This window comes from Pseudoalteromonas sp. MIP2626, from assembly GCF_013414205.1.
GTDB classification, from domain to species: Bacteria; Pseudomonadota; Gammaproteobacteria; order Enterobacterales; family Alteromonadaceae; genus Pseudoalteromonas; species Pseudoalteromonas nigrifaciens.
In genome coordinates this window covers 1-52401 of record NZ_JAATTW010000024.1, presented here as the reverse complement: position 1 = coordinate 52401, position 52401 = coordinate 1, and the positions used below count along the sequence as shown (strand labels likewise).

Annotated in this window: 45 protein-coding genes; 18 read left to right on the top strand and 27 right to left on the bottom strand. The window is 38.8% G+C overall.

What is annotated here, in order from left to right:
* Positions 1 to 184: 184 nt before the first annotated feature.
* Complete coding sequence (locus HC000_RS11385) at positions 185 to 1096, top strand: LysR family transcriptional regulator (RefSeq protein ID WP_011329657.1); 912 nt, start codon at positions 185 to 187, stop codon at positions 1094 to 1096.
* Between the two features lie 186 nt (positions 1097 to 1282).
* Here HC000_RS11385 and HC000_RS11380 read toward each other — a convergent pair whose 3' ends face one another.
* Both HC000_RS11380 and HC000_RS11375 read right to left on the bottom strand, forming a co-directional pair.
* Entirely contained in the window at positions 1283 to 2680 is a 1398-nt protein-coding gene (locus HC000_RS11380) for a heavy metal sensor histidine kinase (RefSeq protein ID WP_257025503.1), read from the bottom strand.
* The gene (locus HC000_RS11375) at positions 2667 to 3353 is read right to left on the bottom strand and encodes a heavy metal response regulator transcription factor (RefSeq protein ID WP_011329655.1); all 687 of its coding nucleotides are present in this window, start codon (positions 3351 to 3353) and stop codon (positions 2667 to 2669) included. Before HC000_RS11375 ends, HC000_RS11380 begins: the two co-directional genes overlap by 14 nt.
* 174 nt (positions 3354 to 3527) lie before the next feature.
* Here HC000_RS11375 and HC000_RS11370 point away from each other — a divergent pair, with 174 nt between their 5' ends.
* Genes HC000_RS11370 through HC000_RS11345 form a run of 6 tightly spaced genes read left to right on the top strand, consistent with a single transcriptional unit; the run spans position 3528 to position 8628 of the window.
* Positions 3528 to 5366: a copper resistance system multicopper oxidase gene (locus HC000_RS11370; RefSeq protein ID WP_011329654.1), complete on the top strand. Its 1839-nt coding sequence runs from the start codon at positions 3528 to 3530 to the stop codon at positions 5364 to 5366.
* A complete protein-coding gene (locus HC000_RS11365) occupies positions 5363 to 6238 on the top strand; it encodes a copper resistance protein B (RefSeq protein WP_179807676.1) in 876 nt (291 codons plus the stop codon). Before HC000_RS11370 ends, HC000_RS11365 begins: the two co-directional genes overlap by 4 nt.
* A gap of 22 nt (positions 6239 to 6260) precedes the next feature.
* The gene (locus HC000_RS11360; RefSeq protein WP_179807675.1) at positions 6261 to 6665 is read left to right on the top strand and encodes a copper resistance CopC family protein; all 405 of its coding nucleotides are present in this window, start codon (positions 6261 to 6263) and stop codon (positions 6663 to 6665) included.
* 11 nt (positions 6666 to 6676) lie between these two features.
* On the top strand, positions 6677 to 7579 hold the full coding sequence (locus HC000_RS11355; protein ID WP_179807674.1) for a CopD family protein: 903 nt from the start codon (positions 6677 to 6679) through the stop codon (positions 7577 to 7579).
* A gap of 22 nt (positions 7580 to 7601) precedes the next feature.
* Entirely contained in the window at positions 7602 to 8090 is a 489-nt protein-coding gene (locus tag HC000_RS11350; RefSeq protein WP_011329650.1) for a nuclear transport factor 2 family protein, read from the top strand.
* A 10-nt stretch (positions 8091 to 8100) separates the two neighbouring features.
* Positions 8101 to 8628, top strand: coding sequence for a DUF411 domain-containing protein (locus tag HC000_RS11345; protein WP_089368997.1), 528 nt, complete (start codon positions 8101 to 8103; stop codon positions 8626 to 8628).
* Between the two features lie 126 nt (positions 8629 to 8754).
* On the opposite strand, the gene HC000_RS11340 is transcribed toward HC000_RS11345, so the two are convergent.
* From HC000_RS11340 to HC000_RS11320, 5 genes are all read right to left on the bottom strand, one after another.
* Positions 8755 to 11088: a S9 family peptidase gene (locus tag HC000_RS11340; RefSeq protein WP_179807673.1), complete on the bottom strand. Its 2334-nt coding sequence runs from the start codon at positions 11086 to 11088 to the stop codon at positions 8755 to 8757.
* A 198-nt stretch (positions 11089 to 11286) separates the two neighbouring features.
* Positions 11287 to 12753, bottom strand: a complete 1467-nt coding sequence (rmuC, locus tag HC000_RS11335) for a DNA recombination protein RmuC (RefSeq protein ID WP_089368995.1) — start codon at positions 12751 to 12753, stop codon at positions 11287 to 11289.
* A gap of 839 nt (positions 12754 to 13592) precedes the next feature.
* Positions 13593 to 16739: a DEAD/DEAH box helicase gene (locus HC000_RS11330; protein ID WP_089369318.1), complete on the bottom strand. Its 3147-nt coding sequence runs from the start codon at positions 16737 to 16739 to the stop codon at positions 13593 to 13595.
* A 425-nt stretch (positions 16740 to 17164) separates the two neighbouring features.
* Entirely contained in the window at positions 17165 to 18127 is a 963-nt protein-coding gene (locus HC000_RS11325) for a transcriptional regulator (protein WP_179807672.1), read from the bottom strand.
* A 15-nt stretch (positions 18128 to 18142) separates the two neighbouring features.
* Entirely contained in the window at positions 18143 to 19381 is a 1239-nt protein-coding gene (locus HC000_RS11320) for an AAA family ATPase (protein ID WP_058374625.1), read from the bottom strand.
* 772 nt (positions 19382 to 20153) lie between these two features.
* On the opposite strand from HC000_RS11320, the gene HC000_RS11315 reads away from it, so the two are divergent.
* Complete coding sequence (locus HC000_RS11315; protein WP_011330184.1) at positions 20154 to 21368, top strand: hypothetical protein; 1215 nt, start codon at positions 20154 to 20156, stop codon at positions 21366 to 21368.
* A 57-nt stretch (positions 21369 to 21425) separates the two neighbouring features.
* On the opposite strand, the gene HC000_RS11310 is transcribed toward HC000_RS11315, so the two are convergent.
* Positions 21426 to 22301, bottom strand: a complete 876-nt coding sequence (locus HC000_RS11310; protein WP_179807671.1) for a DNA replication terminus site-binding protein — start codon at positions 22299 to 22301, stop codon at positions 21426 to 21428.
* Between the two features lie 1140 nt (positions 22302 to 23441).
* On the opposite strand from HC000_RS11310, the gene HC000_RS11305 reads away from it, so the two are divergent.
* Positions 23442 to 24791 (top strand): 3-deoxy-7-phosphoheptulonate synthase class II, encoded by a 1350-nt coding sequence (locus tag HC000_RS11305; protein WP_172459254.1) that lies wholly within the window; start codon positions 23442 to 23444, stop codon positions 24789 to 24791.
* Between the two features lie 82 nt (positions 24792 to 24873).
* Here HC000_RS11305 and HC000_RS11300 read toward each other — a convergent pair whose 3' ends face one another.
* On the bottom strand, positions 24874 to 25683 hold the full coding sequence (locus HC000_RS11300) for a pyruvate, water dikinase regulatory protein (RefSeq protein WP_011330181.1): 810 nt from the start codon (positions 25681 to 25683) through the stop codon (positions 24874 to 24876).
* Positions 25684 to 25997: 314 nt separating this feature from the next.
* Between HC000_RS11300 and ppsA the strand changes: the two genes are divergently transcribed.
* Positions 25998 to 28373 (top strand): phosphoenolpyruvate synthase, encoded by a 2376-nt coding sequence (ppsA, locus tag HC000_RS11295; protein ID WP_089369316.1) that lies wholly within the window; start codon positions 25998 to 26000, stop codon positions 28371 to 28373.
* Between the two features lie 66 nt (positions 28374 to 28439).
* Here ppsA and HC000_RS11290 read toward each other — a convergent pair whose 3' ends face one another.
* Positions 28440 to 28649 carry a PGPGW domain-containing protein gene (locus HC000_RS11290; RefSeq protein WP_089369315.1) on the bottom strand — a complete coding sequence of 70 codons (210 nt, stop codon included), beginning with the start codon at positions 28647 to 28649 and terminating at the stop codon, positions 28440 to 28442.
* Positions 28650 to 28796: 147 nt separating this feature from the next.
* On the opposite strand from HC000_RS11290, the gene HC000_RS11285 reads away from it, so the two are divergent.
* Positions 28797 to 31853 (top strand): FAD-binding and (Fe-S)-binding domain-containing protein, encoded by a 3057-nt coding sequence (locus HC000_RS11285; RefSeq protein ID WP_179807670.1) that lies wholly within the window; start codon positions 28797 to 28799, stop codon positions 31851 to 31853.
* A gap of 61 nt (positions 31854 to 31914) precedes the next feature.
* Here the strand turns inward: HC000_RS11285 and HC000_RS11280 are convergent, their stop codons facing one another.
* Positions 31915 to 33108: a cation:proton antiporter gene (locus HC000_RS11280; protein WP_179807669.1), complete on the bottom strand. Its 1194-nt coding sequence runs from the start codon at positions 33106 to 33108 to the stop codon at positions 31915 to 31917.
* Positions 33108 to 34319, bottom strand: a complete 1212-nt coding sequence (locus HC000_RS11275; protein ID WP_011330177.1) for a tyrosine-type recombinase/integrase — start codon at positions 34317 to 34319, stop codon at positions 33108 to 33110. Before HC000_RS11275 ends, HC000_RS11280 begins: the two co-directional genes overlap by 1 nt.
* Positions 34320 to 34457: 138 nt before the next feature.
* Here HC000_RS11275 and HC000_RS11270 point away from each other — a divergent pair, with 138 nt between their 5' ends.
* Positions 34458 to 35021, top strand: coding sequence for a YSC84-related protein (locus HC000_RS11270; RefSeq protein WP_089369312.1), 564 nt, complete (start codon positions 34458 to 34460; stop codon positions 35019 to 35021).
* A 215-nt stretch (positions 35022 to 35236) separates the two neighbouring features.
* Here HC000_RS11270 and HC000_RS11265 read toward each other — a convergent pair whose 3' ends face one another.
* The 5 genes from HC000_RS11265 to HC000_RS11245 all read right to left on the bottom strand — a co-directional run bounded on the left by HC000_RS11265 (position 35237) and on the right by HC000_RS11245 (position 40526).
* Positions 35237 to 35707 (bottom strand): hypothetical protein, encoded by a 471-nt coding sequence (locus HC000_RS11265; RefSeq protein WP_179807668.1) that lies wholly within the window; start codon positions 35705 to 35707, stop codon positions 35237 to 35239.
* 103 nt (positions 35708 to 35810) lie between these two features.
* Positions 35811 to 36845, bottom strand: a complete 1035-nt coding sequence (locus HC000_RS11260) for a patatin-like phospholipase family protein (protein ID WP_179807667.1) — start codon at positions 36843 to 36845, stop codon at positions 35811 to 35813.
* 183 nt (positions 36846 to 37028) lie between these two features.
* A complete protein-coding gene (locus HC000_RS11255) occupies positions 37029 to 38435 on the bottom strand; it encodes an alanine/glycine:cation symporter family protein (RefSeq protein WP_011330168.1) in 1407 nt (468 codons plus the stop codon).
* Positions 38436 to 38547: 112 nt separating this feature from the next.
* Positions 38548 to 39459 (bottom strand): arginine deiminase-related protein, encoded by a 912-nt coding sequence (locus HC000_RS11250; RefSeq protein ID WP_179807677.1) that lies wholly within the window; start codon positions 39457 to 39459, stop codon positions 38548 to 38550.
* Positions 39456 to 40526, bottom strand: coding sequence for an ornithine cyclodeaminase (locus tag HC000_RS11245; RefSeq protein WP_179807666.1), 1071 nt, complete (start codon positions 40524 to 40526; stop codon positions 39456 to 39458). Before HC000_RS11245 ends, HC000_RS11250 begins: the two co-directional genes overlap by 4 nt.
* A gap of 168 nt (positions 40527 to 40694) precedes the next feature.
* Here HC000_RS11245 and HC000_RS11240 point away from each other — a divergent pair, with 168 nt between their 5' ends.
* Positions 40695 to 41126 (top strand): Lrp/AsnC family transcriptional regulator, encoded by a 432-nt coding sequence (locus HC000_RS11240; protein WP_058375129.1) that lies wholly within the window; start codon positions 40695 to 40697, stop codon positions 41124 to 41126.
* A gap of 93 nt (positions 41127 to 41219) precedes the next feature.
* Here the strand turns inward: HC000_RS11240 and HC000_RS11235 are convergent, their stop codons facing one another.
* From HC000_RS11235 to HC000_RS11225, 3 genes are all read right to left on the bottom strand, one after another.
* Positions 41220 to 42242 carry a patatin family protein gene (locus tag HC000_RS11235; RefSeq protein ID WP_179807665.1) on the bottom strand — a complete coding sequence of 341 codons (1023 nt, stop codon included), beginning with the start codon at positions 42240 to 42242 and terminating at the stop codon, positions 41220 to 41222.
* A 270-nt stretch (positions 42243 to 42512) separates the two neighbouring features.
* Positions 42513 to 43502, bottom strand: coding sequence for an LLM class flavin-dependent oxidoreductase (locus tag HC000_RS11230; protein WP_089369338.1), 990 nt, complete (start codon positions 43500 to 43502; stop codon positions 42513 to 42515).
* Between the two features lie 128 nt (positions 43503 to 43630).
* Positions 43631 to 44374 (bottom strand): siderophore-interacting protein, encoded by a 744-nt coding sequence (locus HC000_RS11225; protein WP_089369303.1) that lies wholly within the window; start codon positions 44372 to 44374, stop codon positions 43631 to 43633.
* 120 nt (positions 44375 to 44494) lie between these two features.
* Here HC000_RS11225 and HC000_RS11220 point away from each other — a divergent pair, with 120 nt between their 5' ends.
* The 3 genes from HC000_RS11220 (at position 44495) to HC000_RS11210 (ending at position 46657) form a co-directional block, all read left to right on the top strand.
* Positions 44495 to 44914 (top strand): MarR family winged helix-turn-helix transcriptional regulator, encoded by a 420-nt coding sequence (locus tag HC000_RS11220; protein WP_086999137.1) that lies wholly within the window; start codon positions 44495 to 44497, stop codon positions 44912 to 44914.
* Positions 44915 to 44996: 82 nt separating this feature from the next.
* Positions 44997 to 45410 carry a translesion error-prone DNA polymerase V autoproteolytic subunit gene (umuD, locus tag HC000_RS11215; protein ID WP_086999133.1) on the top strand — a complete coding sequence of 138 codons (414 nt, stop codon included), beginning with the start codon at positions 44997 to 44999 and terminating at the stop codon, positions 45408 to 45410.
* A complete protein-coding gene (locus HC000_RS11210; protein WP_089369302.1) occupies positions 45398 to 46657 on the top strand; it encodes a Y-family DNA polymerase in 1260 nt (419 codons plus the stop codon). Before umuD ends, HC000_RS11210 begins: the two co-directional genes overlap by 13 nt.
* A gap of 18 nt (positions 46658 to 46675) precedes the next feature.
* Here HC000_RS11210 and HC000_RS11205 read toward each other — a convergent pair whose 3' ends face one another.
* From HC000_RS11205 to HC000_RS11185, 5 genes are all read right to left on the bottom strand, one after another.
* Positions 46676 to 47137, bottom strand: a complete 462-nt coding sequence (locus HC000_RS11205) for a hypothetical protein (RefSeq protein ID WP_089369301.1) — start codon at positions 47135 to 47137, stop codon at positions 46676 to 46678.
* Between the two features lie 191 nt (positions 47138 to 47328).
* Positions 47329 to 47847, bottom strand: coding sequence for a DUF4240 domain-containing protein (locus HC000_RS11200; protein WP_086999126.1), 519 nt, complete (start codon positions 47845 to 47847; stop codon positions 47329 to 47331).
* Positions 47847 to 48038 carry a YwbE family protein gene (locus HC000_RS11195; protein ID WP_011330156.1) on the bottom strand — a complete coding sequence of 64 codons (192 nt, stop codon included), beginning with the start codon at positions 48036 to 48038 and terminating at the stop codon, positions 47847 to 47849. Before HC000_RS11195 ends, HC000_RS11200 begins: the two co-directional genes overlap by 1 nt.
* A gap of 69 nt (positions 48039 to 48107) precedes the next feature.
* Positions 48108 to 48389, bottom strand: coding sequence for a hypothetical protein (locus tag HC000_RS11190; RefSeq protein WP_011330155.1), 282 nt, complete (start codon positions 48387 to 48389; stop codon positions 48108 to 48110).
* Positions 48390 to 48485: 96 nt separating this feature from the next.
* Positions 48486 to 48698, bottom strand: coding sequence for a hypothetical protein (locus tag HC000_RS11185; RefSeq protein WP_011330154.1), 213 nt, complete (start codon positions 48696 to 48698; stop codon positions 48486 to 48488).
* An 80-nt stretch (positions 48699 to 48778) separates the two neighbouring features.
* On the opposite strand from HC000_RS11185, the gene HC000_RS11180 reads away from it, so the two are divergent.
* A complete protein-coding gene (locus tag HC000_RS11180; protein ID WP_172459253.1) occupies positions 48779 to 49588 on the top strand; it encodes an ion transporter in 810 nt (269 codons plus the stop codon).
* Between the two features lie 151 nt (positions 49589 to 49739).
* Here HC000_RS11180 and asd read toward each other — a convergent pair whose 3' ends face one another.
* Positions 49740 to 50879 (bottom strand): aspartate-semialdehyde dehydrogenase, encoded by a 1140-nt coding sequence (gene asd, locus HC000_RS11175; RefSeq protein ID WP_089369300.1) that lies wholly within the window; start codon positions 50877 to 50879, stop codon positions 49740 to 49742.
* Between the two features lie 219 nt (positions 50880 to 51098).
* Here asd and HC000_RS11170 point away from each other — a divergent pair, with 219 nt between their 5' ends.
* Positions 51099 to 51323 (top strand): hypothetical protein, encoded by a 225-nt coding sequence (locus tag HC000_RS11170; RefSeq protein ID WP_257025499.1) that lies wholly within the window; start codon positions 51099 to 51101, stop codon positions 51321 to 51323.
* A 97-nt stretch (positions 51324 to 51420) separates the two neighbouring features.
* Here HC000_RS11170 and HC000_RS11165 read toward each other — a convergent pair.
* Positions 51421 to 52401, bottom strand: a 981-nt coding sequence (locus HC000_RS11165; RefSeq protein ID WP_179807664.1) for an IS66 family transposase, incomplete at its 5' end; no start/stop codon positions are given.

Genomic DNA, 52401 nt, shown 5'->3' with positions numbered 1-52401 from the left:
TTTGGCGAGAAAATGGCCGAATTATAACAGCTGGCCATCTAATCTGAGAAATTGCACTTATTATCCGAATTTAGGAAAATATTAATTTTATTTCAGCTTTTTATGAGCAACGTCCTTTTCAAAGCCTTGTTATTCCCAAGGGCAATTTTAAAGTTGAGTTAAAAACAACAAATGGAGCAGCTCGTTGGATCAACTACGTGCAATTAGGTATTTTAGTAAAGTAGTCGAAACTGGCAGCTTTACCAAAGCAGCCAGTACTTTTAACGTGCCGCCGTCGTCGTTATCAAGGCGCGTTGCAGATTTAGAAAAAAGCTTAGGCGCTACGCTGTTAAAGCGCTCAACCCGACTCGTTAAATTAACAGAAGTAGGGCAAATTTATTATAACGATATACAGCAAATTTTGAGTCAACTAGAGCAAAGTAATGAAACCGTACGCAGTTATCAAACAACGCCAATGGGGCGTTTACGTATTAGCTCTATGGTGGGGTTTGGTGAGCAAATATTATTACCTTTGTTAGATGAATTTAGCGCCTTATACCCTGAAATAGTGCTGGATGTTAGTTTAACTGATCAGCTATCGACACTCGGACGCGACGATGTTGATATTGCTATTCGCGGTGGTTACGCACCCAATGAGCGAGTACTAGCAATAAGGTTAATGGACAATGGTTTTATTCCGGTGGCATCACCTTGTTATTTAAAAAAACACGGAACACCTAACAATGCGATGGAACTAAAGCAGCATAATGGCCTTTATTTTAAAGCGCCAACGGGGCCAACGCCTTGGTTATGTAATATGGACGGCCAATGGCATGATGTATCTGGCCCTGCTGTGGCTATTTCTAATAGCGGATCGTGGCTAGCAAAAAAAGCGTGCAACGGTGAAGGTATTTTAATGTCGACTCGGTGGGCGTTAGCCCCTTATATTGACTCAGGTAAGTTGCAACAACTTCACTTTGAACATGAGTTAGCTATAACTCAAAATGCTAATATGGCTGTGTATTTGTTGTATCAAAAACAGCGCTACTTAGTACCTAAAGTAAAAGCGGCAGTAGACTTTTTAGTGCAAAAAATAAAGACAGAAAATGAACAATAAACACAAAGTAACAGATTCCCTAGGCTGATTAATTTACAACTGTGTGGCTTGTTAAACAAAACTAACCGCAGGTTACTTTCGTTTTTTGCTTATGCAAACTGTAAACCCCCATTACAGTTTGCACAAAAGCCACAAATTAACACTGCATTTTACGCTATAGGCACTGTGCTAATAAAAGGATTAAGCTTAACTTTTAACGTGTTTAAAAAACACCTTAAAGCGAGTGTTCGCGTTTGAGGTTACCACTATGTTGCCCCCATTTGCTGTAACTAGCGCTTTTACTATCGCAAGCCCTAAACCCGCGCCGTTGCCTTGTCGCTGCCTTGATTTATCGGCTCGATAAAATCGGTCAAATAAATAGGGTAAATGCTCTGCTGCTATTTTTTCGCCTGGGTTGGTAACCGCAATACACACTTGATCATTTCCAGTGCGCTCACTACTAATAGTTATCGATTCGCCTGCTGGGGTATACCTAATCGCATTTGATAATAAATTAGATAGCAACTGCCTAAAGTGTAATTGTTCACAATAAAACTCAACATTACTACCTTGTTTAATAAAGGTAATATTGGCATCTTCTGCTACCGCATCAAAATATTCTAGTAACGCGTCTATTTCTTCATCACTTTGTAATACTTGTTGTTGTGCTTTTATCAGTCCATTTTGAGTTTTTGCCAACCACAGCATATCACTAACCATTTTTGTTAGTCGCTCTAGTTCTTCAAGGTTTGAAAACAACAGTTCTTGGTATTGCACAAGGTCGCGCTGTTTTGTTAAGCCAACTTGTGTTTGAGTAATAATATTAGTAAGCGGGGTACGCAGTTCGTGGGCTATATCGGTAGAAAAATTTGATAAACGCATAAACTCATCTTGTAATCTATCCAGCATGGCATTAAATGAATGCACCATATTCACCAGCTCAATTGGCACTTTACTTTCATCTAACCTAACATCCATTTTATGGGTTTGAATGTCATATATTTTTTTGCTTAAGCCACGCAGTGGATTTAACCCCTGATGTACCGCAAACCAAGCAACGAGTAAAATGAGCACAGCTGAGCCAAACATAATCACCCATAGGCTTTGTTTAAATTGGCGCAAAAAATGTTTATAAAAACTCATATCAATGGCGGCGGTAATTTTATAATGCTGTTGCTGCACGTTAAAGTCGCTAACTAATGCGCGATAGGTATGATCATTGGCTTGCCAATGCACTATGTTATCGCGATTAAAACCAAGCGCCGATGGCGCACTCATAATCTGCTTAGTAAAATCGCGACCTGAACTTTGGTAAATTAAGGCTCCTTGCTGGCTATTTACTTGATAATAAACACCATGGTGCCCTGCCACAGCTTTAGATAATGCCTGCCCTAAAGGTTCACTTGAGCTATGCTGCTGGGCTAAAACAGCTGCAACTGACTGGCTAATAACCTTTAACTCGCCACTGTCTTGCTCAATAAAGTGATGCTCAATGGAGGAGTTAATTAATGACGCGACTAAGGTTAAACAGGCTATTACAGTAACAGCAATAAACAATACCACCCGCATGGTCAACGACATTGGTCGAGCGTTAATTTTGGGCATTTTCGACCTCTAATTTATAGCCCATACCGCGCACTGTATGAATAAGTTTAATACTATACTCATCGTCAACCTTGCCCCGCAGGCGTCTAATCGCAACATCTATTACATTGGTATCACTTTCAAAGTTCATATCCCATACTTGCGACGCTATAAGTGAGCGAGATAGCACTTCGCCTTCTCGGCGCAGTAGTAGCTCTAATAAGCTAAACTCTTTATTACTGAGCAAAATACGCTTGCCTGCTCGCTGTATTTTACGCTTTGGTATATCCATTTCTAAGTCTGCAATTGTGAGTATGTCGGCCACTTTTTGCACGCCACCACGGCGAATAAGCGTACGTACGCGGGCAAGTACTTCTGAAAAAGCAAACGGTTTTATTAAGTAATCATCTGCGCCAAGTTCAAGCCCTTTGACTCTGTCATCAACACTATCGCGAGCCGATAAAAATAATACTGGCGTGTCGTTTTTGGCTTCTCGTACCGACTCTAAAATTCGCCAGCCAGATACATCGGGCAACATTATATCTAATATAATCACATCAAATAATTCGGTCATTGCTAAATGGTGACCGTCAAGGCCATTGCGCGCCAAACAAACCTGAAAGCCGGCTTCGGTTAAGCCCTGTTTTAAGTAATCACCGGTTTTAATCTCGTCTTCAACGATTAGTATGCGCATATAATTCCTTTGTTACTTTTATTATAATTTTAGTTATCACTTAAACAGCACTATGCCATATGCGCTACAACAGCAACATGACATTAAGATTACAACTTTGTAATGTTCGCGTCATGTCGATGTCAGGTTTAAATATTATACTCAATGCATATTTTGCTATTCAGGTGTAATAAAATGGGTTTTAAAAAGTCATTGCAGCACATTTCAAAGCCACGTAGGCGTTTTGTTCAAGGATTAATTGCAGGCGGTGTGCTGGCAGCTTTTCCAACTGTTTTACATGCAGCATCATCTTTAGCGGCTTCAACATTAACAGGTACTGTGCCTGAGTTGAGCGGTAAAGTTATTGACCTGGTTATTGATGAGTCCCCGGTAAACTTTACCGGTGTAGTGCGTATGGCAACCACCATTAATGGCTCTATTCCCGCGCCAACATTACGCCTTAAAGAAGGTGACGATGTGACCATTCGCGTTACCAACAATTTAGCGGTACCTAGCTCTATTCACTGGCACGGAATTATTTTACCGTATCAAATGGATGGTGTACCGGGCATTAGCTTTAAAGGCATTATGCCTGGCGAAACGTTTGTTTATAAATTTAAGTTACAACAAAGCGGTACTTATTGGTATCACTCACACAGTGGCTTTCAAGAAATGACCGGTATGTATGGGGCGTTAATTATTGAGCCTCGTGAGCAAGATGTTATCAGCGCAGATAATGAACATATTATTCAACTCTCTGATTGGACTGATGATGATCCTATGGAGTTATTCCGTAAATTAAAAATTCAGGGGGATGTGTTTAACTTTAATCAGCCCACTGTACCTGAGTTTTTTGATGACATAGCAACAAGCGGCGTTGCTAATGCACTTCAACGACGTGAAATGTGGAACCAGATGCGAATGAGTCCAACCGATTTAGCTGATTTATCGGCTTCGGCAATGACCTATTTAATGAATGGTACTGCGCCAATGGCTAATTGGCGTGGGCTGTTTAAAGCGGGCGAAAAAGTACGTTTAAGATTTATTAATGGCTCAAGTAACACCTTTTTTGATGTACGTATCCCAGAGTTAAAATTAACTGTGGTACAAGCAGATGGACAAAATGTTGAACCCGTTACCGTAGATGAGTTTCGCTTTGGTCCAGGTGAAACCTACGATGTGGTTGTTGAGCCTAAAAATGACGCATACACAATTTTTGCACAAAGCATGGACCGCTCAGGTTATGCCAAAGGGACTTTGTCTGTCGCTGCTAATATTGATGCGCCAGTGCCTGCACTTGACCCAGTTGAGTGGTTAGCAATGCGGGATATGATGGGCAATATGGATCACTCTGCTATGCCTGGAATGGATCACAGCGCTATGGGCCACGCTAGCATGGACAAAACCAGTATGGATCAGGGGGCAATGGATCATAGCACAATGGACCACGGTGCAATGGCAATGGACCATAGTAAGCATAATATGGGTAAAAACCCACTGGCTGTTCCAAGTCAGAAAGTTCGCCACGCTAAAACAGAATATGGCGCCTCAGTTGATATGCGCGTTGATACGCCACGCACAAACTTAGACGATCCTGGTATTGGGCTGCGCAATAACGGCCGTCGAGTTTTAACACTTGCAGATTTACGCTCTCTTGATGGCATAGTTGACCACCAAGCACCCGAAGCCGAAATTGAGCTGCATTTAACCGGCAACATGGAACGCTACAGCTGGTCTTTTGATGGCTTAGAGTTTGGTAAAAGTACCCCTGTGCATATGAAGCATAATCAGCGGGTACGAGTTATTTTACAAAACGATACCATGATGACACACCCTATGCATTTACATGGTATGTGGAGCGACTTGGAGAACGATCAAGGTGATGTGTTAGTTCGCCGCCACACCATAATGGTACAGCCCGCCCAAAGAATTAGCTTTTTAACTACGCCACATGATGTTGGTCGTTGGGCTTGGCATTGTCATTTACTGTTTCATATGGATGCAGGTATGTTTAGAGAGGTGGTTGTATCATGAAAAATTTAACCTTATCAACGGTACTTACTAGTGCACTATTAATTAGCGCACCGTTATTGAGCCTGCATGTGTTTGCTCAAACTGAAATGGGCGACATGTCTGGCGATATGGCGGGCGATAAAATGCAGCCGCAAGGCGGCAATGCCCCTAAAAATGCTCGCGATCCACACGCTTATGCTAATGGCACAACCTTAACGCAAGGGCCATATGCTTTAGCTAATGGCGAGCGCTTAACCCTTGCGGATGAGCATAAGTTTTACGCTATTTTAGGTGATCGCCTTGAGTATAACGAACAAGCCGATGCTGCTGTTTTCGATTTACAAGCTTGGTACGGCACCACCTTTAATCGATTAGTGATAAAAACCGAGGGCGATGTTAGTGATGGCAAGCTTGAAGAAAATCAAACTGATATTTTATGGGGCCATGCAATTTCGGCTTATTGGGATACGCAAGTCGGTATTCGCTACGATTATTATAAAGAAGGCAAAAACCGTCAATGGTTAGCGTTTGGTATTCAAGGCTTAGCACCTTATTGGTTTGAGCTTGATATGACAGCGTATGTAGGTGAGAGCGGCAATACAGCATTTACAGCAGAAGCTGAATATGAGCTGCTTTTAACACAAAGGCTCATTATACAGCCTCGTGCTGAAATAACATTTTATGGTAAAGACGATGAACAAAATGAGCTAGGCAGTGGGCTATCTAGTACTGCTATTGGCGTTAGGGTTCGTTATGAATTTACTCGCCAATTTGCACCTTATGTAGGTGTAGAGTGGACTAATAAATTTGGTACCACAGCAGATTACGCCAAGCTAAACGAGCAAAGCAGCAACGATACTGAGTTTGTTGCCGGTATAAAATTTTGGTTTTAATATTTAAAAATAAGAGGTAATTATGAAATTTATAACTATTGCGGCAATTTTAGGCTTAGCTGTAAGCTTTTCGGCATCAGCTCATATTTCGCTAAAGCAATCAACACCACAAAATAGTGCGATGCTAATGCAAAGTCCAGAGCAACTTACGTTAACGTTTAGCGGCGAAGTACAACTTGCCAAAGTACTCTTAAGTGATGCTGCAAACAAGCAAGTAGATTTTAACTTTAAACCCAGTGCAAAAGCTAATAGCAACTTTAGCTGGCCTTTACCCAAGCTTGAACAAGGTAATTACACAGTTAAATGGATAGCGCTTGGTGGCGATGGCCATAAAATGTCAGGCAATTTTGACTTTATGCTGCACGCCAGCGACACACATTCTAAAATGAAAAACATGGCGGCTAGCCATAAACAACATAATCATTAGGTAGTCATATAATGCAATTAAGTGATTGGTCAGTGCTGTTACTATTATTAAAAATAGTAAGCTATTTAGCTATTGCAGCCCTTGCGGGCTGCTTGCTAATGCGCTTACTTAATAATGAGAGTACAACGCCAGATACACAATTAAGCTGTTTTAATCGGTATTTAAAGCGCTGGCAAATCACCCTTGTTATGGTGGGCTTTATTGGTGCAATATTACAAATACCAATTGAAGCGGGGGCCATGGCTGAATCTGGTTTTGCTGGCATGATAGACCCCTTCATGCTGGATATAATTTGGCAATCAGTAATTGGTGAGCAGGTAAGTATGAGAGTGCCTGCATTTATAATTGCCTTGTTTGCGGTGTGCACTTGGCGCCCCCATTCAAACTCAGCTAACGTGGCTAATTTTGTTATTACACTATTAGCACTTATTATCCTTACCTATAGCTTTACCTTAACCGGCCATAGCGCCGAAAAAGGCCTATTAATTAAAAGTATATTAACACTGCATTTAATTGCCATTGCTAGTTGGATTGGCTCACTATGGCCTCTTTATAAAAGTTGCCAACTGCTATCGTTAAATACGATAAAGCATTTAATGGAACGCTTTGGACAGCTAGCAATTATTATCATAGCGGTACTGCTCATATCTGGTATAACCTTATTATGGCAATACTTAAATTCATTTTCTGTATTATTTACTTCAAATTATGGCCAGCTAATAATGTTAAAACTGTTGTTAGTGAGTGCTATGTTACTACTGGGTGCTTGGCATAAACTACGTTTAGTTCCGCAAATTACACAGCAACATCATGTTGTTACTTTAAAGCGTTCTATTACTGTTGAAATGGTTATTGCCGTGTGTGTATTACTAACCACCAGTGTATTTACCACGCTCGTTGGGCCGCCCGTATAATTTATCTTATAAAGAGAAAAACATGTTAATAAAACACCCTAAATTTGGATTGATCTCAGCGCTGTTACTTACTGCAACAAGCTCTTTTACTGTAAACGCGCATGGTGATGAAGAGCACGCAAAAAAATCAGCTTTATTTGTTAATGTAAGCAGTGCTGCAGCAAAAGTTGTTAGCTCGTTTCATACTGCGCTTAAGCAAGGCGATAAAGTAACTGCTCGACAATTACTAGCCGATGATGTGATTATTTTTGAAGGTGGCGGCGTTGAGCGCTCAGCCGATGAATACGCTAACCACCACATGTTAGCTGACATGAAATACCTAAGTGCAATTAACAGCGACCTATTAGAGCACCAAGTGTTTATTAATGGTGATATGGCTTACTCGGTATCAAGAAGTAAAAGCCATGGCAACTATAAAGGTAAAGAAATAAGCGCCACAGGTATGGAGTCAATCACCTTAAAAAATACCGATTCAGGCTGGAAAATAACTCATATTCATTGGTCAAATTAAGGCGTTAATTATGCGTATAATTAAAATCACCTCAAGCGTGCTTTTAGCACTAGCACTGCCTCTTATGGGGGCGTGCTCTGAGCAATCACCGCAAGTACATAAAGCAACTAGCTCAGCCGATAGTCCCAAAAAACAGGAGTTAAAGCTTACTGTTTATAAAGATAAAAACTGTGGCTGTTGCAAAGGCTGGATTGAGCATATAAATCAAAGCGACATTAATACAAAAGCCATTGATGCAGACGATATGGGGTTAATAAAATCGCAATATCAAATAAAGCCTAACCAGCGCTCATGTCATACAGCTGTGTCGGCCAACGGTTTTGTGTTTGAAGGCCACGTACCGGCTAAATTTATTAAACAATTTTTATCAGAAAAACACCCAGCGCATATTATCGGTTTAACCGTACCCGCAATGCCACTAGGCACACCAGGTATGGAAATGGGTGATGCATTTCATAAATACAACATTGAATTTATTACCACAAACACCACCACAGGTGTGTACAAGCACATTAGTCAATACGACGAGCAGTTTTAACTGTTGTGGCATAGTTTGTGAAACTGTTTAGTACCTATAAAGAACTGTAAACCCCCATTACAGTTTGCACAAAAAAGCCACAATTAAAAATTGTGCCTTTTTTAGTTTTTAATAATTAATTAGACATTATTTTAGTAAGTTTTTCTCAAAAAATTCGGCCATCATAGTGTGGTAATGCAAAGCCGTTCCTTTGCCTTCTTTTAGGCTGTGTGAACGATTAGGATAAGCAAAAAACTCAAATTGTTTATTATGCTTAACAAGCTCGTCAATTAAACGCTCAGACCCCTGATAGTGTACGTTATCGTCGCCAGTACCGTGGATCAGTAATAATTTGCCGCTAAGGTTTTTAGCAAAACTAATTGGCGAGGTATTATCATAGCTTTGTGGGTCGGTGTTTGGGTTACCCGAATAACGCTCTTGATAAATAGTGTCATATAAACGTATATCGGGCACAGGTGCTGAAGCAATACCTACTTTAAATTTATCTCCGTGACGAAATAATAAATTAAGTGTAGAGCTGCCGCCGCCAGAGTGTCCCCATACGCCAACCCGCTCTGTGTCTATTACAGCCCAGCGTTTAGCCATCGCGTCGAGCGCGTCAACTTGGTCTTGCACTGTAATTGAGCCTATTTTTTTATAAATAGATTTGCGCCAATCTCGGCCTTTTGGTGCGCGTGTACCGCGGTTATCAACTGATGCAACAATAAAGCCTTTTTGAGTTAATAACGATTTGTATAAATAGCTATTACCTTCAAAGCGATCTTGTACGGTTGATCCCCAAGGTTCGCCATAAACATAAAATACGATTGGGTACTTTTTATTTAGATCCATATCCGCAGGAAACATAATATAACCATCAAGCTCGGTGCCATCACGCGCGGCTACTTTAAAAAACTCATGGTTTGGTAAACTTTGCTCTGCTAATTTTTGTTTCAGCTCGCTGTTTTCGACCAAGGTTTTTACATTACTGTGATCGCTCACCTTAATAATTTGCTTAACGGCCGGCTGATTAAATTTAGAATAGGTGTGCATGGCCCAAGAAGCATCCTTTGACACGTAGTAACTGTTGGAGCCGTTAAACTGCTCAGGTGTTACTCGTACTGGTTTACTGCTGCCATCTATTGCTGTGCGATACAAATAGCGCTGAGCTGCATCATCTGGTGATGCACTAAAATACAATACGTTTTTGTCTTCGTTGATTGCAAGCATATCAACAATGTCGTAATCGCCAGGGGTTAGGTCGATAATTTTTTTGCCATCGCGCGATATGCGATATAAATGACGCCAGCCGTCGCGTTCGCTGTGCCAAATAAAAAACTCACCACTTTTTGACCAATTAGCACTATAAAACCATTCTATAAACGCATCGTCTTTTTCTGCCAGTATTTTAGTTAGCTGCTGCTTTTGCCAATTAAATAACCATAAATTATTATGGTTTTGTGGGCGGTTTAAGTCTTGGATAAGTAACGACTCACCATCGCCTGCCCAGCTAATGCGTGGTATGTAACGATCGCGGTTATCGCCCTCAAGTTTAGCCCACCGGGTTTGCTTGTCACTCAGGCTCACTACGCCTACGCGTACAGCTGAGTTAGTTTCGCCCGCTTTAGGGTATGGAAATTCAGTAAGGCTAGGGTAGAGCGCTTTGGTGTTGTTGATCATGGTAAAGTATTTAACGCCGCTAGTATCGAGCTGCCAATACGCGATTGATTTATTATCTGGGCTCCAACTAAAGCCATCACGAATAGAAAACTCTTCTTCGTATACCCAATCGAAATTACCATTAACTGTGGTAGCGCTGCCATCGGTTGTTAATGCGCTAACGGTATTGCTGCCAACTGCTTGCATATAAATATTATTATCGCGCACATACGCTACTTTTGAGCTGTCGGGGGAGAACTTAGCAAACATAAGCTTTTTGGGCTCAGGGTTTTCGCCGCCCAACTGCGAGAGTTTATTCGTATTTAAGTTAAGTAACCAAAAATCCCCTCGGCTGCGCGAACGCCATACTTGCTCACTGTTGGTAAATACCATGAGCCACTGGCCATCTTTAGAAAATTGATAACTCTCAATTGCAAACGCTTCATCTGCGCCCTCTGGCAGTAACTTTTCAAAAGCAACCAGTACTTTTCGCCCTGTGCCATCGGCGTTGTAAAATACAATGTCGTTGCCTTTTACACCGTGCTCTTTCTCGTCGTCAGCTTTAACGCCTACTTTTTTATCGGCTTCACGTTGCTCAAGTACTGTGTAGCCAGTGCCATCGTCTAACCATTTAAAGTAAGTACTACGCTGTGCTTTAAAGTATTTATCTTTATAAATTTGCTCAAGAGTAAGCGGGTTACTAATAGGTGTAACTGCATTACCTGTTGTTGATGGTGATGTATTTGATGTCATAGAACACCCTTGTATGGTTATACCCGCCAGAATGGCAACTAACAGTGCTGAGGTTTTAATTATTTTCATCGTGTTTCCTAGGGGGGGGTTATTAAATAAATACTGACCCCGCTACTTTAGCAAATAAGCAAAATAGGATCTGAGCGTTTATCGCGTTATTAAGGGATTGAGCTTAAAAAAGGAATTAATACGCCATGTTAATTAAAGTAGTCATTAGCTGTGTAATAAGGTGGCTGTTTTTAAATACCTAATCCTTTAGCTACGCAGTTAATCTAATTCTAAATTTGCACGTTCAACGCTCTCTGCTGGTAATTCTTTTTGTACCGATACACCCAGCTCTTTAAACTCGCTTGCCTGTTTAATTAAGTTACCTTTACCTCGGTAAAGCTGCGAAAACGCTTTGTCGTAGCTTTCTTTAGCACGATCGAGCTGTTTGCCAACCCCTTCCATGCTGGTTAAAAAGCCATTGAGCTTGTTATAAAAACGCTCGGCTCGGGCTGCCAATTCTTTTGAGTATTTAGTTTGCTCTTCAAAGCGCCATAGCTGTTTAACTATATTTAAACTAGTGAGTAAGGTAGTGGGGGTTGCCACTAGAATATTTTTTTCGATTGCTTGCTGGTAAATATCACTTTGGTATTTAAGCGCTTCAACAAAGGCTGACTCTATTGGTACAAACATCACCACTACTTCAGGCGAGTTAAGCCCAGGTAGACGGTCGTACGATTTACTCGCAAGCTCGTTTATACGCGCTTTAACAGCCTCAACGTGCTCTTTAATAGCTTGCTGTGCTTCTAGCTCGTTATCGGCGTTAACATAGCGTGTGTAGGCGTTTAACGAAGTTTTAGCGTCAATAACTAAATGGCGACCTTGGGGTAAATACACAACTACATCGGGGCGTAAGCGGCCGTCTTCGGTGTTAAACGACACCTCGCGTTTATAGTCTACGCCTGCGCGTAAGCCTGCGCTGTCGAGCACGTTTTCTAGCATTAACTCGCCCCAATTGCCTTGGGTTTTCTTTTGCCCTTGTAGAGCGTTACTGAGCCTGTCGGCTTGTTCGGTTATGGCTTGGCTTTTTGCTTGTAAATGTAATAACTCGGTTTTAAGCGCGGCGCGTTGTTTTAAGTCTTCAACATGGATTGACTCCATTTTGTCGCGAAAGCCTTTTAGCTCGCCTTGCACTGGTTTTAATAGTTGCTCAATGCTTTCTTGATTGAGCACTTTAAACTTTTGAGACTTTTCTTCTAAAATTTGATTCGCTAAGTTTTCGAACTCTTTTTTAAGCATCTCTTTGCTTTGCTCTATTTGCGCAAGTTGTTCGCTAAAGTGTTGTTGTTTTTGCTCAAGCGTAGTGCGTATATTATTTAGCTCTACATCGCGTTGGCTATATTGTTTGCGCAGTGCACTTAGCTCGGCTTCGGCTTTTTGCCAAAACTGATTATATTGCTGGCTTTGTTTTTCTTGTTCGGTAAAGCGGGTTTTAAAGTGCTGCGCTTGGTCGCGTTGCTCTTGATGGGTATGCTCTAAAAGTTCGTGGTCATCCGCTAACTGGGTGTATTGCAGGGTTTTGCTCTCAAACTGACTTTGCAATAACGACAACTGCTGTTGCTGCTCACTAAGTTGTTGTTTTAATTTTTTACTAAGCGATGCAGATACTAGGCTACAAATTACGCCACCTGCGGTAACGCCTACGCCTACACTTAGCCAATCAATGCTAGTTAATAACTGAGAAAACATAAAATAAACTTATTAAATTTAGAGACATGCCATCATAACGAATAACTATCGATAGCAGTAGGGGCGGGATATAAATTAAAGGCATAAAAAAAGCCAACCTATAAAAGGTTGGCCTAACATTACTAAAACTAGTAACCAAATAGGGAAATCAACATGAAACTTGCGTTAACAACAATTCATCACAAGCATAATAGTAGACGGCAAATTGAATATTTAGTTCAACAATAATTTAAATTTATTTATATGTTGTTTAAGAAGGCTACTAAGTAAATTTTTTGCAAAAAAAAGCCAACTCAAACGAGCTGGCTCAATCATTACTAAACTTAGTAACTAAATAGGGGAATCAACATGAAACTTGAATTAACTGCAATGTAATCACAAGCATAATAGTAGACGGCAAGTTGAGTATTTAGTTCAATAATAATTTAAATTTATTTATATGTTGTTTAAGAGGGCTACTAAGTAATTTTTTGCAAAAAAAAAGCCAACTCAAACGAGTTGGCTTAATCATTACTAAATTTAGTAACTAAATAGGGGGATCAACATGAAACTTGGTTGAACTGCAATTCAACCGCTAGCAAAATAGTAGACGCTGCATATTTAATTAAGTTCAAAAAAAGTATAAAAAAATTAAACTTAAGTTTTGTGTAAAGCAGCCGTGTAAAAAAGGCATAAAAAAAGCCAGCCCTAAAGTGGGCTGGCTAAATCATTACTTATTTAAGTAACTAAATGGGAAATCAACATAATGCTTGGTTAAACTGCAATTTAACCGCTAGCATAATAGTAGACGCTGCATATTTAATTAAGTTCAAAAAAGATCTGCATATTTACAGACATTTTTAATCTTTAATTAAAGAGAGCATTTGTTGCTCGTCAAACTGGGTAAAACTCATTGATTTTTCGGTAAATAATGCATCTACAAGAGCTTGTTTATCTTGTTGCATTTTAAATACTTTTTCTTCAATTGAATTTGCCATAATAAGTTTATACACAAACACAGGATTAGTTTGGCCAATACGATAAGCACGATCTGTCGCTTGTTTTTCTACTGCTGGGTTCCACCAAGGATCGTAATGAATTACTGTGTCGGCTTGCGTTAAATTAAGCCCCGTTCCACCGGCTTTTAAACTAATTAAAAACACCGATGTTGCACCACTGGTAAACTCATCAATCACTTTATCGCGCTGGCGCGTTTGTCCGGTTAGTAAACTAAAGTTTATATTTATTTCTTTTAGGCGTTCAGCAATAAGATCGAGCGCAGAAGTAAACTGACTAAATATAATTACTTTTCTACCTAGGCTTAGCATTAGCGGTAAGCGATTACTTAGCCATTCTAGTTTTGCACTGCCAGCTTGAGTTGTTGGCTCTATTAATTTAGGGTGACAACAAATTTGCCTTAATTTTAACAGCGCTTCTAAAAAGGCGAGTTTACTTTTTTGCATACCTTGTTCAGAAAAAAGATCAGTTAGTTTTTCTTCTAATGCCTGAGTAATACTGTGGTACATTTCTTTTTGTTTTGGCTCAAATTCAAACTCTTTAATTAACTCTGTTTTTAGCGGTAACTCTTGTGCAACTTGCGCTTTAGTACGGCGTAATATAAACGGCATAATTAAGTCTTTAAGTTGCTGTGCTCGCTCTGCATTGCTCTCACGCTCAATTGGCGTTTGGAAGTGAGTTTTAAAATGCGTTTGCGAGCCAAGTAATGACGGCATAGCAAAATCAAGTAATGATTTAAGCTCGAATAAGTTGTTCTCTATTGGCGTACCACTTAAGCAAAGCTTAAAGTCGGCATTAAGGCGCTTCACTAAACGCGATACCTGCGCGGTATCGTTTTTAATATATTGCGCTTCGTCGAGTATAATATTTTCAAAATAAAGTGGTGAATAATACGCAATATCGCGTTTAAGTAGCGGATAAGTAGTTAATATACATTGTGCTTGCGCTACATTTTGTAATAACTCATTACGCTGGGCACCAAAAATAGTGGTTACTTTTAAGTTTTTAGCAAACTTGGTTATTTCTTTTTCCCAATTGCTTACTAGGCTTGTAGGGCACACAATGAGTGTAGGGCCTGCTTGCGCATTATTATAACTACTTGTTAGATAAGCAATAACTTGCAGAGTTTTACCTAATCCCATGTCGTCTGCTAAAATTCCGCCAAGCTGATGGCGTTTTAAAAAGTTTAACCACGCAACGCCTTGCTGCTGATACTCGCGCAATACAACTGAGTCATTTAACCCTTGTATAAGCGTAGTGGGGCGCGACTGGTCATTACTATTTAGCTCTTCTAAATAACGTGACAATGACTCGTCGTGTAGTTCAACATTTATAGCAGTATGACTTACCAGTTCAGGCAAGTATGAAAGCGGAATATTAAATTCATCTCTGGTTTTTATAAATTCAAATCGTTGTTTAAACTCATTTAACAAATGCAACGCTGCTTTATTTATAGCGCCAAACTCACGACCTATTGGGTAGTAATAAAACAACTCACTTTGACGATTTAACGATTCATAATGAGCATCTGTTTGATTAAATAATAATGTAGCTTTAGCATCGTTTAATATAATTTTGCACTGCATTTGATGCCCCGCAGTACGGTGTACATGCAAAGCTACTTGGCTTTGTGGGTTAACAGCATTTACTTTACTAACCGATACTTTCCAGCCTCGTTGAACAAAGCTAGGAAACACCTCATACACTAACCAGTGTAAGTGAATTGGCGATTGTTTATTAAAAATAAACTCACTTTGTAAACCCCCTTTACAAAAATCGAAACCTAAGTTTATTAGCTCGTTTTTTACGGTGTTTTCAAAAGCACTATTTACTAGGGTTTCTGGCGCTGTGCCTGCCAAATAATTTTTATTTTTATATTTAAACAATAACGAAAGCGTTAATCCTTCCGCCGACATTGTTACTTTTAAAACCGCATTACTAGAGAGTTTTGAGGTATTGTTTTTTTCATTAGTGGGGTGCGGAATAACACCTGAGCCAAAGTTATCGGCGAGTTGTTTATAAATACGGTCAAAATTAGTGTCGTGTAATGCTGGAATTGTTTGTAAATGAGCAATTTCGTCTGCACTTAAAGGGGTACGAATGCGTCCTACTTTATAAGTATCAAGATCTAAATAAGTAGGTGGCGTTGTTTTAATTAGTGTCCAATTTTTGCTGTTTTCTAAATTAACTTTTAATTGGGTTAGATCTTTTACTTGCTGCCAACTAAAGCTTAACGCTTGCCCTGTTTGCGCTTTAATTGATACGCGTGATCGTTGTAAAAACAATCTTTCAGTTGCTATAAGCTGTTGCAGTGCGTTAAAACCCCATTGCCCTTTAAGCTCAATATTACCTACTGCATTTTGTGAACGTATCCAGCTAAATAATCTAAAGTCGCTTTCTAATAAATCGCTAGGAGTTACAAAGCTGTTTAGCTGTTGCTCGGTAAGGTTACGGCCTAAGGCATAGCTTTGATTTTCATCGTAATTAGCTATTTTGGGCGTTAAAAACACTTTATTGTTTTCTACATCTAATACAAACAAAAGCACTTGTGAAGGCGGTTGTTCGGTACTGTTTTTAAGTGCTCCGAGTTCAGTAAACCAATCATTAATAAAGTAGTCTTCGCCGTACTCACCAGAGTGTTCTATTTTAAGTTTGAGCAAAATAGCAGCTAAGTGGCGGCATTTCGTTTTAACGTTACAGGTACAGTGAGTATCTACCGAATAACCAGTAGGTACTTTACTGATCTCAATACGTTGATTAAACGAAATACCTTTGTCGCCACGTACTGTTGAATCCACAACTGAAAAATCGCTATTATGCTCTAACCAGCTAATTTGGCCGTTTTTATAATACGCTTTACCTTTAGCCAATACGGCGGGCTTAAACAATTTTTTAATGAAGCGTTCAGAAAGAGGAAACTGGGTAGCCTGCTCATTTTTAATTTCTTCAAAAATAGCCATTAGATCAGTTTTAGATAAGTTAGCAGACATGTCACTCAAAGTATTAAATTTTAAAAACAATTTTTTTAGTATATGCCTTATATGCTCTGAGCTAAAGCAATATTAACGTTAAATAAACTGGTTGGAGCTGAGCGCTTAGTAAAAAATTGCTTTATAGCTAAATAATGCGCTAATTATTATTTATTTAAAATAAAACACACAGCTAACTCACAAGTTAAAAACAACTTACTAACACAAGGAGGGGGTTTACAGATCAGCTTTATACTAACAAAGCGCAAAACAGGTAGGATCTAAGATAAAAAGGTAATTTAGTTAGTAAAAAGCTGATCTAAAATAGGCAAGTAACTCTTTTATGCTTAAATTTTGCTATATGGGATCAGTTTTTTACTAACTTAAAGGGTGTACAGATCAATATTTAACTAAGCTAACACCCTTGTAGATCATTATTTTACTAACTAGTTAAATGCAGCTAATAGCTTAGTAAGTTGTTCTAAGCGCTTGTCTGTCATCACTTTATTGTTTATTTTTACTGAAACATCACCATTTTTTAAACTGCGCTGTACTGAAACAAAGTTACTCTCAAGCACAACTTCACGTTTAACGGCTATTTGTGGCTCGGTAGTTAAATACTTAGTAATGGCCATTGCACGCTTGTCATCGCTTGCTGCTGCGTTTATGTCTTCATAGTTAGCAATGTCAGCAACTAGCAAGTTAAAGGCTGCTTGGTCGCGCTCCTTTGCGCTAATCAGCTTTTTAGCCACTTCACGGCCAACATGATTAGCTGTAGGGTAAAGTGCAACAACATCTGCAGGGATTTGCTCGAATGCTTTTATTGCATCGGCAACCGCGGTATGCGATACGCCTTCAATAACTGCAATTTCACGGTAAGAGCCTTTTTTACCTTGCTCAATTAATTCATTTTTAGTGTTTTGATAAGCTTGTCCAAGTTCCCACAAGCTAGGTGCTATGTATTGATCAGACGAAACAGCTAAAATTTTTGCATCTTGATCTGTAAAGTCGCTAGAGCTCAACACTAAATAATCGGCATTACCCAAAATGCAGGCTTTACGGCGGCGTGATCCCGCGAGTACTAAGCTTGTATCGCCTTGATCCCAAAGAAGTGCCGGGTGTTGATTACGGCCATCTTCTTTTATTGCCGGTAGAATATCGGATACCGCCTTTTCATTTAACAGCGATTGTACTCGGCGGTTTTTGCCATATACCAGGGTTGTTGACTCAATGTCACTATGAGAAATCACTTTACAAACTAAAGTAATTTCTCTACTAGGATCGCTTGGGGCAGGCATACGAATTACATCGCCTGCGTTTGCTTGCTCTAATAAAGCATCAAGACTACTACTACCGACCGCTGTTGCAAAGGGGTCTAAGCGGGTGTCATTTTTACGTTTTTTAGCCATTTTTGTTTAACATCCTTACTTAGGGGTATTTAGTTTTGATTGTGTAGATTGCCAGTTAGAGCGGATCAGCATTTCAAGCTCATCAACTACATCTTTTATATTTTCTTGGGCACGCATTAACGATTCGCGACTAGCTAAACTATCTGACGCTTTTTGATCAAAAATAGTGTTAAAAGAAGACGAACTGGCTGTTATTGCTGAGCTATGGTTAATTGGGTAACTCATTACTTGGCGACCAAAAGCACTACGAACATCTTTAACAATGTCGCGTTGTGAATGGTTGCCTTTTACATAGTTAGTTACTAAAAACTGCATAAAGTCCCATCCTTCATGACCAAGGGCTGCAACTGTATGATAAATCTCGCCTAAACGTTTTAAATATTTATTATTAGCATCAAAGTCTACTGCTTCAGGGTGAACTGGTATTAGCATCGCTGTAGATGCCATTAATGCATTATAAAACATAAAGTTAAGGGTTGGAGCTGTGTCGATTAATAACACATCAAACTCGTCTTTTACTGGGTCTATTACTTTTTCAAGTAACTTATGATAATGACGGGTTTGTTCGTAATTTGAAGTGTCTTTGAGTAAAGTTGCTGTTTCGTGTTCAAAATAAAAATCATCCATACCAGATGGTAAAACACGAATATTTGGAATATGTGTAGGTAAAAATGAGCTTGATACAAATTCAGGCCACGTTTCACCTTCGTCTAATTCAATACAATCACGCATTAAATCGCCAACTGTGATTGGATCGGGCTCTGCTGATGGAAAAAAACTAGATGATGAACCTTGAGGATCTAAATCAATAATACCAATACGGTAGCGTTTTATATTTGTAGTTGCCAATGCTGCTGCAATATTAACCATACTGGTTGTTTTACCACAACCGCCTTTTAAGGAGTTAATTACAATAACTTGCAGTTTGTCATCACCAGTACGGTGATCTGGCTGAATATCCATAATATCGGCCATGGCAAAAATATTTACTAAAGTGTAAGCATAATGACCATTAGCACCACGTTTGATATTTAAATTATCAAAATCACCATTGTCGTGGCGTCGTTTTAAGGTACGATTGTTACAACCAAGCAGATCGGCAGCTGCTTTTTGCGTATAAGTTCTTAATTCTTTTTCTTCAGATTTAAGATGAGCGCGATAATGTTGTATACGTCCTTCTAGTGACTTTTCGGCAACTTCAGCAGTTGCTTTCAAAAGCCGGTAGGTACTTAGCGCATTATTATTGATAGACATACTTAATTCCTCAAAGTTAGGCTGTTAGTATAATGTCCATTCAATTTGCTGTAAACAACTATTTATAGTGACATGTGTTTTATAAACAAGACATCTAATAATATTTTTACATGCTTAATATTTCTTAGTATAAATAGAAAGGTTAAGTATGGTTAAGTATATAAGGTATTAAAGGTTAGAGGCTTAAATATAGGTGATAAACACATGATTTATATGAATAATAATAAAATAAGCAGATCAGCTTTATACTTGGTTAAGATCAGATCTTTATCTACTTGCAGATCAGTTTTTTACTAAGCTGAAAATTTAAACAATAGTTATACACAGGTTAATCATTAAGTTGCACACAAAAAAGCAGTGGTAGATCAGTTTTATACTAAGTAAATTATAAAGTTATACACTTACTCTGTAGTAAAAGACGGCTTTTAATTAGTATAGATCTGATCTGTAGTAGGTACAGATCAGATCTATGCTAACTCAATATACGCTTATCCACAGGGCTTTTAGTTTTTTAGTTAATTTGTCGTGTTAAATATTAAAAATTTAGCTTTGTAATGGACAAAAATCTCACTGAGTTAGTAAAAATGAGATTTGTAACCGCTTAGTTAGTAAAATAATGATCTGAAATTGAGTAAATTAGCCTCTACTTAGTATAATAGTGATCCGAAGGTTTTATTTTAGCTCAGATCACTTTTATACTAACTTAAACATTTAACTTTTTTGTCTTTATGTGTTGTTATTAGCTGTCGCAATAAAAATGGAAATAACAACAATGAGCCGAAAGGTCAACATCTCGGTAGATAACTTGCCCGATACACTAAGGGGCCAAATTCACGGGGTGGAAAGTGCAATTGATAATGAAAGCTTAGCACTGTTTACAGATAATAAAGATGTGCGGATTTCGATAGAAAATGCAGCTCATGGATTACGTGCTTATTCGAATACTTTTAACCATTATGATTTATGGGGACGCTTTGTCCGTTCGGGGCATAAAAAATTACCATTAGAAGAAGCACCTAAAAAAACAATAATTACACGCAAAATATCTGAAAAAATAGATGGTATTTTATACGACGGCGAATTAAAAATAACGCCGGCGGTTGTTAGTACACGCAAAGATGGTGAAGACGTAGAATATTTGGTTTGGCCGTCAGATAGAGAAGAAAAAGTAGAGCGTGCGCTGATCCGTTTAGCTTCTAAAGGCAAAATAGTAAAAATAAATTTTAAGTCCGGTATTCAATATGCTGTTGTTTTTTCGATGAACGAATTAGCACAAGAGCTGAAAACCGTTGGCCAGTCTATGCCATATCCACAAATTAAAGAATCACTTGAAGCATTACAAGGCTCAAAACTTTCGTTTAAATATTCGGCAACAGACACAAAAAATACAAACATTGATGATTCGTTTTACGAGTCGAACATGAACTTTTTATCGTCACTGCATTTTAGTGGAAAAAAAGGGCAAGGCGGTAATGTTAAATGTGTTGCGTGTTTAAATGCATTTGTACATAACATGATTGATAACCTTGAATACAAAGGATATTACTTTAACAGCGCCCAAGAATTAAAACGCGGATTGTCGCGTTGGATGATGCTGCGCTTATATCACCTTTGGCGTTATGCTGCTCCGGGAAAAACATACCATTTTAGATTATTGTCTATTATGGAAAAGTACGGCTCAATTTATTCAACGGATAATATTACCGAAAATAAACTAAAAGCGCTGCGTCGTGATATGACCACAACAATGAAAGATTTGATCGAAAAAGGGGCTATCTCTGAGTACAGTATTACCAATGTTAAAGACGATAAAACCGGTAATATTATTGACTACACTTACGAAATGCATCCATCAGATCAATTTTGTGATGAGATACTTACTCTGAATAAACACAATAAACGTATTGAAATACAAGGCGGTAAGCGTATTGTAGAAAATGCTGTGCTTATTGATGAAGACAAACTTGTTGAAATAGTAGATAAGTAATTTTTATTACAGAGTCAATAATAACAAAGGTCACCTAGCGTGACCTTTTTAACATAATCACTTTTCTACTTGTTCTAAATAAAGTCGATCTACTAAAAAATCATAGTCACGTTTTCGTGGATGACTTAATGGTTTTTCGTAATTTGGTAATACCCCAAGTTTTACGTCTGGTTCTGGGTTTATTAAAATAAAAGGTAGCGCCGCACTGACGTGATAACGGTTTTGCGCGGTATAACGCACATTTACCTGAGGGCTAACTCGAGTAGGGCGCCTAATTCTAAGTTTTTCTTTTTCACCTAAACTTGCTACCCGTAATTGCTCTTGTGCTACTAGCGCCTGCCATTTTTGCTGGTCGATCATTCTGGGGTTTCTATAACTAGCTGACTTTTGTAACATTTCGAGGGCCATTTTTTTGGTCAGTGTTTTAGTTGCATGTTTGTGCATCCAGGTAAATCGTACTGAAAAAGGCGATTCATGTTCACTATGAATTTTTCGATAAGCAGCCAAAGTAATTAAGTTGGGTACTGCATTATGCACCGCTTCAAAACGAGCATCGTTGTTATCAATAGCTAAAATACACTCTTTAAACGCTGCTTTTGCCTTATTTACTTGAGCAATTCGATTAATTAGTGCTTGTTTGTCAGCATTTTTTATAACTAATAGGCCAGGATGACGCTTTAAAACTCGGCTACTTAGCCCTTGTTTTTTATAAATGTCAGTAAAGGAATTTAATATAGCTTTATGTGCTAGTTCGCCTGATATTTTAGTAACTTTAATCGATTCGGCCACTTTATCTTCATCAACAGTGCTTATATCAGGAAGTTGATAATATTCGGCTTTTGTATATTCACATAGATTAAGCTCTTCTATTAGCCTTAATGTTAGTTCGCTCATTAAATCAAACTGACTTTTTATTTGTACTTTAGTTACCATGCAACCTCCAAAGAACACATCTTACTAAACTAATTATCGCACATAACCTTATCTTTGTTTAGCAAATAATTCTAGTTTACTCGGGGCTAAGTTTATCTAATAATCTAATTTAAGTATGATGTGTTCTTTGCAGCTTTGGTTAATTTTAAATCTCGTGCTTATGCATTTGAGTAGCTTAGCTCTTAATAATAATTCCCCAATACTCACATTTGTATACCGTTATAGGTTACAGCTAATAACGGCCTACTAGCTTCTGAGTGCAATTTAACTTTAGCCATGATTTGTAGTGAGGCTTTAAAATGAGGTTGATATAATTAACCGGCTCATACTTTGGGATACTTAAAATGTTTAGCTTGTGAGAACTGAATATACATTTATTAGTACCGGGCAGGGCAAACCATTTTGAGTTCCCTGTAGCTTAACTAATTAAGCAGCTAGCTAGTGCTGTTAATTAGTGCCGATCCAAACGTTCATACAAAGAGTAACTTAATATATTGCAGAGTATTCTATTATGCCTGGGTGAAATACAATACGTTGTCATGTCTATTTACACTACAGCATAAGATGCTGCAAAGCGTAAAACTTATACATATTAAAATAAGTTTTAACCTCAGTAATAACTGCCACTATTCACATTTTTATAAAAACTTAGTACTGAGACCAAATAAGTCTTTGTATTTTAACCTTAATCAGGGAGAGCTTTAGCCTAATAAACCCACTGTTTATAAACATCTAGTATATGTTGCGGTGGTAAATAAAACTCGCCTTAGCATGTATTTTTAAAAGTGCATAGTTATTGGTCAATTATTGTTTATATTAACTGTAAAGTTAAGAATACACATGGTGCAATTTAAGTATGATGTGTTCCCAGCTCGACCTGTTATAATAATTAACTCGGATTGAATGTAAGTCAACAACTCAAAAGTAACCATATAGAAGCTTAACTATATGTTTTAAATAGGTTATATGTTTTCTATTTGTCATTTTGTATTTGCGCTAAGGGCCCAACATATACGGCTAAATATATTAATTACCTAACCCATAACTAAATAATTAGTAAATAGTGAATTTAGTCCTTGAACAAACAGCCCTGCATACGTTAATTTCGTTGTATCAGGTAAATAGGAATGAGGAATGAATATGCAAACGTGGAACCCAAATAGCTGGAGAGAACTGCCAATATTACAGCAGCCAAACTACCCAGATCAAGAATCACTTAAATCAGTAGAAGCGCAATTAAAGAGTGCTCCGCCTTTAGTATTCGCTGAAGAGACCAGAAGTTTATTTAAGCAGCTGGAAGATGTATGCGAAGGGCGCGCTTTTTTATTACAAGGTGGTGATTGTGCTGAGTCGTTTAGTGACTTTAATGCCGCTAACATTCGCGATACTTTTAAAACAATTTTACAAATGGCCGTGGTATTAACTTACGGCGGTAAATGCCCAGTAGTTAAAATAGCACGTATGGCAGGGCAGTATGCTAAACCACGTTCAGCAGATTTAGAAACGATTGATGGCGTATCATTACCGTCATACCGTGGCGACATTGTTAACAATTTTGAGTTTACCGAACAAGCGCGTATCCCAGATCCACAACGCTTAATGACAGCGTATCATCACAGTGCCGCTACGTTAAACTTACTGCGTGCATTTGCACAAGGTGGCCTTGCTGACTTACACCAAGTAAACCGTTGGAATATGGGCTTTGTTGCGGCCAACCCACAAAAAGAAAAGTATCAACAGCTAGCTGATAAAATTCAAGATGCGCTTGAGTTTATGGAAGTGTGTGGTATTAATTCTACTATTGCACCAAGTTTAAAAGAAACCGATTTATACACCTCTCACGAGGCGCTATTACTAGGCTACGAAGAAGCACTAACTCGCCGTGACCATTTATCTGGCGATTGGTACGATTGTTCTGCGCACTTTGTGTGGATTGGCGAGCGTACGCGTCAGCTAGACCACGCGCATATTGAATTTTTTAAAGGAATTAAAAATCCAATCGGGGTTAAAGTTGGCCCAGGCATGGACCCAGATGATTTAATACGCTTAATTGATGCATTAAACCCAGATAACATTCCAGGTCGATTAACATTAATTACCCGTATGGGCGCAGATATACTCCCTGAAAAACTACCGGCACTGGTACGCAAAGTACAACAAGAAGGCCGTAAAGTAATTTGGAGTTCTGATCCAATGCACGGTAACACCGAAAAGGCGAGTTCAGGATACAAAACACGTAGCTTTGACAATATCATGCGTGAGATCAGCCAGTTTTTTGCAGTGCATAAAGCCGAGGGCAGCTATGCAGGCGGCGTGCATTTAGAAATGACAGGCCAACACGTTACTGAGTGTACTGGCGGTGCGTACGGACTGTCTGACGACGATTTAGCACAGCGCTATAAAACCCAGTGCGACCCACGTTTAAATGCCGATCAAGTATTAGAGTTAGGCTTTTTAGTTGCCGATTTATTAAAAGACGCACGTAAATAAATAAAATGACTACCCTAAATACAAACGCCGCTAATTAAGCGGCGTTTTTTATACTTTTTAGTTAAGTTAACCGCCAAGTAAGTTAGTACTTACGGCGCTCAAGATCGGTATCAGATATAATCTTCGCTGATATTTCTTCAACTGAGTGATGAGTAGAGTTTAAAAATGGAATTCTATTACGCTTATACAGCATTTCTACTTCGCGCACTTCAATACGACATTGACGAATAGAAGCGTATTTAGAATTAGCCATACGCCTGTCTCTAATGGCAGCAAGGCGCTCAGGATCAATAGTTAAGCCAAATAGTTTATGTTTAAAAGGTATTAAGCATTTAGGCAAGCCTTCAGTTTCAAGGTCGTCTTCGGTGATTGGGTAGTTAGCGGCTTTAATACCATATTGTAGTGCTAAATATAAACTCGTTGGGGTTTTACCACTGCGGCTCACACCAATTAAAATAATATCGGCCTCTCCATAGTTTTTAATATTACCGCCATCATCATTCATCAGCGCGTAGTTAACCGCATCAATTCTAAAATCATAGCTTTTTTCATGAATAGAGTGAGTTCGATGAATTTTTGGTACTGGCGCCACATTTAGTTCTTTTTCTATTTTTTCGCTATAGGTTGTCAAAAAGTCATAACACACTGCATTAGCAGAGCTAATAATTTCAGTTAAGTTGTAATTTACAAAGGTAAAAAATATTAAAGGCTTTTCACCGTCTCTTTTAGCCGTTGCATTAATTAACTCTTTAATTTGATGCGCTTTCTCTTCTGTTTCTACAAAGGGAATGGTTTTATGATTAAATTCAACAGGGAACAGTGACAAAGTAGCATGGCCAAAAACCTCAGAAGTAATTGCTGTGCCATCTGAAATATAAAAAGCAGTTCTCATAAATCCTCTTTTTTATTACTTTTAATTTTAAAATTAAGTTTCTCACGGTTTACGTGAGGACTGTTGCCAGTGTAGAATGGGTGTGACCTTTATAAAAGGTTTTCTTTCTTAACTCTCACAGTTATATCGATTGTATTAAGTAAATAGTCAATTATAGCGATAGGAAGCGCTTTATTAGCAACATAAAAATTAACAGGTAGTTGTTCTACATGAAAATTTTTAACTTGTTAATACAATGTCTAACTCGCTAAAATGATTAAATGTTAATTAGTTGGTATTTAGTACTACAATTTGTTTTTTTTGGAGAAAGATCCGTGCAAGAATACGTTCTCTGGTATCAAGAGCTTGGTATGCAAGATGTTCCTCGTGTTGGCGGTAAAAACGCTTCACTTGGCGAAATGATTTCAAACCTAGCAAACGCAGGTGTACAAGTGCCGGGTGGTTTTGCAACTACCGCTGATGCTTTTAATGAGTTTTTAGATCAATCAGGACTCACCGCAAAAATTCACGATATTCTAGATACACTTGATGTTGAAGATGTGAATACACTCGCTAAAGTCGGTGCCGATATCCGCCAATGGATAATCGATACACCATTCCAACCTAATCTAGATAAAGCCATTCGCGAAGCATACAGCCAACTCCACGGCGACACAGCAGCCGATGTTTCATTTGCAGTACGTTCATCAGCTACCGCTGAAGACATGCCAGACGCATCATTCGCAGGCCAGCAAGAAACCTTCCTAAACGTTGTTGGTATCGACTCAGTAATGGTCGCTATTAAACACGTATTTGCTTCATTATTTAACGACCGCGCTATCTCTTACCGTGTTCATCAAGGGTACGATCACCGTGGTGTTGCACTGTCTGCTGGTATACAACGCATGGTTCGTTCAGATAAGTCAGCATCTGGCGTTATGTTTAGTATTGATACCGAGTCTGGTTTTGAAGATGTTGTATTTATCACATCAAGCTACGGGCTAGGAGAAATGGTTGTACAGGGCGCAGTAAACCCTGATGAATTTTATGTTCATAAACCAACATTACTTAAAAACAAACCTTCAGTAGTACGTCGTAACATTGGCTCTAAAGCCATTCAAATGATTTACTCAGAAGACAAAGCACATGGTAAGCAAGTAGACATCGTTGATGTTGCCCCTGAGCTTTCAAATAAATTTTCGATTACAGATGAAGAAGTGCAAGAACTTGCCAAGCAAGCTGTAATCATCGAAAAACATTACGGTCGTCCAATGGACATCGAATGGGCAAAAGACGGTAACGACGGCAAACTATATATAGTTCAAGCTCGTCCAGAAACGGTTCGCTCAAACGAAGATGCCAACGTAATGGAACGTTTTCAATTAAATGGCACCAGCAAGGTTGTTGTTGAAGGCCGTGCAATTGGTCATAAAATTGGTAGCGGTGTTGTTCGTGTTCTTAACTCAATCAAAGAGATGGATCAGGTTCAAGTAGGCGACATTTTAGTTACCGACATGACTGACCCAGATTGGGAACCTATCATGAAACGTGCTGCAGCGATTGTTACAAATCGTGGTGGCCGTACTTGTCATGCTGCAATTATTGCACGTGAACTTGGTATTCCAGCCGTTGTTGGCTGTGGTAACGCAACTGATTTAATTACAGCTGGTCAAGAAGTTACCGTATCATGTGCCGAAGGTGATACAGGTTTCATCTACGAGGGTATTTTAGACTTTGAAGTACTTACTTCACGTGTTGACGAAATGCCTGAGTTACCAATGAAAGTAATGATGAACGTAGGTAATCCAGATCGTGCATTCGATTTTGCTCGTTTACCGCATTCAGGTGTTGGCCTAGCCCGTGTTGAATTTATTATCAACCGTATGATTGGCGTTCACCCTAAAGCACTACTTAATTTTGATGCACAAAGTGATGCGTTAAAAGCAGAGATTACCGACATGATGGCCGGTTATGAATCTCCGGTAGAGTTTTATATCTCTAAATTGGTTGAAGGTATTTCTACTCTGGCGTGTGCATTTGCACCAGAGCGTGTAATTGTTCGTATGTCTGATTTTAAATCAAACGAGTACGCAAACTTAGTTGGCGGCCAACAATACGAACCGGAAGAAGAAAACCCTATGATTGGTTTTCGTGGCGCCGCTCGTTATGTGTCAGAAGCTTTCCGTGACTGTTTTGCACTAGAGTGTGAAGCAATTAAACGCGTAAGAAACGGCATGGACATGACTAATATCGAAATCATGATCCCATTCGTACGTACCGTTGAAGAAGGTAAGCGTGTTATTGAACTACTTGAAGAGCATGGCCTTAAACGTGGCGATAATGGTCTAAAAGTAATTATGATGTGTGAACTGCCTTCAAATGCACTATTAGCTGAAGAGTTTTTAGAGCATTTTGATGGTTTTTCTATCGGTTCAAACGACTTAACTCAGCTAACGCTTGGCTTAGACCGTGACTCAGGTTTAATCGCACATTTATTTGATGAACGCGACCCTGCAATCAAAAAGCTACTTTCTATGGCAATTAAAACAGCTAAAGAAAAAGGCAAGTATGTAGGTATTTGTGGTCAAGGTCCTTCTGATCATGAAGATTTTGCAGCATGGTTAGTAGAGCAGGGCATCGACTCTGTTTCATTAAACCCAGATACAGTACTAGAAACATGGTTATACTTAGCTGAAAAACTAGCTAAATAATTACTTTGTTTAATAAAAATGCCAGCTTTTGCTGGCATTTTTGTTTGTGTAATTTAATACAAAGTTTTAACGAGCTAATTTTTTATCTAAATATCGGCACGATTTAGTTAACGCTTTTTGACAAAGTCTCAAATAATGCCTTGCTTTTGGGTAGTCAAAAGAAAAACACAATAACCCCGCCATAAAAAATATTAACGATGGTCCAGGTACAATCGCAAAAAATAAACCCAGTAACATGCACAATACACCGGCTAAAAGTAATAGTATTTTTTTCATAGTTAAAGCCCCCTAGTAACTGTTAACTTGAGTATAATTGCAGTGCGAATAAAATCGATTAAAAGAGTGTTACAAACTGTAAAATCTTCAATTTCTATTACCCCGCAGCATGATATAATTAATCAAATGCCTTAAAATATCGCCGTCATGATAGCAACTATTACACAGCAAGATGCCGCGACAGAAGTTGTCGCAAATTACTTAAGTACCATTAAAAATCAAGGATTTACTGGAGACACTGACGCAAGTTATGCAACCCGCATAACAGCTTCAACCGATAACAGTATTTACCAAGAGCTACCGCAAGGTGTTATCTTTCCTAAAACCGAAAAAGATATTCAACTTGCGTTGCAAACAGCATCTCGCGCCCCCTTTTTATCGTTAACATTTGGTCCGCGCGGCGGCGGCACTGGGACTAACGGGCAATCATTAACCCCTGGTATTATTGTCGATTTATCACGATACATGCGTGAAATACTCGAAATAAACACGCAAGAAGGCTGGGTGCGTGTACAAACTGGGGTAATAAAAGATCAGCTTAATGACTTTTTAAAACCTTATGGGTTTTTCTTTTCACCCGACTTATCTACCAGTAATAGAGCAACCATTGGCGGTATGATCAGCACTGATGCTTCGGGTCAAGGCTCGCTAGTTTACGGTAAAACGAGTGACCATGTTTTAGGGCTAACAACTTATTTGGTCGATGGCACACCTATGTGTACTGCAGCTATTGATACAGAGAAAGCAAAGGTAATCGCAGAGCAAGACACATTAGTTGGTCATTTATACAAAACCGTTTTAGATATTGCACTAAATGAGCGCGAAGCGGTATTAGCTAAATTCCCTAGATTAAACCGCTTTTTAACCGGATATGACCTAGAGCATGTGTTAAGTGATGACTTACAAACTTTTGATATGAGCCGTTTAATTACCGGCTCTGAAGGATCATTAGGTATAGTTACCGAGGCTAAATTAAAGCTAACCCCCATTGCTGAATTTAAAACTTTAATTAATATTAAGTATGATAGTTTTGATTCTGCACTACGTCATTCACCATTTTTGGTAGCTGCGAGAGCAACCTCAGTTGAAACTGTCGATAGCAAAGTTTTAAACTTAGCACGCCAAGATATTATTTGGCATTCAGTATCGGACTTAATAACCGATATTCCTAATAAAGATATGCAAGGGCTCAACATGGTTGAGTTTAATGCTGTATCACCAGAGGATATAAAAGACAAAGTAGACACTTTGTGCAAACTATTAGATCAGTGCGTGGCACAGCAAACTAATGGTGTTATTGGTTATCAGCTAACCAGTAATAAAAGTGATATTTTAAAAATTTATGCCATGCGTAAAAAGTCAGTCGGGCTTTTAGGTAATGTAAAAGGCAGCCAAAAACCACTCGCCTTTGCAGAAGACACCGCGGTACCACCAGAAAACTTAGCTGATTATATAGTAGAGTTTAGAGCATTACTCGACAGCCATAATTTACAATATGGAATGTTTGGCCATGTTGACGCTGGAGTTTTACATGTTAGGCCCGCGCTCGATATGTGTGACCCAGAACAAGAAAAACTGTTGCGTGTTATTTCAGATGAAGTGGTAAAACTCACCGCTAAATACGGTGGTTTAATGTGGGGCGAACACGGTAAAGGGTATCGTAGCGAATATGGCCCAGCGTTTTTTGGCGAACATTTATTTACTCAGTTACGTAAAATAAAAACTGCATTTGATCCAAACAACCGAATAAACCCAGGTAAAATATGCACACCTATCGATAGTGAAGACTCACTAGTTAGTGTTGATGGACAAAAACGTTCATGGTTCGATAAACAAATATCTATTGATGTAAAAACAAGTTTTAATAATGCCATGACCTGTAACGGTAATGGTATATGCTTTAACTACGATGAAAACTCACCTATGTGTCCGTCGTATAAAGTAACCGGCGATCGCCGACATTCACCTAAAGGTCGCGCAAGTTTAATGCGCGAATGGTTACGCCTACAAGAAGCAAAAGATATAGATTTACTTGAGGTCGAAAAGCAACTAAATAAAGGCGAAGTAATTACCTGGTGGGAGCGTTTTGTTCACAGCCGTGAAAAAAACAAAGGCATTTACGACTTTTCTCACGAGGTTAAGGCTTCGATGGACGAATGTTTAGCCTGTAAAGCATGTACTACTGCTTGCCCAATTAAAGTAGATGTACCTACTTTTCGTTCGCGTTTTTTAAATTATTATCATAGTTACTACGCACGTCCTCTTAAAGATTACCTAGTTGGCAATATAGAAGTTAGTACGCCATTAATGGCTAAATTTGCACGTATTATTAATCCTATAGTAAGTACAAACCTAGTTAGTAACATTATTAAAAAAACCGTGGGTTATGTAAATACACCACAATTAAGTATTCCCGCACTAACTAGTCGAGTAAACAAAGCTCATACTTTTAATTTTGAATTACTAAATAAATTAAGTGCTGAGCAACAAAACGAATATGTATTAATAGTACAAGACCCATTCACTAGTTTTTATGAAGCAGAATTAGTAGAGAGTTTTATTACGCTTATTACTCAGCTCGGCAAAAAGCCAATGTTATTACCTTTTAAACCCAATGGAAAACCACAACATGTAAAAGGGTTTTTGCATGAGTTTAAAGTAACAGCAAAAAACGCTGCGGAGTTTTTAAATAAACTTAACGATATTAATGCGCCACTGGTTGGTTTAGATGCTTCATTAGTTATGTGTTACCGCGATGAGTACAATACAATTTTAGAAAATAATCGTGGTGATTTCCATGTGCAACTTGCTCACGAGTGGTTACAAACTCAGTCGTTTACGCAATTAAAAGCAAAACAAAATACTAATACTAATACTGAATTTACTTTATTAAGCCACTGTACCGAAACTACCGCCTTACCAAAAGCTGCGAGTGTTTGGCAAAATATTTTTAGCGATATTGGCTTAACATTAAAAACAACCAGTACTGGTTGTTGCGGCATGGCGGGTACTTATGGTCATGAAGCACAAAACCAAAACAACTCGCGCGCACTATACGAAATGAGTTGGAAACCTATTGTAGATAAAAATAAACCCGAGCAACTGTTATCAACAGGATTTTCTTGTCGTAGCCAAGTTAAACGATATGAAAAATTTAAACCTAAACATCCAATTGAGTTACTTGCACACCTACTTAGCAATTAAACTTTATTAGGCTGATTAAAAAATGCGTAACTCTATAAATAAAATTACGCATTTTTACTTTTTACTTTTTAGCAAAACTATCTGCAATTGGCTTAGTAGTTATACCATGAATAAATACACTAAATAAAATAGTGGTCATAGCAATAGTTGCAATCTGATATTTATTTTCTATTTGAGTATCAATTACCATTAACGTAAATACTATCGATGCGAGTCCTCTTGGTCCAAACCAAGCAAAAGTAAATCGCTCTTTTATATTCAGTGCAGTAAATTGCAGTGACAACATAACCGGAATTATTCTGATCAAAGTTGCACTAAGTAAAGCATAAATGATTATTTCAAAACTGAGTTTTGGTAAAACCAAATAGGCACTTACAAAACCAAATAAACACCAAATTAATAATGCAGCAAAATCGGCTATGTGCTCTGAGTCTTCAACAATTTCACAACGTATCGATTCTGGAGAAAACCGGTCAAACAATAAACCTGCTACAAACACGGCAATAAAACCACTACTATGAAAATACTGTGTAATAGAAAATATCGCCATTGCAAAACCTACCAGCAAAAAAGGACTGGTTTTTTGTGCAAAATAATGGCGTTGCATAGCAAAGTTTAAAGTAGGAATAAATATCGCAACACTCGCAATTGCAATTAATAGCGCTATACCAAGTTCCCGAGTAAAAATAATCATAGTTTGTGAAGCTGTGATCCCAAGCTCGGGGTTATTAGCTAATAACAAAAAAATTAAAAATACAGGTACACATAAACCATCATTTAAACCACTTTCAGTATTTATTCCTTCGCGGATATTTTCGGGCACTTGTGTACTTTCTAATAGTCCTTTACTGAGTGCTGCATCGGTTGGTGTTAAAATAATTGCTAATAATGCAGCTTGAATAAGTGTTAACTCTGCAAATAAAAATAATGCAGTACCAATACCTAACAACAAGGTAAGGGGTAGGGCAACAAATAATAATAAACTTGGGTACTGATAACTATGTTTTAAAACGCTTAGTTTTGTTTTTGTAGCGTCGGTAAATAAAAACAAACTTAAAGTTAATTCAATTAAAGGTAATATATAAGCTCCACCATTTTTTAATTGTTCAACTTCCTCAGGTATAAACCAGGCAAGTGCTATTCCTCCAATCACAAAAAACATTGGGCCAGTGATTTCGGTTCTTTCTAATTGCCTGATTGTTAATGAATAAATTAAAAACAAACTGCCAATAAAAGTAATAACTAAATATTCCATTATATTTTCCTTTTTAAACCAGATTTTGCACGTTCTTTTATATTTGTTTGAATATAAATTTGGTCTGTAGTTGCTATTTTTGCGTGTCCTAAATCTTCAGATAAATGTTTGAGTGGTCGTGTTTGCGCATCGTGTGTTGCACCTGTATGTCTAAGCCAATGTGCGGTTGCTGCTTCAAGTTGTTCAGAGTCATCTTTAAAACCATCATCAAGTAAAGATTGCTGAGCTAAATCAAAACTTTGTTGTACCAAACGTCGTATTTGCCTAACTGTCATGCCACCTTGGCCACGGATTTTATGCACCAAAGGTTCAGATTCATCAACGCGTGGTAGGGCAGGTAAACCACGATAAAGTCGGTAGCGTTTTAAATATTCAACAAAATCATCGCTTAGAGTTACATCTCGTAATTTATTACCTTTACCCATAATACGCAAAAACCAAAAACCATCATTGTCTTGCCAAAAATGCGACATAACGGGCGACCATTGTGGCCGCTCTGACAATTCGGAGATCCGTAAATATAATCCTTTTAAACATGCCAGAGTAAATAAATTTCTTTCTAGATCAGGTTGTTGCTCACATAAGTCGCGCGTTACCCCAAACACATATTCCCATTGTATATCGCTTAGCGTATCGGGGATCTGTATTTGCGATTGAACCACCAAATAGGGGCTATTCTTTTTTACTACCGGCACAAAATTGGCAAAGGTTTTTTCTTCTAGAATAGCAAACTTATAAAATACGTTAAGTGCAGTAAACATTGCCGATAATGTTTGTTGGCTAGCAATTGATTCTTTTTGGATGAAAGGGCGCCAATTTGTATTTAAACGACGAATACCTTGCTCGTCTTTATAACGCCATTGTACTGATGTTGTAGCCCAAGCTTTATCTGGTTCAACAACAAAATCTACATAACCTTCAATATCTTCGCGCTTTAAATCAAATACTGATTTTTCAGCCACTAACCATGCCCATAAATAAAAACGTTCAAGCTCACTTCTAAACCGACTATAGGTTGCTTCCGATTTGCGACCATAAACATATAAAAACTGGTATAAGAAGGTAAGATCTTGTTTTGATTCAGTTACAGTCAAGCCAACTTGCTGTATAAAGGTAGCCAGTTCTGGATATTCTGAATTTAAAGTATTATCTTCAAGATGAGCAATTTGATATCTCAATTGTTTTAACGTATCAACCAAAGCAACTAGCATAGTAATAAAATATTCAATAAAATAATAGACTTATAGATTAACCATAAAGTCCGATACTGTCTAGTATTGGACATAAATAGATTCTATTATTTTGTAATTATATACTTGCTAGTTATAAATGTTATTTAAGGAAAATTCATGAAAAGATTTATTTTGCTAAGTATGGTCGTATTTACACTCGCGCTCACAGGTTGTGCAACAACAGGCAGCGCCTCACCAAGCGAAAAACGTGCATTAGTGCATAGCATGGAATCAAATACATTAAGTAAACTTTACACGATAAAACCAGATGTTAAAAAGCAAATTGCTAACTCTGCAGGTTATGCTGTTTTTGATAATGCCAACGTCAATGTTGTTTTAGCTAGTTTTGGTGGTGGTTATGGTGTTATTAAAAATAACCTAACGGGTAAATCTACATACATGAATATGGGCGAAGCCGGTTTAGGCCTAGGTTTAGGTGTTAAAGACTTTAACGTTGTTATGGTTTTTCATAACCAAGCGGCACTAAACAGATTTATTGAACACGGTTGGGCATTTGGCGGAAACGCAGATGCAGCAGCTAAATATAAAGAAAAAGGCGGTGCATTAGTTGCCGAAGCTATAGCAGACCAAGTTACTGTGTATTCTTTGACCGAAAGCGGCCTTGCACTACAAGCAGTATTAAAAGGTACTAAGTTTTGGGTCGACTCCGAGCTTAATTAACCCCTAAATTACTCTCCTAAAAGCGAGCTGATTTGAATAATCACCCTCGCTTTCTTTTAAATAAAGCAATTTAACATAACGTAATTTATGGGCTGTGTTAATTATAACCGTAACCAAATAAGTTTTCAGAGTCTGTCCTTGGTATTATTCATTCATATAGCGTATTGAATGAATAATATTAAAACTTATCTCCCGTTCTTTATAATTATAAAATGTCACTCTAAGTTTAAAATATTTCTACATTTATTATAAATTATACATTCTAAATTATCAGATGAGCTTACTAACTCATCTCTAAGTGATTTTATATTTTCTACTTTCTTTTTGTCTAGCTTAGACTCTACTGTATCAGGTAGAAACTCTGATATTTTTATTGTTATATCATTAATTTCTTCAACTTTTTTAAATTCTTCCTTTGTTAAGTAAATCATAGCCAATGTTTTTATTTTAGTATAATCATGTATTCCTTTTATTGTATCTATTTTTTCAAAAGCATTACTAGTATCAATTTTACCTTCATATAAGAAAATAAGCGTGGTCGCTTCTATAAGTTGGTCATTAACATACTTACTTAAAGAAGTGATAATTTCTTCCTGTTTATCTAATACTTTGTTTAAAGCTTCTTTATCATATTTAGTTTCGTTATTATTTTTATTTATTTTAAAGTTTATGATCCCTGTTATCAATACAGCTAATATCGCAACACCTCCTGTGATAGCTGAGTTTAATAGAGGAAGAAATTCTTTACTAATTAGAGTTTCGATTTTAAATTACCTTTTAAATTACCTTTTAATTTATATATATTTTATTATTTGCCATTTTATCAAGCGCCTCTGCTAATCTTTCTGTTTCACTAAATACTGTATTCCAATATTTAATGCGTGTGTCGGCATCTAGATCTGTAAAATCATTTCTATCTGGAATTTTTCCGTAAGGTAAGCCTGCTATAAATTCTTTTGATGGCGTGATCATTACCACGTTATCGTAATTAAGTGGCGATACTTTACGTTTTAAATTTTTATCAAACCACCCTGCTTTTGGCTCTGAATTAAAGTGCGGATATAAAATGAGTCCTGGGTTGTTAATTTTTAAATCAAAGTGGTAATCAATAATTCCGCCATCGCGATACATGCCAACGGGTGTTCCTGCAATATTTTTAATTCCTTGCATAACTAACGGTATTGAACCCGATGCAAGTAAGGCATCTTTTAAATTATTTTGGGTAAGCGCTATTTTTTGTGTTTTAAAATTATAGCTGTCGGTAATTGATAAGTCGCTTGTTGCTGGGCCAAATATAAAACGCTGATATTGTGAACCTAAGTATTTTCGGTTTACCCGATTAAGCATATAACTTTTTGATAACCCCATAAGCTGTAATAATTTATTTTCACTGCCTATAAATCCATTCGATTTTGCCACTATAAAATGTGCTTTAAATACGGGGTTATTTATAATTTCGGCCACGCCGTTATTGCCAAAAACATCTTCAAGCAGTGCGCGGGCTTTAGTGGTAATTTCAGCTGGTGTTGGTTTATTACTAGAGTATCTGGTTTGCGAATACGATATGGCTAAACGTTCAATGGCTGCCACCGGATCATTTTGCGCAAAACACGCGGCACGAAATGCACCGGCCGAGGAGCCAATTAAATTAAGTGGTTGGCTATGGTTTTTAAAAAACTCACCAAATATATACTTGTCTAAGCCAAACAAGGTAAACCATTTTGGCCCGCCGCTGGCACCTAAAAATGAGCTGAATAATTCGGGTTTAAACCCCTGTTCGTTTATTATTTTTGCAGCAGTTTTACCTGCGTAAATGTTGATCATCTAAAAATTTAGCCTATAAAATCTGTGTTTAATTGCGCTGCTTATTTCTATTTAATGGTATATATTTGTTAATTACCTTGTATATAACCAGGCTGAAAATAGAATAGTTATGCAAAAATAAAAACGATTTTATGCTGCCATAAAACCGTTTATTAATGCTAAAAGTGACTTAAAATACGTTAACTAGTCCCAAATGCCGGTTTCGCATTTACCCTGTACTTTTACATCATTTACTTTAAATTCGGGCTCTAAGCCTTTTTCGCGTTGCGTATGATAATCGCGAGTAACCGCTAATATTGTTGGGGTTAGCAATATAATAGCGATAACGTTAACCACTGTCATTAAACCTAAAGCAATATCGGCTAAATCCCATACTTGCTTTAATGTGGCCGACGCGCCCCACAACATCATTGATAAATAAAGCAAAGTATAAATACCACGACCCATTTTGTTATCGAGTTTAAATAAGTGCAAGTTACTTTCTGCGTAAGCATAGTTGGCTACTACAGACGTAAAGGCAAACAAGGTAATAGCGGCTGCTACAAAGTACACACCCCCTTGCGCTAAATGAGCGGTCATGGCGCTTTGCGTTAAACGTATACCTTCCATTTCGCCGCTTATGTCTATATCGGCAAGTAAAATAATAACCGCAGTACAACTACACAATACTATGGTGTCGAAAAACACCCCTAACATTTGAATGTAGCCCTGTGTTACCGGATGATTAGGCAGTGGGCTTGCACTGGCTGAAGCATGTGGCACACTGCCCGCGCCCGCTTCGTTTGAATAAAGGCCACGTTGAATACCATTTTTTATTGCTGCGCCCATCGCGCCTGCACCTGCTTCTTGCAGCCCAAATGCTGATAAAAATATATCTTTAAGCATAGCAGGCACTTGGGTGAAGTTTATTAAGGTAATAATAACTGCAACAAGCACAAACACTATGCCCATTACCGGTACTACGCGCTCAGCAAAGCGAGCGATTGCTTTAAAACCACCCACAATAATAGAGCCGGCTAACACAGTGATCACTAATCCAGAGTAAAAGGTTGGAATTTCGAAGGCAAAATTAAGTGCATCGGTAATGGTGTTGGTTTGCATGGCGCTAAAGGTAAAGCCGTAACCTAAAAATAAGCACAGTGCAAAAGTAATAGCGAAGGCTCGATTGCCTAATCCTTGTTGAATATAATACGCAGGGCCGCCTCTAAACTCGCCTTGGCTGTCGCGCACTTTATATACTTGACCTAATACACTTTCGGCAAAGCCTGTGGCCATGCCTAATATGGCAATAACCCACATCCAAAAAATGGCACCACTACCACCTAATGATATAGCAACGGCAACACCTGCTAAGTTACCCGTGCCTACCCGCGCACATAAACCAGTACACAGCGCTTGAAATGATGATATGTCGCCTTTTTTACATTTGCTGCTGCCTTTTAGTAAACTAAACATATGTTTAAATTTAAGTATTTGAATGGCTTTTAAACGCACCGAAAACCAAATACCAGCAAACAATAAAATGTAAATGAGGACTTGGCCCTCTCCCCATAAAATACCATTTACACTTTTTACTACGGTATCGAACATTGCTAATTCCTTGTTATATTTCTTATTTAAATAGGCACTGCAAGCGACACAAATATACGTTATAAAATAATAAAGGCAGTAACACTGCCTTATACTATTAAATTTTATACATTTACTTTGTTGGTAAATGAATGCCAGCGATCATACACCTTACTGAGCCACCAGCAGATTCAATGGTAGGAATAGGTAAAGGCACCAATTTGGCACTTTTTTCTATTACCTTAATTTGCGCTGCAGTAAGTGCTTTAAAAGCCGTTGCTGATAACGCTAAAATCCGTCCGCTTTTACCCTGTAACTCAATGGCATTGCCGCAAAAGTGATTAATTTGATCGCCCGATAACTCAATGACTTGATGATAGCTTTGCAATAAATGGCTTACTAGCTGCCTGCGCTGTTCGTTTGGCACCATGTCTAAGCCAATCATGGCAAACTCTGTAGCAACACACATTAATACATTGGTATGGTAAACCGCTGTGCCTTGCATATCGTAGGCATTAAAAACCACCGGGGTTAGCTTTAATTGCTCGCATACTGTGTTAACAACTGACTGTGTCGTTCGCTTTGATTCAACCGCATAAGCAAACTTATATTGATGATCAATAACCAGTGAACCAGTGCCTTCCAAGAATGAATTTTCTTTCGCTAAAAATGAATAATCAGTCACTGAAGACACTTTATATTGATCCGTTAAAAAATCAATAATATCTTTGCGATATTCTGCTCTTCTGCTTTTTGCGTACATTGGATAGGTTAGTATTTCGCCATTTTGGTGAGTAGTAAACCAATTATTAGGAAATACCGAGTCGGGCGTATCTTTATGCTGGTCTTCAAAAAGGTGAACGAGGATCCCTTCTTGCTTTAACACTTCTACTGCATTGGTTACTTCGTTATACGCATGTAAGCTTTGATCTGTTGTTAAACAACTTCGCTGAAATGTGTTATCACGCATAGTTTGCGGGTTAGAGGTAAAATGATGTGGGCGAACCATCACAATACTATTAGGGGCTTGGTTTACCATACTTATGCCACACTCTCTTGCTGCGTATGCTCAGTGGTTAAAACCGAAAACAAATTACGCGGATCGGCTTGCTGGGTAATTAAATCAAGCAAACTGTACTGCCCCGTTGCAATGAGCTGATCGCGAATAAACGCTAATGCCGTAAAGTCTTCGCTGGCAAAGCCCACGCCATCAAAAATAGTTAGTTGTTGCTGGCTTTCACGCCCGCAAGCTTGCCCATTAATAACTTGATGAAATTCGGTTACAGCAAAATCTGCACTCATTTGTTGAATTTCACCTTCAATGCGTGTTTGTGGCTCGTACTCTACAAATACAGCGGCGCGTTCCAACAGCTTTGCATCTAACTCTGTTTTACCTGGGCAGTCGCCACCAATGGCATTTATATGCACGCCTTGTGGGATCATCTCGCTGGTTAAAATTGTGGCATTGGTTTTATCCGCAGTGCAGGTTGTTATTATGTGCGCGCCTTTTACAGCCTCTGCAGCACTGTTACAAATAGTGACGTTTAAGCCATAGGCAGTGAGGTTATTAAAGGCTTTTTGCGACACACTTGGGTCTATATCGTATAAACGAATATGAGTAATACCCAGTACACTTTTAAATGCCAACGCCTGAAACTCAGACTGCGCACCGTTACCAATTAGCGTTAGTGTGGTTGCATTTTCAGGGGCTAAATATTTGGCGACTAATGCTGAAGTGGCTGCAGTTCTTAGTGCGGTAAGTAGGCACATTTCGCTGATCATAACCGGATAACCGCTATCTACATCGGCTAAAATACCAAATGCAGCAACGGTTTGCAGCTCTCTAAAGGTATTTTTAGGATGCCCATTTACATACTTACAGCTAAATAGTTCGCCATCGCTCACTGGCATAAGCTCTATTACGCCCTCTGGTGAATGCGCTGCATAACGCGGGGATTTATCAAACTGCTGCCAACGAGCAAAGTCTGTTTCTAGTCGCTTTGTTAGCTGTTGTAAAACATTTTCTATGCCGAGTTTATTTATAAGCTGTGCCATTGTTTGTACGCTAACAAAAGGAACGCCTTGTTTTGGCTGTGCTATAAAATGCGTCATTAAAACCTCTATAAGTAAGTGTGTGCAATTATTTATAGGCAGTTTATCGCTCTGGTGCGCCAGTTAAAATGGCAATTAGTTATACAAATAGCATTGTTTTTTATCATTTTGCTAGGCAGTAATGATTAAATTTAGTATTTTGATCAAAATTTACCTATGGCGTACCCTATGACTCCCTATATTTACGACGTCCTCGACAAAGCATTAATAGCCGAACTTAGAAAAGACGGCCGCGCTTCTATTTCAACCTTAGCCACTACATTAAACGTGTCGCGGGGCACAGTACAAAATAGGTTAGATAGATTACTGTCATCTGGGGCAATTTTAGGTTTTACCGTGCGTGTACATCAGCATATTGAAACTGAAGCAGTTAGAGCAATTATGATGGTAGAAGTGGTAGGTAAGTCAACCTCGCAAGTTATAAAAACGATGCGCGGCATTCCTGAGCTAACTAAATTGCACACTACTAATGGTGCGTGGGATTTAGTAGCCGAAATTCAAGCGGCTAACTTAAGTGAGTTTGATGGGGTGCTTAGGCAAGTAAGAGAGATAAACGGTATTTTAAATAGCGAAACCAGTATTTTGCTTTCGTCTACTTAAAATTAATGCTGGCGTGCACTATATACGCCAGCAAAGGAGTTATTTATTATCTCAATGCAATTGAGTAAATAAGCCCCTTAGTTATAGTTATATTTAGTTATAACAGTACTGCAATGCTTGATGATTATGGCTATGCTCCCAAATTTGCGGATTTTGCTCAGCTAAATATGCGCGCCCTGCCTGTAAACCAAGTTTGTGATCAAAGCGTAAATCGCTATCTGAACTGCCAAGTAATTTGCTATGCAGTTTTTCGGTTGCAAAAATTTGTATAATTTCAACATCTTCCGGTGGGTTTGCAATAAACTCCAACTCTTCTTGGTATGCTTGTTCGTGCTGTAGTAAATAATCTATGGTTTTAGGACAATAGCCTGATGCGCACACAAATGATCTTAGTTTGTTTACCCATGCCGATTGTACTTGAAAGTTAATATCAACCGTGCGGATCACCACTATTTTACGTGCGCCTCGGTTATAGGCTTCACGTACAGGTAAAGGTGCTGCAAGGCCGCCATCTAAATAAAAGTCGGCCACTGCTGGCTCTACTTGCTCTAAGGCAAGCTCGGCTTCGTTAGCTGCTAAAGTGTTCATCCAAGGTGTTAGTTTTACACCTTGCTTATACAAAAATGGTAACGCACTTGATGCTTTTAATAGCTCACGCCATTGCTTGCTCTCGCCTGTAGGCGCTAAAAAGTACGGTTTACGGTCTCGTGAGTTAGTTGCTGTAATAAGCAGTTCACGATCCCCTAAGTTATTTTTGGCTGTTTTAAAATCTAAACTCCGATTCACCTCAGTGGTTTTATCAAAGTACCAGTCTAAGTCCATTATGTGCTTACCAATTAAACCACGGCCTAATTGAAAAAAGTTTTTATTACGCGACAGCCCTCTGATCAAACGCTTTGCATAGCCTTTTTGCCTTGCTAAAAAACTAGTTAAGTTTTGCGAGCCCGCAGAAGTACCAATAAATAAATCAAATGGGTCGTAGTCTTGCTCTAACCACGCATCGAGTACACCGGCTGTAAATATACCTCGCTGTCCGCCACCTTCAGCAATCAGCGCAATTTTTGGCTGCGCAGCTTTGTTAACTGAATTAGGGATTACATTATTTAGCGAGTTCACGGTGCACCTTCCTGTAAAAAGTAGCGTTATAGGGTTATAACGTTTTGTGGTTTTAATTATAGTGGGTAATTAATCACTATAAAATTTGATTAAATCTATTAGTTTAATCGCTTAAAGCGAATGCGGTAGGGTAATTTATTTGCTGTTATTTGGGAGTGGCTTAGATGAGTTCCCAAAATACAGATTGATGTTGCCTATAAGCAAAACTAGTTTAGATTTCGCTTATAATATAGCAGGCGCAAGGTGTACGCCTGCTTAACTAAATGAAACTTAACGTTTTAATTCCATTAAAATTTCGATAGCTCTATGGCGTTTTTCGCTGTCGTATAAATCGTTGGTAAATATAAATTCATCAACGCCCAGCTCTTTTACTATCATTTCTAACTTGTGTCTTATACTTACATGCCCACCTATTACACTTAAACTTAAAAAGTTTTCCACTTGTACGCGTTCTTGCTCACTCCATAGGCCATCCATAGAGTCAACAGGTGGTTGCAGCCATAATTCGCTGCCACGCATTAACGCAAGTACCCGTTGTTGCGAAGTGGTCGATAGGTATTGTGCTTCTTCGTCGGTATCGGCAGCCACCAGCGGTAATGCCAGCATTATGTATGGCTTATCAAGCACCTTTGAAGGTTTAAATTCGCGCTTATACAGCTCTATGGCATCGTACAAAAAGCGCGGAGCAAAGTGCCCTGCAAACACATACGGTAACCCTTTTTGCGCTGCCAGTTGCGCGCTAAACAAGCTTGAGCCTAATAACCAAATAGGTATATTGGTGTCCTCACCGGGTATAGCGCGTATTGGGTGAGTGCCATTATACGGCCCTAATAAGGTTTGCAGTTCGGTTACTTCTTGAGGGAAGCGCTCTGCTCGGCTCATGTCTGAGTTTAAAGCTCTACTCGTAATAGGATCGCTTCCTGGTGCACGGCCAAGCCCTAAATCAATACGCCCTGGGTATAAGCTCTCTAATGTACCAAATTGTTCGGCTACAACTAATGGCGAGTGATTTGGCAGCATAATCCCCCCCGAACCTACACGTATACGATCGGTTTTACTGGCTATATGGCCCACTAAAATAGAGGTAGCTGCACATATAATGCCTGGCATATTATGGTGCTCTGCTAACCAAAAGCGATTAAAACCTAGCTCGTCGGCTCTTTGAGCGTATTTAGTACTTTTATGTAGCGTTTCGGATACCGTTGCCCCTTTGGGCATCGGGGCAAGCTCTAATAACGAAAAAGGAATATTATATAACAAAATAGCAGCTCCTATAAATGGCATGCTTATGGTGTGCTATAACCACAAGCATAAAAACTAGAGATGGGTGTGCGTTACCTGTAATTCAAGATACAAAAAATGCTAAACACTAAATAACCTGAACATATTTAAGCGGGTTGTGCCGCTTGTTGGCGTTGCTGTTTATAGCTCTCTGAATTTAACCCTTTTTTCCAATAACCCGATGCCACAATATGCGCACGTGGTATGGCGTATAGCTCATTAAGTTTAGTTTTTACTTTGCGCACTAAGCCTGCCTCTAGCGCCATAAAAACAATTGGAGGTTGTGCGCCTACTTTTAAATTGTTTAATGCCGTTAGCATGCTTTCATCTGGGCTATTGGTAACTAGCCAATTTACAGTGCGCGGCGTATCTAAACTAATAATGTCTTGCTTGCTAGGAGCATGAATAAACATATCAATTTTCGCGCTATGCGGTAACTGCTGAGCATAACCTTTCACTGCATTAACTGAGGTTAAGTCGCCAAGGAGTACGTAGTGCGAATGGCTAAAATTATCGAGCTTTTTAGGGCCCGGGCCAGCTATGGCTAAGCTGTCTCCCACTTTTGCTGTTTGCGCCCAATTTGTAGCAGGACCTTGGTGCATATTAATTACAAAGTCGAGCGTGAGCGCCCCCGTTTGCTCATTAACATGGTTAATTGTATAGGAGCGCATAAGCGCCGTTTTTATGTTTAAATCGAGTTCACCATTATGGGGCAGTAACACTTTTACATAGTGGCCTATGTAACTTGGCGTAAGATCTTTAAATTCATCAGAGCCCACCACAATGCGTTGTAAGTGCGGTGTAATTTGCTTCGTACTTAGCACCTGTGCTTTGCGTATTTGTCTACTCATGTATTACCTCGTTTTACAAAAAGTTTAAATTGCATGCAGCAACATTTGCACAACGCCCCATTGGTTGATAAAATCAACTATAGCAATTTAATTGACATTGTCAACTACTTGGTAACTACTATGAAATCATCTCTGCCTAATACACTCTTTATGCTAATGCAAAGCTACCGCGTAACAACGCGTGATGCGATTAATGCAAACGACCTTGGTTTAAACGCTATGCATGTGCGTTGCTTGCATATTATTGCAGCAACGCCGCAGTGTACTGCTAACGATATTGTGACCCAAACTCAACGCGACAAAGCACAAATTGCCCGTTTAATTAAAGAACTTTTAGCGTTAAATTTAATCAACAAATGTGCCAGTGAGCACGATAAACGCTGTTTTATTGTTTCTTTTACTGCCTCTGGCACTGCGCTTTTTAACAAATTACTAAGTGCCGAGCGCCAGGTTAACGAGCAAATGTGTAAAAATTTAAACTCGACGCAAATCAACGACTTCTTAAATACCGCACAAACAATGATCAAAAACATGCAGTGATCTTTCATTCATTACTTGGCAAAAGTAAAACAAAACGCATATACTGTATACTTGTACAGCATATGCGTTTTGGTTGATCTTTATGTTTGTTATTCCCATTTATATAGAAGCGGGTGTGTGCGGGTTTGAATCGCCTGCTGCGCCATATAGCGAGCTTGGTGTATCGCTTGATGAGCTATTAATAAAGCACCCCGACGCCACTTTTATTGGCGTTGCCTCTGGCAGTTCAATGCAAGATGTGGGTATTTTTGAAGGCGACTTGCTAATAGTAGACCGCGCAGAACAGGCTAAAAATGGCGACGTTATAGTTGCTAATTTAAATGGCTTATTTGTGTGTAAGCTACTTGATAAAACCAATGCCCGGCTGCTCTCAGCATCACCTTTGTATAAACCAGTACAACTAACATCCTGCGATGAGTTTCAGCTTGAGGGCGTAGTTACACGCTCAATTCGTCTGCATCGCCAAAGCCCTGAGTTACAGCTATGTATGCCCTAGTAGACGCAGTGGCTTTTTATGCCAGTGCCGAAAAAGTATTCGACCCGGCTATTCGCTCAAAACCTGTGGTAGTGCTTACCAATAACGACGGTTGCATATGCGCGGTGTGCCCCATTGCTCGGCGTTTAAACATTCCTAAATTTGCGCCTTACTTTAAAGTTAAGCAGTTACTTGCGCAAAATAACGTAGTAATTCGCTCTAGTAATTATGAATTATATGCAGATTTAAGCGACAAAATGATGAACGTTATTGGCCGCTTTTGCGACGTGCAACACGTATACAGTATCGACGAATCATTTTTACACTTTAACGGTTACCCCCCTATTATTAATGACTGGTTTGCATACGGGCACACTATTAGGCGCACCGTATGGCGCGAAACTAAGCTCCCCGTTGGTGTTGGCTTTGGCTCTACGGCTACTTTAGCAAAAGCGGCAAACCATGCCGCTAAAAAATTATCCGGATTTAATGGCGTTGCTGTTATTAACTGCGAAGCAAGCCGTAAAGCTATTTTACAAAGAATGAGTTGCCAAGATATATGGGGTATTGGTAAGCGTTTAGCCAAAAAATTAAAAGTAATGAACATACACACTGCATGGCAATTAGCGCAGCAAAACCCTAACAGTATGCGCCGTGCATTTAGTGTGGTGGTAGAGCGCACTGTAAATGAGCTTAATGGCATACCTTGCTTAAATTGGGACGACGTACGCCAAGATAAGCGCGAGATATTTTCGACCCGAAGCTTTGGTGAGCGTATATACGAGCCAACGGCACTTAAAACCGCGTTAATTAATCACGTTACTGTGGTTGCTAGTAAATTAAGAAAGCAAAAATCGCTTACCAAACAACTTTATATTTTTGCGGCGAGCTCGTCTCACGAAAACGTTTTTTATAAAAAGTCGTATATGTATACATTTGCCAGCCCCACTAACGACACCTGCGTAATGGCTAGTGCTGTATCGCAAGTGTTTGAGCAAATATACCAGCCGGGTATTCGCTATTATAAATGTGGTGTAGGTGCTTTAGAGCTTATTGCGCAGCAATTTCAACAAGACGATTTATTTAATAAACGCACCGACAATCCACCATTAATGAATTGTCTTGATGCAATAAATAAACGCTATGGTAAAGGAATGCTAAGTTTAGCAAGCAGTAAATTAAATGAAGGTTGGCATATGAACAGGAATTTTTTATCCCCGCAGTACACCACGCGCTGGCGTGATATACCCAAAATATATTGTGAGTAAGTATAGCTTACCTATGCGTTACTGACTGTCGGGCACTTTTTTAAAAGTGCATGCAACGCTTGGCTGGCTTAAAGTATATTTAAGTGTGTCGTTAGCTAAAAAGTAAATGCTTTGGCTAATTATTTTTTCGTTAGCTGGATTTTCGCAGCGACTCATTCTTAAGCCGTTTTCAATGCCGTCGATTTTGTATTTTAATGAGCTAGTAACAAAACAAAAATCGGGCTTTTTAACCGTTTGTGTTCCGTTATGTAATGAGTCAAAAATAATTTGCTCACCTAAAGTAAAACCGGCATCTTCATTATCTGGATTTACTAAACTCAATTGGCTATTAACGCATAACGCTGAATTAGCCGACACCACCTCATAGGCACCCAGTTTTGTTTTTAAAAGCGGAATAAAACGGCTTTTATTACTTGGGGTTGCAACTGCATGAGCGCTGGTAAAAGCAATAGCTAATAAAGCAAGTGTTAAGTATTTCATTAAGTGGTTGTATCCTCGAATTAGTGGGTTAAATAATAGCGAAATGCTTGGTTGCTTAATTTTTATAACTTTTATAACTATAACAGAGATTTACTTTAAAAGGAGAGAAGTCGTATTGCTTTAAAAAGGCGCTACACACCCTAAGCGTTTTTATACGCAGTAAAAAATAAAACGATTAGGGCGTGAAAATATTACTGCCAGTACTTAGCAAATAACAGCGGATAGCTTTGCTTTAAAAACTTAGCTTTGTCTTTAAAGCGTTTGCCTCTTGGCTCGTCACTTCCTGAGGGAATAAATGGCAGTTCGTCATCGTTACGCTCCTCGTAAAGTAAACCAGCAATTAAGTCGTATTCATCAATGTACGGATAAGGCTGCTCGTTAACATGATACACAGGCGTACAGGCGGCAATTGAATCTGGGTTTAGTAAAGCGTTTTCGAACACGTCTGCGCCGCGCGATATTAACCAGCATCTAAACTCACTAAAACCATATTCGTCGTTACAACCGGCCATTACAAATGCTGCGCCAAATAAATCCCAGGTGTAGCATTTACGCATACAAATACCAAAGAATTTATCAAACTCAATTAACTGCTGATCGGTTAAATCGTGCAGTTTAAGCTTTAAGTTATCACTCACATTTTGCGGATCGAGCCCTAAATCGGGGGCGGTTACTAAATCCCAAAAAGCCTGTTCTGTTAAAGTGCTCATTATAAGATCTCTTTCACTCGGCCTACTTGGCCATCGTCTAAACGTACTTTAATACCATGAGGATGGTTTGGTGACTTTGTTAATAAACGCTCAACCACACCTTGCGTTAATGTGCCACTGCGTTGATCTTCTTTTAATACGATATTTACTTTTGTACCAGGGGAGATTTGCGAACGAGTAGGAACAGCCATAATTTATACTCTAAAAAAAAATTTGGCCAATTATAGCCTTCAAGCATACACAAACCAACCTAACAAAGGTTAATCGACTAAAAACGAAATGTTCGCTGCTTTAATAGCCAAACCAATTGTTGCAAGCTGTTGTGTGATCTCATTTTTAAGCGCGTCAAAATGTAACTCGCTTTTTTGATACGCTAGGTCATCGTTAAAATAGCATTGAACTTTTAAGGTGTTAGCTTCGTTATTTAAATCAACGGTATGTGTTAAATAAGCAAAGCCAAAATCGGTTTGTTTTATATTTTCACAGGCAATTGTCAGTACTTGGCGTATTTGTTTATCACGCTGTTTTTGAGTTTTTGTCATAATGTGTTAGCCATAGCCTCTTAATTTATTAATATTTGAAATTAAATAGTAATAACGCTTAATAGCCGTTATTTAATAAGAGTGATTAAATAAGCGTTACTGAGTGTTTTCGGCTCGTTGTTTTTTAAACTCTTCAAAATTAGCCTCTTGTAATTTAAGGCATTCGTAATATTCTTTGTCTGCTTTGTAGTTACACTCATCAAGACGTGCAGATTGTATTTCATGAAAGCGTGCATCAGAGCTGCAGCCAGCGAGCAAACTCAAACCGGCTACAAACAGTAAACTCGCGTTTAGTTTATTGATAATCATTAAAATTCCTTACACTTTAGAAGGTAAAAACTGTATATTAAGCGCCTCAAAAAACCTTACTTTGTACAGGACTTATTATGATGTTGCCGCAGTTGCAAAAGCAGTTTCAGCGTATAGATAAAAGCAAACTATTTCAATCATTTGTTATTGCTGTAATTGTTGTTTCTGCTCTTACCGTAGGTGCTCACACCTATTCACTTCCGCCAACGGTAGAAATTGTCCTTAACTGGATGGATATAGGCATTACGGCGTTCTTTTTAATTGAGCTCGTAATTCGCTTTATTGCCAGTAAAGGTATCAAAGATTTTTTTTCCAAAGGTTGGAATATTTTCGACACCCTTATTGTACTAGGTAGCTTATACCCCGCGGCTGGCTCAAGTATGCTAATTGCACGCCTATTGCGAATATTTCGTGTATTGCGGCTGGTGTCTATGGTCCCCGAGCTGCGTTTATTAGTTAACGCTTTACTTAAAGCTATTCCGCAAATGGGTTACATAGCCCTGCTGATGTTTGTTATTTTTTATATTTACGCCGCTATAGGCAGTATGATGTTTGCACATATAAACCCAGTATTGTGGGGTGATGTATCAATATCTATGTTGACCTTGTTCAGAATTGCCACGTTTGAAGATTGGACCGACGTAATGTACGAAACCATGCTAGTTTATAAACTTAGCTGGATTTACTACTTAACCTTTATATTTTTAACCGCGTTTGTATTTTTAAATATGATGGTTGGCGCCATTTTAGAAGTGATGTCGCAAGAGCATAAAAATGCCCGCGATGAGCTGGCCGATAACGATTCACTGCCCGCGACACAAGGGCAAGTAAACGCCTTGCAAGCACAAATTGCTGATCTAAAATCACTACTCAAAGAAAAAGAGTATTAATAAAAAGGCTATTAATTATTCACAGCCACCAGCTTAATAGCCCTAAGTTGAAGAATAATTAATTTAGCATTTAAAATAAAAAAGGGTTAGCCGATGGCTAACCCTTTTTATAAAACAATGTGAGCGTTTATACGGTTACATTAAATTGCTATTATTCGCTGTCAACAATTATGCGAAGCATACGACGTAGCGGCTCTGCAGCACCCCATAACAGCTGATCGCCAACGGTAAAGGCGCTAATATATTTAGGCCCCATGGCTAATTTACGAATACGCCCAATTGGAATGCTCAGTGTACCGGTGACCTTAACTGGGGTTAAGTCGGTAGTGCTAATATCGCGCTCATTAGGAATAACGTTTACCCACTCGTTATGCGATTCTAAAATTTGCTCTATTTTGGCAACGCTAATATCTTCGCGTAATTTAATAGTCATTGCTTGTGAATGACAACGCATAGCACCAATACGTACACATAAACCATCTATTGGAATAGGTTGTTTAGCCGAGCCTAAAATTTTATTCGCTTCAACTTGCGCTTTCCACTCTTCTTTACTTTGACCACTTGGCATAGGCACATCAATCCACGGAATTAAACTTCCCGCGAGTGGCACACCAAACTGATCCTGTGGCAATTGGTTCGAGGCCATTTTTTCACTGACTATTTTATCTATTTCTAAAATAGCAGCACTTGGATTTGCAAGTTGCTCGGCAACACTTTGATGAATTGCGCCCATTTGTGCAATTAACTCTTTCATGTTGCGCGCACCCGCGCCCGACGCGGCTTGGTAGGTCATGGGGCTTACCCATTCTATTAAGTCTTGCTCAAATAAACCGCCCAGTGCAAGCAACATAAGAGAAACCGTACAGTTACCGCCTACAAAGGTTTTAACACCTTGTGATAAACCTTGCTCAATAACGTCTTTATTGACCGGATCGAGTACTATAATGCTGTCGTTAGCCATACGCAGTGCCGACGCTGCATCTATCCAATAACCATCCCAACCCGACTCGCGCAATTGTGGATAAACCGCATTGGTGTAATCGCCACCTTGGCAGGTAACAATAATGTCCATTTTAGCCAGTTCGGTAATATTGCTGGCATCGAGTAACGGCTTTGCTTCGCCCGCAATATCTGGGCCTAATTGGCCCGCTTGTGAGGTGGTGAAAAAGGTGGTGTCGATAAGTGCAAAATCACTTTGTTGCTTCATACGCTCTAATAACACAGAGCCAACCATGCCACGCCAACCGACTAATCCTACTTTTTTCATTGTGAGTTCCATTATTTGATTCATAAAAGTTGCCTGAAAAGATTAAAAATTAAAATTCATTGCGTGAGATTTAATTTTCATTAACGTCAAAATAACACCACCAGCACCCTAAAACTAGTGAATAAAGTAGAACTCAAATTTTTTTCATAGTGTAAAAAATGCAAAGACATACTGTGCTTATTTTAAACTTTAATAAAAGCTTAACCTTGTTGAAACTTATATTTACCATGCTCAGAAATAAATATGGAAGAGCAACAAGGCGTATTAGTCAATACCGCAACAACTTATTACAGCCCACAAGTATGGATAAATAGAAACTTAAAGCCATTTATTGTGGGACCGACAAATGGAAATCAATTTTGTGAAGAGTGTGGTCACAACCTAGAAACCTCTGGAAGCACTGTTACTTGGGGAGAGGATGAAAGCGCCTATGGATACTTCGATTGGTATAACCAATCATGGGGATGAAAAGCACTAGTATGAAAAACCAATGTTATCAGCTCTATGCAACTATAAAGTGCCAATAAAGTTGGCAAAATATAAGTGAGCGTCTAGCGAACTACACCTATGTTTTAAAATTCCAGGGTAACAAGCTGTCGATATCGGGCTCAGGCTGGCACAGTTCATCAAGGCAAGCACAGATGTAATTAAATGGGATTAGACCATTTATCTTGGCGGTTTCCACAATGCTGTAAAGGGTGGCACTAGCATGGGCACCGTTAGCCGTTTGGCTAAATAACCAATTCTTTCGGCCTATCACAAACGGTTTTACCGCGCGTTCTGCTCTATTATTATCGATGCTAAGTCGGCCATCATCAACATAGCGTATGAGCTTGTGCCATTGATTTGCCAGGTAATTAGCTGCCTCTATCAGTTTGCTGTTCCCCACTAAATTTGGCTGATCCTGCTCAAGCCATATTTTTAGCTTGCTAAGAATAGGCAGGCTAACCTCTTGTCTTGCCGTATATTTGTCATCCACACTTTTATCTTTGATGCGTGACTCAACGCCGTACAGTTTTTGGATAAGGCTCAATACCACATCCGCTTTGCCGGTTTTGTTTTTACCTTGTAGCTTTTTCGCGTCGATAAATTTACGACGAGCATGCGCCCAGCAGCCGATTAAGGTTGCCTCTGTTCTGGCATAGGCTTGATAGCCATCCACGTGCAAGTACCCTTGATATCCATCAAGATAATTGACCACGCAGGCGGCCGCGCGACTATTGTGGAAGTCGTAAAGTACGATATTAGGGATGGGATTATTCGGGTCTGGTGAATCTCGACCCGAGCAATACACCCACATGTAACTGTTTACTTTGTCCGATTTCACCACCTTTAATGGCGTTTCATCGGCAAACAGCGTGGGTTGCCTTAACAACTCGGCTTTAAGCCGTTCAACTAATGGCGCGAAGAGTGTGGCTGATTTGTCTATCCAGCTGCTCATGGTCTGTCGACTGAGTTCAATACCGTATTGCTTAAACATCGCTTCCTGGCGATACAGCGGTAACCCGTATTGGTATTTACTGGTGATAAGCTGACTGAGCAAACT

Bases quoted from the DNA above. Each gene is read 5' to 3' on its own strand.
- HC000_RS11255 (WP_011330168.1), bottom strand. From the start codon at position 38,435: ATGTTCGATACCGTAGTAAAAAGTGTAAATGGTATTTTATGGGGAGAG.
- HC000_RS11220 (WP_086999137.1), top strand. From the start codon at position 44,495: ATGAAATCATCTCTGCCTAATACACTCTTTATGCTAATGCAAAGCTAC.
- HC000_RS11280 (WP_179807669.1), bottom strand. From the start codon at position 33,108: ATGGAATATTTAGTTATTACTTTTATTGGCAGTTTGTTTTTAATTTAT.
- HC000_RS11285 (WP_179807670.1), top strand. From the start codon at position 28,797: ATGATAGCAACTATTACACAGCAAGATGCCGCGACAGAAGTTGTCGCA.
- HC000_RS11245 (WP_179807666.1), bottom strand. From the start codon at position 40,526: ATGACGCATTTTATAGCACAGCCAAAACAAGGCGTTCCTTTTGTTAGC.
- HC000_RS11310 (WP_179807671.1), bottom strand. From the start codon at position 22,301: ATGGTAACTAAAGTACAAATAAAAAGTCAGTTTGATTTAATGAGCGAA.
- HC000_RS11315 (WP_011330184.1), top strand. From the start codon at position 20,154: ATGAGCCGAAAGGTCAACATCTCGGTAGATAACTTGCCCGATACACTA.
- HC000_RS11290 (WP_089369315.1), bottom strand. From the start codon at position 28,649: ATGAAAAAAATACTATTACTTTTAGCCGGTGTATTGTGCATGTTACTG.
- HC000_RS11270 (WP_089369312.1), top strand. From the start codon at position 34,458: ATGAAAAGATTTATTTTGCTAAGTATGGTCGTATTTACACTCGCGCTC.
- HC000_RS11360 (WP_179807675.1), top strand. From the start codon at position 6,261: ATGAAATTTATAACTATTGCGGCAATTTTAGGCTTAGCTGTAAGCTTT.
- HC000_RS11200 (WP_086999126.1), bottom strand. From the start codon at position 47,847: ATGAGCACTTTAACAGAACAGGCTTTTTGGGATTTAGTAACCGCCCCC.
- HC000_RS11240 (WP_058375129.1), top strand. From the start codon at position 40,695: ATGACTCCCTATATTTACGACGTCCTCGACAAAGCATTAATAGCCGAA.
- HC000_RS11330 (WP_089369318.1), bottom strand. From the start codon at position 16,739: ATGTCTGCTAACTTATCTAAAACTGATCTAATGGCTATTTTTGAAGAA.
- asd (WP_089369300.1), bottom strand. From the start codon at position 50,879: ATGAATCAAATAATGGAACTCACAATGAAAAAAGTAGGATTAGTCGGT.
- rmuC (WP_089368995.1), bottom strand. From the start codon at position 12,753: ATGTTTTCTCAGTTATTAACTAGCATTGATTGGCTAAGTGTAGGCGTA.
- HC000_RS11340 (WP_179807673.1), bottom strand. From the start codon at position 11,088: ATGAAAATAATTAAAACCTCAGCACTGTTAGTTGCCATTCTGGCGGGT.
- HC000_RS11190 (WP_011330155.1), bottom strand. From the start codon at position 48,389: ATGACAAAAACTCAAAAACAGCGTGATAAACAAATACGCCAAGTACTG.
- HC000_RS11195 (WP_011330156.1), bottom strand. From the start codon at position 48,038: ATGGCTGTTCCTACTCGTTCGCAAATCTCCCCTGGTACAAAAGTAAAT.
- HC000_RS11300 (WP_011330181.1), bottom strand. From the start codon at position 25,683: ATGAGAACTGCTTTTTATATTTCAGATGGCACAGCAATTACTTCTGAG.
- HC000_RS11205 (WP_089369301.1), bottom strand. From the start codon at position 47,137: ATGAAATACTTAACACTTGCTTTATTAGCTATTGCTTTTACCAGCGCT.
- HC000_RS11355 (WP_179807674.1), top strand. From the start codon at position 6,677: ATGCAATTAAGTGATTGGTCAGTGCTGTTACTATTATTAAAAATAGTA.
- HC000_RS11225 (WP_089369303.1), bottom strand. From the start codon at position 44,374: ATGAGTAGACAAATACGCAAAGCACAGGTGCTAAGTACGAAGCAAATT.
- HC000_RS11370 (WP_011329654.1), top strand. From the start codon at position 3,528: ATGGGTTTTAAAAAGTCATTGCAGCACATTTCAAAGCCACGTAGGCGT.
- HC000_RS11260 (WP_179807667.1), bottom strand. From the start codon at position 36,845: ATGATCAACATTTACGCAGGTAAAACTGCTGCAAAAATAATAAACGAA.
- HC000_RS11375 (WP_011329655.1), bottom strand. From the start codon at position 3,353: ATGCGCATACTAATCGTTGAAGACGAGATTAAAACCGGTGATTACTTA.
- HC000_RS11345 (WP_089368997.1), top strand. From the start codon at position 8,101: ATGCGTATAATTAAAATCACCTCAAGCGTGCTTTTAGCACTAGCACTG.
- HC000_RS11365 (WP_179807676.1), top strand. From the start codon at position 5,363: ATGAAAAATTTAACCTTATCAACGGTACTTACTAGTGCACTATTAATT.
- HC000_RS11185 (WP_011330154.1), bottom strand. From the start codon at position 48,698: ATGATTATCAATAAACTAAACGCGAGTTTACTGTTTGTAGCCGGTTTG.
- HC000_RS11305 (WP_172459254.1), top strand. From the start codon at position 23,442: ATGCAAACGTGGAACCCAAATAGCTGGAGAGAACTGCCAATATTACAG.
- HC000_RS11170 (WP_257025499.1), top strand. From the start codon at position 51,099: ATGGAAGAGCAACAAGGCGTATTAGTCAATACCGCAACAACTTATTAC.
- umuD (WP_086999133.1), top strand. From the start codon at position 44,997: ATGTTTGTTATTCCCATTTATATAGAAGCGGGTGTGTGCGGGTTTGAA.
- HC000_RS11350 (WP_011329650.1), top strand. From the start codon at position 7,602: ATGTTAATAAAACACCCTAAATTTGGATTGATCTCAGCGCTGTTACTT.
- HC000_RS11210 (WP_089369302.1), top strand. From the start codon at position 45,398: ATGTATGCCCTAGTAGACGCAGTGGCTTTTTATGCCAGTGCCGAAAAA.
- HC000_RS11180 (WP_172459253.1), top strand. From the start codon at position 48,779: ATGTTGCCGCAGTTGCAAAAGCAGTTTCAGCGTATAGATAAAAGCAAA.
- HC000_RS11275 (WP_011330177.1), bottom strand. From the start codon at position 34,319: ATGCTAGTTGCTTTGGTTGATACGTTAAAACAATTGAGATATCAAATT.
- HC000_RS11325 (WP_179807672.1), bottom strand. From the start codon at position 18,127: ATGGCTAAAAAACGTAAAAATGACACCCGCTTAGACCCCTTTGCAACA.
- HC000_RS11380 (WP_257025503.1), bottom strand. From the start codon at position 2,680: ATGCCCAAAATTAACGCTCGACCAATGTCGTTGACCATGCGGGTGGTA.
- HC000_RS11320 (WP_058374625.1), bottom strand. From the start codon at position 19,381: ATGTCTATCAATAATAATGCGCTAAGTACCTACCGGCTTTTGAAAGCA.